The following is a 55,020-nucleotide window of genomic DNA, read 5'->3' as shown; positions in this document are numbered from 1 at the left end:
GCACCCCCAGCCTGTTCAGCGCCGACGCGCTGGGCCGATTGCTGCGCGGAGTGGAGCAACGCATCGCGTTCGCCGCCGACATCGAAATCACCCTGGAAGCCAACCCCGGGACGTTCGAGCAGGACAAATTCAAGGCCTACCGGCAGACAGGCATCAACCGGCTGTCGATAGGCGTGCAGAGCTTCCAGCCGGCCAAGCTGGAGAAGCTTGGGCGCATCCATAACGGTGACGAAGCGATTCGTGCCGCCGGCATGGCGCGCGCAGCAGGCTTCGACAACTTCAACATGGACCTCATGCACGGCCTGCCCGATCAGTCGCTGGACGACGCCCTGGGCGACCTGCAACAGGCCATCGACCTCGGCCCGACTCACCTGTCCTGGTACCAGCTGACCGTTGAGCCGAACACGGTGTTCTGGAACCAGCCACCCGAGCTGCCCGAGGACGACATTCTCTGGGACATCCAGGAGGCCGGCCAGGCGCTGATGGCGCAAAACGGCTTCCAGCAATACGAAGTGTCGGCCTACGCCCAGCCTGATCGGGCTGCGCGGCACAACCTCAATTACTGGCGGTTCGGCGACTTCATCGGTATCGGTGCCGGTGCCCACGGCAAGCTGTCGTTCCCGGACGGGCGCATCCTGCGGACCTGGAAGACGCGCCTGCCCAAGGACTACCTGAACCCGGCCAAGCCGTACAAGGCCGGCGAAAAGCTGCTGCCAGTGGACGAACTGCCGTTCGAGTTCCTGATGAACGCCCTGCGCCTGACCCACGGCGTGGAAGCCGACCTGTTCACCCGCCGCACCGGCCTGCCGCTGGAGCAGCTCGCCAAGGCCCGCCGCGAGGCCGAACAAAAAGGCCTTTTGCAGGTCGAACCGGATCGTCTGGCCGCCACGCCGCGCGGCCAGTTGTTCCTCAATGACCTGCTGCAGTATTTCTTGACCTAAGGATGACCCATGGACCTGGTACTCGACCTGCTTGCAACCGTATCCCGCTGGAGCCGCAGCAACCTGTCAGAGATTTCCCTGGCATTGGTAGGCTGCCTGCTGGTGCTGTTCGGCACTGATATCAAGGCGTGGGTAGAGCAGCGGCTCGGCGGCCTGGCCGGCGCCTTGCGCGTGCCGTTCATGGCCATCCTGGTGATGATTGGCAGCGGCGCGGCGTTGATCTACGCAACGCCGTGGGTGATCAAGGGGCTGAGCCAGTTCAACAACTATGCGCTGGCGCCAGTGTTGCTGGTCGTGCTGGTGTTGATCGGCGTGGTGGCTGACCGCCGCGGCTAGGGCTGCTTAAAAGCCGCCCTGGCAAGCCGGAGCGGCTTCTCACCCGACTAGCCCTTAGCGGGCGTCGTCGAAGTGATCACGCATGAAGTCTCGTGCGGCCTTGAGCACAGTCAAGATCCTCAGGATTTTCCAGACGCGGCTCAGATGTATCAAGCAAACGCTTCATACGCCTTGGCCTCCGTGTTGGCGGGCCAATCTTCCAGCGCCTGACCGGTACTTCGACGCCTTCCAAATCCTTGTGACTCGGATTCAATGAAGTGGCCAGATGGGTGGCCCTTCGAGAAACGTCACCGGCACGGTTCTCAAGCCGTGTCGAAGGGGGCTAGACCGCAAAATCTGTACTTCCCAGCCCCATCACTGAATCCTCCCCACAAGGGAGCGCGAAGATGATAACCCGGCACGTTCATCGCAACTTCGCTGAACTTATGCATGATATTTCGAGTGATTGACGCATCAGCCACAGCTACCTATTATCAGCTTCGTGGCTTGGATTCAGTGAAGCAACCTGTTTGACGGCCTCTCAATCCGTCACTCACAAAAAAACCGCCCCTTTCAAGGCGGTTTTTTTTCGCCTCCGGTTTCACAGAGACTAATGCGGGGCTGATGCTGATCGGGCTTGATACTACTTAAAAGCCGCCCCGGCAAGCCGGAGCGGCTTCTCACCCAACTAGCCCTTAGCGGGCGTCGTCGAAGTGATCACGCATGAAGTCTCGCGCGGCCTTGAGCACAGCCAAGATCCTCACGATTTTCCAGACGCGGCTCAGAGTATCAAGCAAACGCTTCATACGCCTTGGCCTCCGTGTTGGCGGGCCAATCTTCCAGCGTCTGACCGGCACTTCAACGCCTTCGGAGCCCATGTGGTTTGGACTCAGTGAAGTGGCCAGGTGGATGGCCCTTCGAGAAACGTCACCGGCACGGTTCTCAAGCCGTGTCGAAGGGGGCTAGACCGCAAAACCTGTACTTCCCAGCCCCATCACTGAATCCTCCCCACAAGGGAGCGCGAAGATGATAACCCGGCACGTTCAACACAACTTCGCTGAACTTATGCATGATATTTCGGGTGATTGACGCATCAGCCTCAGCTACCTATCATCAGCTTCGTGGTTTGGGCTCAGTGATGTACCTTGTGTGACGGCCTCTCAATCCGCCACTCACAAAAAAACCGCCCCTTTCAGGGCGGTTTTTTTCGCCTGCGATTTCACAGGGCCTCATGCTTGGCGCCATGGGGATGGTATTGATCGGTGTGGTGGCTGACCGCCGCTGCCAGGGCTGCTTATGGCGGGCCAATCTTCCAGCGCCTGACCGGTACTTCGACGCCTTCGGAAATCTTGCGATGGAGATCCGGTGAAGTGGCCAGGTAGATGGCCCTTCGAAAACATCACCGGCACGGTTCGCAGGCCGCGTCGAAGGGGCTAGACAGCAAAATGATCGCCTTCCCAACCCCTTCACTGAACCTGATCGCAAGAGAGCGAAACGATCATAACGAGCATTCGCCTCTTTCACTTCGCTTTACTGATGCAGGATATGTGGTCTGATTGACGCAGCTAACCCGGCTACCTATCATCGACCTTGTGATGGAGGTCCAGTGAAGTACCCGCAATAGCGGCTGTTCAAGCCGTCACTGCAATAAAAAAACCGCCCTTCGCAAGGCGGTTTTTTTTCGCCTGCGGTTTAGCAGGCTCTGGCATCACCAGGGCTGACTGGGCAGCCCGTCGGTCAAGCCAGCTTCTCGAACTTCAAGTCCCACACGCCATGCCCCAGTCGTTCGCCGCGGCGTTCGAACTTGGTGATCGGGCGCTCCAGCGGGCGTGGCACATAGGCGCCATCTTCCGCCTGGTTGCGATAGCCCGGTGCGGCGCTCATCACTTCCAGCATGTACTCGGCATACGGTTCCCAGTCGGTCGCCATGTGGAACACGCCGCCCGGCTTGAGCTTGCGGCGGACCAGTTCGGCGAACTCCAGCTGGACGATCCGGCGCTTGTGGTGACGCGCCTTGTGCCAAGGGTCCGGGAAGAACAGCATCAACCGATCGAGGCTGTTGTCTGCCACGCAGCGGTTGAGTACCTCGATGGCGTCGCAGTCATACACGCGCAGGTTCTTCAGGTCCTGCGTCAGCACGCCATTGAGCAGCGCGCCGACACCCGGACGGTGCACTTCGACACCGATGAAGTCCTGCTCGGGCGCGGCCGCAGCCATCTCCAGCAGGGAATGGCCCATGCCGAAGCCGATCTCCAGGGTGCGCGGCGCCGAACGGCCAAACACCTGGTCGTAGTCCACCGGGCTGTCAGCCAGGGGCAGCACGAACAGCGGCGCGCCCTGGTCCAGGCCGCGTTGCTGGCCTTCGGTCATGCGCCCGGCGCGCATCACGAAACTCTTGATGCGGCGGTGCGGGCGCTCTTCGCCTTCGGCGGTGATCGGCGTATCTTGCGATTCAGTCATCAGGGGCTCTTACTTGATCAGACCATCCAGCGGCGACGAGGCGCTGGCGTAGAGTTTTTTCGGCATACGGCCGGCCAGGTAGGCCATGCGGCCCGCGACGATCGCGTGCTTCATGGCTTCGGCCATCAGCACCGGCTGCTGGGCGTGGGCGATGGCCGAGTTCATCAGCACCGCCTCGCAGCCCATTTCCATGGCAATGGTGGCGTCGGATGCAGTGCCGACGCCGGCATCGACCAGCACCGGCACCTTGGATTCTTCAAGGATGATCTGCAGGTTGTACGGATTGCAGATCCCCAGGCCCGTCCCGATCAGGCCGGCCAGCGGCATGACCGCGATGCAGCCGATTTCGGCCAGTTGGCGGGCGATGATCGGGTCGTCGCTGGTGTACACCATCACGTCGAAACCGTCCTTGACCAGCACTTCGGCGGCCTTGAGGGTCTCGATCACGTTCGGGAACAGGGTCTTCTGGTCGGCCAGGACTTCCAGCTTGACCAGGTTGTGGCCATCCAGCAGTTCACGCGCCAGGCGGCAGGTACGTACCGCTTCGATGGCGTCGTAGCAGCCGGCAGTGTTCGGCAGGATGGTGTAGCGGTCCGGCGGCAGCACGTCGAGCAGGTTCGGCTCGCCCGGGTTCTGGCCAAGGTTGGTGCGGCGCACGGCGACAGTGACGATTTCGGCACCCGAGGCCTCGATGGCCAGGCGGGTTTCTTCCATGTCACGGTACTTGCCGGTGCCGACCAGCAGGCGCGACTGGAACGTGCGCCCGGCCAGGATGAAGGGCTTGTCGCTACGAACGTTGCTCATCGTTGTTCCTCTGGAAAAGGTTGCGGGATTTGCAGGTGAATCGAAGGCGCTCAACCGCCACCGATGGCATGGACCACTTCGACCTGGTCGCCTTCGTTCAGCGCGGTAGTCTCGTGCTGGCTACGCGGCACGATGTCCAGGTTGAGTTCCACCGCCACCCGGCGACCGGTCAGCTCCAGCCGACTCAGCAAGGCTGCGACGCTCTCGCCCGCGGGCACTTCGTAAGGTTCACCGTTCAATTGAATGCGCATGCGCACGGCCACCGTTGTTCTTTGGGGCCCGCATTCTAGCCCCGATCCACCTTTGAACCCAAGGGTGGCGGGCACCATTAGTCGTGATTGTGGACCGCTCGGTCAGCCCAGGCGCCAGGCGGCCAGGCCCAGGCACAGCCAGCCGGCCAGGAAGCACAGGCCGCCGATGGGGGTGATCATGCCCAGCTTGCCCACGCCGCTCAGGGTCAGCAGGTAAAGGCTACCGGAGAACAGCAGGATGCCCACCGCGAACAGACCGCCGGCCCAGCCGATCAGCCGCCCTGGCAGGTGCGCTGCGAGCAGGGCCACGCCAAAGATCGCCAGCGCGTGCACCAGTTGGTAGGTCACGCCGGTATGAAAGATCGCCAGGTACTCGGCGCTGAGGCGGTTCTTCAGGCCGTGCGCGGCAAAGGCGCCAAGGGCCACGCCGGTAAAGGCGAAAAATGCGGCAAGCATCAGGAAGCTGCGAAGCATGGGAGGACTCCTCGAAAGGGGTCTGTATAATGGCCCGTTCCATCGGTCCGGCCAAGCCATCGCCATGCTGTCACTCTTTTTCCGGCGCTTAGCCCGCGCCCTGCTCTGGTTCGCTGCAGGCAGCATCGTGCTGGTCCTGGTGTTGCGCTGGGTGCCCCCGCCGGGCACCGCACTGATGGTCGAACGCAAGGTGCAATCCTGGTTCGGCGGCGACGCCATCGACCTGCAGCGCGACTGGGAGCCTTGGGAGCGGATCTCCGACGACCTCAAGGTGGCGGTGATTGCTGGCGAAGACCAGAAGTTCGCCAGCCACTGGGGCTTCGACATCCCGGCCATCCAGGCCGCCCTGGCGCACAACGAGCGCGGCGGCAATATCCGCGGCGCCAGCACACTGACTCAACAGGTGGCGAAAAACCTGTTCCTGTGGTCGGGTCGCAGCTGGTTTCGTAAAGGCCTCGAAGCCTGGTTTACCGCGCTGATCGAGCTGTTCTGGTCGAAGGAGCGGATCCTCGAGGTGTACCTGAACAGCGTCGAGTGGGGCCCTGGCGTGTTTGGCGCCCAGGCGGCCGCGCGCTACCACTTTGGCGTGGATGCCAGCCGGCTTTCGCGCCAGCAGGCGGCGCAACTGGCGGCGGTATTGCCAAGCCCGCTGAAGTGGAACGCCGGCCGGCCGAGTACCTACGTCGCGGGCCGCGCGGGCTGGATTCGCCGGCAGATGAGCCAACTGGGCGGTACCGGCTACCTGATGCAGCTCGACGCTGCACGCGGGCCCTGAGACCTCAGGCCTGCAGAGACAAAAAAACCGCCTGCCCCGTGAGGGACAGGCGGTTTTTTTACAGGCAGGCGGCCGATCAGATGGTAATCAGCGCCTTGACCTTGTTCATCGCGTTCTTTTCCAGCTGGCGGATACGCTCGGCCGACACGCTGTACTTCTCCGCCAGCTCATGCAGGGTGGCCTTTTCTTCGGCCAGCCAGCGCTGATAGAGAATGTCGCGGCTGCGATCATCCAGCCCGCTCAGGGCTTCATGCAGGTTGCTGGTGGAGTTGTCGCTCCAGTCGGCATCCTCGAGCTGCATGGCCGGGTCATAACGGTGGTCTTCCAGGTAATGCGCAGGCGACTGGAAGGCGCTGTCGTCATCGGCCTCGGCGGCCGGGTCGAAGGCCATGTCCTGGCCACTCAGACGGCTTTCCATCTCGCGTACTTCACGCGGCTCGACGCCAAGGCTTTCAGCCACGCGGTGGACTTCGTCATTGTTCAGCCAGGCCAGGCGTTTCTTCTGGCTGCGCAGGTTGAAGAACAGTTTGCGCTGGGCCTTGGTGGTGGCCACCTTGACGATGCGCCAGTTGCGCAGGATGAATTCGTGGATCTCGGCCTTGATCCAGTGCACCGCGAAGGACACCAGACGCACGCCCATTTCCGGGTTGAAGCGTTTTACCGCCTTCATCAGGCCAACGTTGCCTTCCTGAATCAGGTCGGCCTGGGCCAGCCCGTAGCCTGCATAGCTGCGTGCGATATGCACGACGAAGCGCAGGTGGGCCATTACCATCTGCCGAGCGGCCTCAAGATCCTGCTCGTAAAAGAGACGCTCAGCCAGTTCACGCTCCTGCTCGGGCGTCAGCAGGGGAATGCTGTTGACCGTGTGCACGTAGGCTTCCAGGTTTGCACCGGGGACCAACGCATAGGCAGGTTGCAACGAAGTGGTCATTCAAGAACCTCCGACTCACTAGACTCGTGCCTTTTGGGCACTGCGCAACATTGACCGGAAACCACGAAACAAGTTCCCATAACGACAAGAAAGTCAATGCTGGCGCAAAAACATTATCGCGGCGCCAGCTCATTCAAGTGACGAGCCACCGCGATCCATGCACCGATATACCCTAACAACACCGCACCAATCAAGAGCGACAGACCATCGGACGCCGGCACCCCACCCAGGGCGAAGCTGCTGTTGTACAGCCCGGAAAGCCCGACCACCGCGTCGTTGAGCCAGTTCAGCCCGAACGCCAGGATGCCCCAGGCCAGCAGGCCAGCGCCCAGCCCGTACAGCGCGCCCATATAGAGGAAAGGCCGGCGTACGTAGCTGTCGGTACCGCCGACCAGCTTGATCACTTCGATCTCGACGCGGCGGTTCTCGATATGTAGACGAATTGTGTTACCGATTACTAACAGCAACGCAGAAATAAGCATCACGGCCAGGCCGAAAACGAAGCGGTCGCCCAGCTTGAGGATCGCCGCCAGTCGCTCGACCCAGACCAGGTCGAGTTGCGCCACCTCAACCCTGGGCAGCTCAGCCAGGCGCTGGCGCAGGGCCTCGAGGGCCGGCTTGTCGACCTCGGTCGGGGTGACCACGACCACGCCCGGCAGCGGGTTGTCTGGCAGCTCGCGCAGGGCCTCGCCCAAGCCGGACTGTTGCTGGAACTCTTCCAGCGCCTGCTCGCGGCTGACGTACTGGGCATCGGCGACGCCCGGCATGCCTTTGATCTCTTCGCGCAGGGCCTCGCCTTCCTTGCCGCCCGCATCGAGCTTCAGGTAAAGGGAGATCTGCGCCGCGCGCTGCCAGGAGCCACCCAGCTGTTCGATATTCTTCAGCAACAACGACAGGCCCATCGGCATGCTCAGGGCAACGGCCATCACCAGGCAGGTGAAAAAGCTGCCGATCGGCTGCTTGGCCAGGCGGCGCAGGCTGTCGGCCAGGCTGGCGCGGTGGCTTTCCAGCCAGGCGTTGAGCAGGGTGCGAAAATCCGGGCCATCGTCATCGTGGCCACCGCGCTTGTTGCCCGGTTGCGGGTCGGCCGGCTTCGGCGCAACGCGCTCGGAAACCTTGGGTGTACGTGCTGTGCTCATTGTCCGGCCTCCCCGTCGCCGATCAGACGACCGCGTTGCAGCGTCAGCATGCGGTGGCGCATGCGCGCGATCAGGGCCAGGTCGTGGCTGGCGATCAGTACCGTGGTGCCCAGGCGGTTGATGTCTTCGAACACCCCCATGATCTCCGCTGCCAGGCGTGGATCGAGGTTACCGGTGGGTTCGTCGGCCAGCAGCAAGGCTGGCTGGTGGACGATCGCCCGGGCGATGCCGACCCGCTGTTGCTGGCCGGTGGACAGGTCAGCCGGGTACAGCTCGCCCTTGTCGCTGAGGGCCACGCGCTCCAGCGCCGAGTCGACCCGCTTGGCGATCTCCGGCTTGGACAGGCCGAGGATCTGCAGCGGCAGGGCGATGTTGTTGAACACCGTACGGTCGAACAGCAACTGGTGATTCTGGAACACCACGCCGATCTGCCGGCGCAGGAACGGGATCTGCGCATTGCTGATCTGGCCCAGGTCCTGGCCAGCCAGCAGCAGCTTGCCGCTGGTCGGTCGCTCCATGGCCAGCAGCAGCCGCAGCAAGGTGCTCTTGCCGGCGCCAGAGTGGCCGGTCACGAACAGGAACTCGCCACGGCGCGCCCGGAAACTCAGCTCATGCAGGCCGACGTGGCCATTGGGGTAGCGCTTGGCAACCTGTTCGAATCGAATCATGAAGGTTCCCGCTCGGCAAACAGGGCTTTGACGAAAGGCTCGGCCTCGAAGGTGCGCAGGTCGTCGATACCTTCACCGACGCCAATGAAGCGGATCGGCAGCTTGAACTGTTTGGCCAGGGCGAAGATCACCCCACCTTTGGCGGTGCCATCCAGCTTGGTCAGGGCCAGGCCGGTGAGCTCGACGCTCTGGTGGAAGTACTTGGCCTGGCTGATGGCGTTCTGGCCGGTACCGGCATCGAGCACCAGCAGCACTTCGTGCGGTGCGTCGGCATCCAGCTTGGCGATCACCCGGCGAACCTTTTTCAGTTCTTCCATCAGGTTGTCTTTGGTGTGCAGACGACCGGCAGTATCGGCGATCAGCACATCGGCGCCACGGGCCTTGGCGGCCTGCACGGCGTCGAAGATCACCGAGGCCGAGTCGGCACCGGTGTGCTGGGCGATCACCGGGATCTGGTTGCGCTCGCCCCAGACCTGCAACTGCTCGACCGCGGCGGCGCGGAAGGTGTCGCCAGCGGCCAGCATGACCTTCTTGCCATCGAGCTGGAGCTTCTTCGCCAGCTTGCCGATGGTGGTGGTCTTGCCGGCGCCGTTGACGCCGACCACGAGGATCACATACGGCTTGTTGCGCGCTTCGATCTTCAGCGGCTGCTCGACCGGGCGCAGCAGCGCGGCCAGTTCTTCCTGCAGCGACTTGTACAGTGCGTCGGCATCGGCCAGCTGCTTGCGGGCGATTTTCTGGGTGAGGTTCTGGACGATCGCCGAGGTGGCCTCGACGCCTACGTCGGCGGTCAGCAGACGGGTTTCGATCTCGTCGAGCAGGTCATCGTCGATGACCTTCTTGCCCAGGAACAGGCTGGCCATGCCCTCGCCGATGCTGGCGCTGGTCTTCGACAGGCCTTGCTTGAGGCGGGCGAAGAAGCCGGGCTTGGATTGCTCGGTGGCGGCCTCTACCGGGAGTTGCTCAGCCTGCGGCACGACTGCGGGCTCGACGGCGACCGGAGCGGCGACCACGGCAACCGCTGGCGGCAGCTCGACGGCAGCGGGTGCAACGACCGGCTCAGGCGCGGCGTCGACCGGGGTGGCAACAGCAGGGGCTGCTGGCGCGACCTCGATCACAGGCGTAATGACTACAGGCGCGGGCTCTGGCGCGGGTTCTGGCTCTGGCTCCGGTTCGACGGGCGCAGGCGCAGGCGCCACGACCACTGCGGCCACAGGCTCAGGGGCCGGGCGCTCGGGGATGGCCGGCGGTTCCGTGGGCGCGTGGTCTGGGACCAGGGCCACAGGTTCCTCGGCAACCGGCAGCACCAGGCTGCTGGCCGGGGCAACTGCGCCAGGCTCGAGCGCTGGCTGTGCCGGTGCGGGCAGGTCCGCGGCCACCGGGGCCTGGAGCGCCTCGGCAGTTGCCTGCAGCTGCGTCGGCTGCAGCGGCGCTGGGGTCTCCGGCGCAGGCTGCAGCACCTCGGCGACCGGAGCAGGCTGCTCGACGGGCACAACGGGCTCGGCAGCCTGCGGTTCAGGCGTTGATGGCTGTTCGGCGACAGGTTGCTGCGGTTTCTTGCGGAACCAGCCGAACAGGCCTTTCTTCTCGCCAGCCTCGGCCGGCGCTTTCTTGTCGTCGTTGGAACCAAACATGGAGGACGGCTATCTCAGGGTAGCGATGAGCCATTAGCGGCACATCTGGAATTCTCAATCACGCAGAACAGACTATCTTGAATCCGGCTGGTTCATGCGCAACGTTTTGTCGTAGGTCCTGCGGGCCAGAACGGCGACAGGCATGGTCGCCAGGCAACCGGATCAGTATCCTAGCACCTCCTGGCCCGCCGACGCTAAACCGAAGCGGGCCGCCGTACAGGTTAATCAACGTATGAATGCTCTAGCCCGCCGTGCCGCTGGCCTGTTGCTCAGCACGCTCTGCCTGCCACTGGCAGCCCTCGCCGCCGATACCCAACCGACCCACGAGTTCATCCTCGACAACGGCCTGAAAGTGGTCGTGCGCGAAGACCACCGCGCACCGGTGGTGGTCTCGCAGATCTGGTACAAGGTCGGCTCCAGCTACGAGACCCCAGGCCAGACCGGCCTGTCGCACGCCCTCGAGCACATGATGTTCAAAGGCAGCGCCAAGCTCGGCCCGGGCGAGGCCTCGCGCATCCTGCGCGACCTCGGCGCGGAAGAAAACGCCTTCACCAGCGACGACTACACCGCCTATTACCAGGTGTTGGCGCGGGATCGCCTGCCGGTCGCCTTCGAGCTCGAGGCCGACCGCCTGGCCAGCCTGCGCCTGCCGGCCGACGAGTTCAGCCGCGAGATCGAGGTCATCAAGGAAGAGCGCCGCCTGCGCACCGACGACCAGCCCAACGCCAAGGCGTTCGAGCTGTTCCGCGCCATGGCCTACCCGGCCAGCGGCTACCACACGCCGACCATCGGCTGGATGGCCGACCTCGAGCGCATGAAGGTCGAAGAGCTGCGGCACTGGTACGAGTCGTGGTACACCCCGAACAACGCCACCCTGGTGGTGGTCGGTGATGTCACCGTCGACGAGGTCAAGGGCCTGGCGCAGAAGTACTTCGGCGCCATCCCCAAGCGCAGCGTGCCGCCTTCCAAGCTGCCGCTGGAGCTGGCCGAGCCTGGCCAGCGCCAGCTCACCCTGCACGTGCGCAGCCAGTTGCCCAACCTGATCTACGGCTTCAACGTGCCCGGCCTGGCGACCGCCAAGGACCCGCGCACCGTGCATGCCCTGCGGCTGATCTCGGCGCTGCTCGACGGCGGCTACAGTGCGCGCATGCCCGCTCGCCTGGAGCGCGGCCAGGAGCTGGTGGCCGGCGCTTCGTCGGGCTACAACGCCTTTACCCGGGGCGACAGCCTGTTCCTGATCTCGGCCACGCCGAACGTGCAGAAGCAAAAGAGCATGGCCGACGTCGAAAAAGGCATCTGGCAACTGCTCGACGAACTCAAGACCACGCCGCCCACCGCCGAGGAGCTCGAGCGCGTGCGCGCCCAGGTCATCGCCGGGCTGGTCTATGACCGCGACTCCATCAGCAGCCAGGCCACCACCATCGGCCAGCTGGAAACCGTCGGCCTGTCCTGGAAGCTGATCGACAGCGAGCTGGACGAACTCAAGCGCGTGACCCCGCAGGACATCCAGGACGCCGCCCGCACGTATTTCACCCGCGAACGCCTGAGCGTTGCCCATGTACTGCCCGAGGAGTCCGCTCATGAGTGATCGCAGCGCCCCACGCTACACCCTGATCGGCCTCGGCCTCATCGCGCTGGTGGTGGCTGCGGCCTTCCTGCTGGCGCGCCCGGCCCAGTCCGACAATGCCGCCAAGGCTGACAGCAGCGCCGCGCGCCCGGCCAACACCTTGCAGTCGCTGGCCGAGCTGGACGGCAAGGCGCCGAGCCGGCGCCAGCTCAACATCCAGAGCTGGAACACCGCTGAAGGTGCACGCGTGCTGTTCGTCGAGGCACGCGAGCTGCCGATGTTCGACCTGCGCGTGACCTTTGCCGCCGGCAGCAGCCAGGACGGCAACACCGCTGGCCTGGCCAGCCTGACCAACGCCATGCTCAACGAAGGCGTGGCCGGCAAGGACGTCACCGCCATCGCCGAAGGCTTCGAAGGCCTGGGCGCCGACTTCGGCAATGGTGCGTACCGCGACATGGCCGTCGCCACCTTGCGCAGCCTCAGTGCGGCGGACAAACGCGAGCCAGCCCTGCAGCTGTTCGCCGATGTGGTGGGCAAGCCGACCTTCCCCGCCGACGCCCTCAAGCGCATCCAGAACCAGATGCTGGCCGGCTTCGAATACGAGAAGCAGAGCCCCGGCAAGATCGGCGGCAAGGCGCTGTTCGCCAACCTCTACGGCAGCCACCCCTACGGCCAGCCGAGCGACGGCACCGCCCAGAGCATCCCGGCGATCACCCTCGAGCAGTTGCGCGCCTTCCACGCCAAGGCCTACACCGCCGGCAACGCCGTCATTGCCCTGGTCGGCGACCTCGACCGCAGCCAGGCCGAAGCCATCGCCAACCAGGTTTCCGCCGCCCTGCCCAAGGGCCCGGCGCTGGCCAAACCGGCCGAGCCGAGCGCGCCCAAGCCGGGCGTGACCCACATCGACTTCCCGTCCAAGCAGACCCACCTGATGCTCGCCGAACTGGGCATCGACCGCCAGGACCCGGACTGGGCCGCGCTGTCGCTGGGCAACCAGATCCTTGGCGGTGGCGCCTTCGGCACCCGCCTGATGAGCGAAGTGCGTGAGAAGCGCGGGCTGACCTATGGCGTGTACTCGGTGTTCAGCCCGATGCAGGTGCGCGGGCCGTTCATGATCAACCTGCAGACCCGTGCCGAGCTCAGCGAGGGCACGCTCAAGCTGGTCCAGGATATCCTTGCCGACTACCTCAAGAGCGGCCCGACCCAGCAAGAGCTGGACGACGCCAAGCGCGAACTGGCCGGCAGCTTCCCGCTGTCCAATGCCAGCAACGCCAGCATCGTCGGCCAACTGGGCGCGATCGGCTTCTACAACCTGCCGCTGACCTGGCTCGAAGACTTCATGCAGCAGTCGCAGAGCCTGACCGTCGACCAGGTCAAGGCCGCGATGAACAAACACCTGGCGGCGGACCAGCTGGTGATCGTTACAGTAGGCCCGACGGTGCCTCAGAAACCCCTGCCACCGCCCACTGACAAACCCGCCGAGCAGCCGCTCGGCGTACCGGAGCATTAATGGCCAAGCCATCCCCCCCCGCCCGCGCCAATCAGGGCGTGAGCCAAGGCCAGGGCCACCTGCGCATCATCGCCGGCGAGTGGCGTAGCCGCCGCCTGGCGGTGCCCGTGGGCCCGGGCCTGCGCCCAACGCCTGATCGCGTGCGTGAAACCGTGTTCAACTGGCTCGCCCCCTACATCGAAGGCGCCCAGGTGCTGGATGCCTTCACCGGCAGCGGCGCCCTGGTACTCGAGGCCCTGTCGCGCGGGGCCGAGGACGCCGTAGCGCTGGACAGCAACCCGGCGGCGATCAGCAACCTCAAGGACAACCTCGAGCTGCTGCGCTGCCCGCGTGGGCAGATCCTCCAGACCGACGCCCTGCGCTACCTCGATGGCGAGGCGAAAAAGCAGTTCGATGTGGTCTTCCTCGACCCGCCCTTCCACCAGGACCTGCTGGCCAACACCTGCAGCCTGCTGGAAGAGCGCCAGTGGTTGCGCGAGCGCGCCTGGATCTACACCGAAAGCGAAGCCGCCCCTTCCACGCTGCAAATGCCTGGCAACTGGCGCCTGCACCGCGAGAAGAAAACCGGCCAGGTGCACTATGCGCTGTGGCAGCGCGGCTGATCAGCACCTGCCCTGCGGCATAACTATGTAACGCAGGCGCATCCCCCACATGACTGAAGCTGCTCCGGCCTATCGCCACTGCGGAGCACTTCAGCCATGTTTTTCCCCTCTCAAGACCCGTCCCGGACCCTCGCCACGAGCCTCGGCACGCTGGCCTCGACGCCTGCCCAGCCGCTGCATCACTTCAGCCTCGCCAACGGCCTGACGGTGTACCTGCGGGAAGACCATCGGGTCCCCCAGGCAAGCGTCCAACTCTGGTACCACGTCGGCACCAGCCACGAGCCCAACGGCCACTCCAACCTGTCGCATCTGCTCGAACACCTGATATTCCAGGGCAGCAGCAAACTGGCGCCTGGGCAATATTCGCGCATCCTCGGTCAACTCGGTGGGCAGTCGAATGCCTCGACCCGGGACGATGCCACGGTGTTCGACGTGACGCTGCCGTCGGCTCGCGTGGAGGTCGCACTGGAAATCATGGCCGACACCATGGCCAGCGCCAGGCTTGACCCGGCGGAGTTCGAGCTGGAACGCAAAACGGTCGATGATGAGCGTCGGCTCAAATTCGACAATGCCCCGGACCAGCTCGCCTATGACCGACACCTGAGCCTGGCCCATGGCGACAGCCCCTACGGCGCACCGGTGTTTGGCCACGCGATCGACCTGGCCGAGATGACACTGGACACCGCCCGCACCTGGTACGCCAGCTGGTACCACCCCAACAACGCCACGCTGGTGGTAGTCGGCGCGGTGACGGCGCAGCAGTTGCGGCAATGGGTCGAGCGTCAGTTCGGCGGCTTGCCGGCGGTCGCCGTGCGCGCCCAGCCCATACCTCGCCACAGCGCAGCGCTGACGGAGCGGCGTCAGAACCTGACACTGCAAGGGCTGCGTGACGGCCTATTCATGTCGTTCAACACGCCGAGCCTGACCACCGCCACCTCGCCACAGACCGTGCACGCCCTGCGCCTGGCGGTAGAAGTCCTGGCCCAGGGGTTCAGTAGCAGGCTCTATGGCCAGCTGGTGCGCGACAAGCCAGTGTTCAATGGCATCAGCGCAGACTATGACTTCCTGCGGCGCGGCGACACCCTGCTGACACTTTCGGCCTACAGCAACCCTGCCACAGGGACTCCCCAGCAAGCCGCCGAGCAGGTACTGGGAATACTCGACGAGGCCAGGCAGACGCCGTTTTCCGCCGAAGTCCTGCAACGCGCGAAGCTGCGCCTGATGGCCCGGCAAATCTATGCGCGCAACAGCTTCCAGGCGCAGAGCGAAGTGCTCGGCAGGCATGCCATCGGCGGCCGCAACCCGGCGCTAGCGGACGACGAACTGCAGCTCATCGAGCAGACCCGTGCCGACCACGTCCAGCAAGCGCTTCAAGACTGCCTGAGCCGCCAACGCCTGACCCTCACGACTTTTCAAGGAGCGCAACCATGAGCCGCTCGATAGCCATCGAGAACCTACCGACCGGGGCGTGCGCGAGCGCGTTCAGTGCCATCGCCGAAGCCGATCTCGCCCGCCTGACGTCGACCCATGGGCTCGACCTCGGACGCTTCGAGCCGATCGACCGCAACGTCCAGCACTGGCAGACCGAGGGCGGCAGCCGCGTTCGGTTCGCACCCAGCCACGAGCAGCCCATGTTCGACCTGGTGCTGCGTTTCAGCGCAGGCGCCACCCTGGACGGGGAGAGGCCCGGTCTCGCGGCGCTGACCCTTTACATGCTCGATCAAGGCACCCAGCAACGGGATGCCGCGGCGTTCGCGCAAGCGCTCGAAGGCTTGGGCGCGATCATGACCAGAACGGTTGCACTCGAACATGCAACCATCACCTTGCGCGGCCTCAGTGCCGAAACCCTGCGTAACGATGCCTTGGCATTGCTCATGGAAATGCTGGCGCAACCGGCCTTCGACGCCGCGGCGCTGGACAAGCTCAAGGCACGCCTGCTGGTCGCCGTGCAAAGCGCCGACGCCAGCCTGCATCGACGCATCCAGACGGAACTCATCAGCCAGCTGTTCGCCGACCATCCCTACGCCACCTCCCTCTATGGCACAGAGCAGGCCATTGCCGAGGTGACGCCGGCAATGCTGCACACCTTTCATCGCCGGGCCTACTCAGCCAACAACCTGCACATAGGCCTGGTGGGTGATATGTCCCGCGAAGCGGCGCAACAGATCATCAGCCGCCTCACCCAGGCATTGCCCCAGGGTTGGGCGGCAGCGGCGCTGCCGCCGGTTGCGATCAACCTGCCCAAGCAGTCGCACATCGACTGGCCCGGCACCTCCAACCGCATGGCCCTTGCCCTGCCCATCAAAGTGTCGCCGTCGGACCCACAACACCCGGCCCTGTTGATGGCGAACGAAATCCTCGGTTCAGGCATTGATTCCCGCCTGATGAGGGAGCTGCGCACCCGCCTGGCGCTGACCTACAGCGTGGAATCCGATCTGAAGCTCCTGACGGAAGGGGGGTTCATGGTGGTCAGCTGGGACGTCGAGCCGGCCTTCAGGGACGCCTCACGCGAGCGCGTGCTGCAACTGATCCGCTGCCTGATCGAGCAAGGGCCGAGCGCGGGTGAGCTGCAACTGGCGCTCAACCAGTTCGCCGGCAAGCTGCTCGACAGCATGAGCGACAACGGCCAGCTTGCCAGCGGCCTGGCCAGCCATAGCCAGCAGGGGCAGCCGGCAGATCACTTGTCGACCTATCTAGGCAAGCTGGCCGAGCTGACGCCTGACGACATCCGCGCCGCCGCCCGGCGCTGGCTGGACATCGACCACGCCGTGTTTGTCAGCGGCGGGCCCAACGCGGCTCAGCGACCCTTGCCGGAACCGGCGGTGGTCGGCCACTAGCGCAGCGACCCCGGCGGGGATTCATGGCAAGCTAGGCAGGCACATCAAGAGTCGCCCAGCATGCCCAGTCTCCCCGCCCGTTTTCGTCCGGCCATCGGCCTCGCCAATCCCCACCTGCAAACCTTGTGGGGCCCGCTCTGGCGCAAGCCGCCAGCGCTTGAGCGCGACCGTGAGCGGGTCTGGCTGGCCGACGGCGACTTCATCGACCTCGACTGGCATGGTCCCCATGTGCATGACGCGCCGCTGGTGGTGGTGCTGCACGGCCTTACCGGATCCTCCAGCTCGCCCTATGTCAAAGGCCTGCAGCACGCCTTGCAGGTGCGCGGCTGGGCCAGCGTCGCGGTGAACTGGCGCGGCTGCTCCGGCGAGCCGAACCTGCTCGCCCGCAGCTACCACTCGGGCGCCAGCGAAGACCTCGCAGAGATCATCCGCCACCTGCGCGCCCAGCGCCCGCTGGCGCCGTTGTATGCCGTGGGTTACTCACTGGGCGGCAATGTGCTGCTCAAGTACCTTGGCGAAAGTGGCTTGGACAGCCAGCTGCAAGCGGCCGTGGCGGTGTCGGTGCCGTTTCGCCTGGACCAGTGCGCCGACCGTATCGGCCTGGGTTTTTCCAAGGTCTACCAGGCGCACTTCATGCGCGAGATGCTGGCCTACGTACAGGACAAGCAGCGCCATTTTCGCGATCAGGGGCATCACGACAGGCTGGCGCAACTGGAGCGTCTTGGCACCTTGCGCAACCTGCGCACGTTCTGGGATTTCGACGGCAAGGTCACGGCACCGCTGAATGGGTTCAATGATGCCCACGACTACTATCGACGCGCTTCGAGTCGCTATTACCTGGGCGAGAACCGCACCCCGACCCTGATCATCCACGCCAGCGACGACCCGTTCGTGTTTGGCCACAGCTTGCCGAGCGCCGACGAGCTGGCGCCACAGACCCAGTTCGAGCTGCATCAGCGGGGCGGGCATGTCGGGTTTGTCGAGGGCAGCCTGCGCAAGCCAGGGTATTACCTGGAGCGCAGGATTCCTCAGTGGCTGGTCGAGGGGTGTTGAGAGGCTGCTGAGACGTACTCAGTCGCCAGTCGCCACGCCATGGTGCGGATCAATGATCCACTCACTCCACGAGCCCGCATACAGCTTGCCCAGGGGATACCCTGCCAGCGCCAGGGCAAACAGGTTGTGACAGGCCGTCACGCCTGAGCCGCAATACGCCACCAGATCCTCTGGCGCTCGCCCCGCCAGTTGCTCTGCAAAGCGCTGCTTGAGCTGGTCAGCCGGGAGGAAGCGCCCATCGGCACCCAGGTTGTCGGTAAACGCCGCGCACTGGGCGCCCGGAATATGCCCCGCGATCGGGTCGATCGGTTCGACCTCGCCACGGAAACGCGGCAAGCCGCGGGCGTCGATCAGGGTCATCTGCGGTTCGCCCAATTGCCCGAGCAGTTGCTCGGCATCGATCAGCAGGTCGGCATCCGGCTCGCCGTCGAAACTGCCCTCACGCTTGGGCGCAGGGTCCAGGCTCAGCGGCAGTTGAGCGGCGTGCCAGGCCTTGAGCCCACCGTCGAGGATAAACACCCCATCGCGCTTGCCCAACCACGCCAGCAGCCACCAGGCGCGGGCGGCGAAGGCACCCGCACCGTCGTCGTACAGCACCACCTGGCTGGTGTTGTCCACGCCCCATTCACGCAGACGCTCGACCAGGCCCTGCGGCTCAGGAAGCGGATGGCGACCGGTGAGGCCTTTGACGATCCTGCCGCTGAGGTCGCGCTCCAGATCGGCAAAATGCGCCCCGGCGATATGCCCCTCGGCATAGCTGCGTTGGCCATAGTCCACGTCTTCCAGGGCAAAACGACAATCGAGGATCACCCAGCCGGGCGCGTCCAGTTGCTCGGCCAGCTGCTGCGGGGTGATCAATTGCGCAAGGGGCATGACAGTCTCCTGATGGTTGCACGAAGGCCCCGGCTTACTGCTCCAGGGCCTGGTTGAAGGGTATGTGGAATTCCTCGCAGAGGGCATCGACCGCCGTGCGGGCGCTGGCGGTAACAAAGCCGAGCTCCAGCACCAGCACCTGATAGACCCCGCGTTTGAAGGCTTCTTCGCCCAGGTGCGCGGAATGCTCACGGGTGGTGCTGAGAAAACGCACCCACGAGGTCAGCACGATCCAGGCATTGATGGTCAGCGATTCGATCTGCGCAGGTTGCATGGCGAGGATGCCGGCATCGACAAAGCCGCGGTAGATCGCCTGGCCCTGCTGCAGGCAGCGCTGGGAGAAGCGCCGGTAGCGGGCGGCCAGCTCGAGGTCGCTTTCCAGCAGGTGTTCGAGGTCGCGGTGGAGGAACCGGAAGTTCCACATCGCCGCCAGCAACGCCTTGAGGTAGAAGCGTTTGTCCTCGACCGTGGCGGCGCGGCCCTGGGGCGGACGGAGAAAACTGTCGACCAGCTCTTCATATTGGCTGAACAGCACGGCGATGATCGCCTGCTTGTTGGCGAAGTGGTAGTAGAGGTTGCCGGGGGAAATTTCCATGTGCGCGGCGATGTGATTGGTGCTGACGCTGCGCTCGCCCTGCTGGTTGAACAGCTCCAGGCTGTTCTGCACGATACGCTCACGGGTCTTGATGGGCGGGGCCATGCTCAGCTCCAGTCTGCGGGCTTCTAGATAGACGCATCTTACGGTTATTTCGGGCTGCCAGGCAGCTGTCCGCAGGATGAAAAATCCGCGCCAGGACGCACTGTTTATCGTATAGGCTCTAGAGGTTTTGCAGCCCCTCGGAGCCCTCATGACGTCGTCCATCGCTCTGCCTTCTGTGTATTCCGACCTCGACCTGGACGCGACGTTCGCCTTGCAGCGACAGGCGTTCGCCGGCAACCCGATGCCCCCCGCCGCGCAGCGCCGGCAATGGCTGAAAAGCCTGCGCGAAGCGTTGCTGGCCGAGCAGAAGGGGTTGATCGAGGCGATCGACGCGGACTTCGCAGGGCGCAGCGCGGATGAGACCCTGCTCGCCGAGTTGCTGCCTGCGGTGCAAGGCCTGCGCCATGCCGAGCGCCGGCTGCAGCGCTGGATGCGGCCTTCGCGCCGGCAGGTCGGCCTGGCGTTTCAGCCTGCCAGCGCCCAGGTGCTGTATCAGCCGTTGGGGGTGGTGGGGATCATCGTGCCGTGGAACTACCCAGTGTTTCTCGCCATCGGCCCGCTGACCTGCGCCCTGGCGGCCGGCAACCGGGTAATGCTCAAGCTCAGTGAGGCCACGCCCGCTACCGGCCTGGCGCTCAAGGCCCTGCTGGAACGGGTGTTTCCAGCAAACCTGGTCAGCGTCGTACTTGGCGACGTCGAGGTCGGCCAGGCTTTTGCCCGCCTGCCGTTCGATCACCTGCTGTTCACCGGGGCCACCAGCGTTGGCCGCCAGGTGATGCTGGCGGCGGCGCATAACCTGACCCCGGTGACCCTGGAACTGGGCGGCAAGTCGCCGGCCATCGTCTCGCCCGGCGTGCCACTGGACAGCGCCGCCGAACGCATCGCCTTCGGCAAGACCCTGAACGCCGGCCAGACCTGCGTCGCCCCCGACTATGTGCTGGTGCCGCGCGACCGTGTCGGCGCGTTTGCCGACGCCTACCGGCGCGCCGTCCGACGCCTGTATCCGCGCATTGCCGACAACCGTGACTACAGCGCGATCATCAACCCGCGCCAGTTGCAGCGCCTGGAGCAACTGCTGGCCGACGCGGGCGACAAGGGCGCGCAAGTGCTCGACCTGTACCCCGAAGAAGCACGTCAAGGGCGGCAGTTGCCGCCGCACCTGCTGCTCGATGTGAGCGATGACATGCACGTCATGCAGGACGAGATCTTCGGCCCGTTGCTGCCGCTGGTGCCCTACGACACCCTCGAAGGCGCCCTCGCCTACATCAACCAGCGCCCGCGCCCCCTGGCGCTGTACTTCTTCGGCTATGACCGCAGCGAACAGGCCTACGTGGTCAATCACACCCACTCCGGCGGGGTCTGCCTGAACGACACCCTGCTGCAGGTGGCCCAGGACGACCTGCCATTTGGCGGTATCGGGCCGTCCGGCATGGGCCATTACCACGGCCATGAGGGTTTCCTGACGTTCAGCAAGGCCAAGGCGGTGCTGGCCAAGCAGCGCATCAACCTGGCCCGGCTGATCTACCCGCCGTATGGCAAAGCCTTGCAGCGCCTGGTGTACAAGCTGTTCATCCGCTGACCGAGGGGCCGGCGATCGGGCACATGACAAGGCATACCCGCACTGTCTATAGTGCCTTCGTCAGGCCGTGCGACTTGGCCGGGCGCAGTCGCTGCGCTACCATCCGACTCCCCAACGCACTCCAGCCAGGATGACGCGATGAACCGAGTGTTGTACCCGGGTACTTTCGACCCCATTACCAAGGGCCATGGCGACCTGGTCGAGCGCGCTTCGCGCCTGTTCGATCATGTGATCATCGCAGTGGCGGCCAGCCCCAAGAAGAATCCGCTGTTCCCGCTGGAACAACGGGTGGCGCTGGCCCGTGAGGTCACCAAGCACCTGCCCAATGTCGAAGTCATCGGCTTCTCCAGCCTGCTGGCGCATTTCGCCAAGGAACAGGGTGCCAACGTGTTCCTGCGGGGCCTGCGTGCGGTCTCGGACTTCGAGTACGAGTTCCAGCTGGCGAACATGAACCGCCAGCTCGCGCCGGACGTCGAGAGCCTGTTCCTGACGCCTTCGGAGCGCTATTCGTTTATCTCCTCGACCCTGGTCAGAGAGATTGCGGCACTGGGCGGCGACATCACCAAGTTCGTCCATCCGGTGGTGGCCGAGGCCCTCACCGAACGCTTCAAGAAGTGATCATCGCTGCCTGATCATCGCGCCCGCGTGCACTGCGGGCGCGATTGCGGCACAATTGTGCCCATTAGGTATGAAACATGCCCGGGCCCAGAGCCCCGGCCGGAGCCCCCATGTCCCTGATCATCACCGACGATTGCATCAACTGCGACGTCTGCGAACCCGAGTGCCCGAACGCCGCCATCTCGCAAGGCGAAGAGATCTACGTGATCGACCCGAACCTGTGCACCCAGTGCGTGGGCCACTACGACGAGCCGCAGTGCCAGCAGGTCTGCCCGGTCGACTGCATCCCCCTGGATGAAGCCCACCCGGAATCCGAAGAGCAGCTGATGGCCAAGTACCGCCTGATCACCGGCAAAGCCTAGCGCCCTGCGTCGTGCGCCCCCTGGATCCCCGCCTCAGCGCTGGCAACGGGGGCAGTAGACGCTCGCGCGCTGGCCGAGCTTGAGCTCGCGCAACGGCGTGCCGCAGACCTTGCAGGGCATGCCGCCACGCCCATAGACAAACAGCTCCTGCTGGAAATACCCCGGCTGCCCATCGCCGCCGATAAAATCGCGCAGCGTCGTGCCGCCCCGCTCGATGGCCGCCGCCAGCACCCGCTTGATCTCCAGCGCCAGCTTCAGGTACCGCGCCCGGGAGATCCCCCCGGCTTCGCGCCGCGGGTCGATACCGGCCGCAAACAGCGCTTCGGTCGCATAGATATTGCCGACCCCGACCACCACGGCGTTGTCCATGATGAACGGTTTGACCGCCATCGTGCGGCCCCGCGAGAGGGTGAACAAGCGGTCGCCTTCGAACAGGTCGGTCAGCGGCTCCGGCCCCAGCCGCAGCAACAGCTCGTGGTTCAGCGGGTCCAGCGACCAGAGCATCGCGCCAAAACGCCGAGGGTCGGTGTAGCGCAGCGCCAGCCCCGACTCCAGCTCGATGTCCACATGCTCATGGCGCGACGCCGACAGCCCTGCTTCGACCAGGCGCAGGTTGCCCGACATCCCCAGGTGGCTGATCAGCGTCCCCACCTCGGCATTGATCAACAGGTACTTGGCCCGCCGCTGCACGCTGACGATGCGCTGGCCCGACAGGCGCACATCCAGGTCTTCGGGGATCGGCCAGCGCAGGCGCCGCTCACGCACCACCACGCGGCTGACCCGCTGGCCTTCGAGATAGGGCGCGATCCCGCGCCGGGTGGTTTCGACCTCGGGGAGTTCAGGCATTGGTCAGTGTCCGCCCAGTTCGCGAAGGGTTTGTTTGAGGTTCTCGAAGTCGTACTCCGACAGCCCGATGTAATCCAGCACCAAGGGGGCGACCGCATCCCACTCGTGGTCGACCGCCTGGTTGCCCAGCACGCGATAGGACGCGCAGATGTGCTCGGCCATCTTCAGCACCGCCAACAGGTTTTTAAGCTGCGTCTGGGTGTTGCCGGAGGACTGGTCGCGGAACACCGCCAAGGCGTTGTGGTGGTTGGCGATGGCCGCACTGATGTGCTCCGGCAGACGCCACGATTTGGCGGTGAAGTAGCCGACCACCGAATGGTTGGTGTTGAACGCGCGGTTCTCGGTATCGACCACCCGTGTCTGGTCATCCGCCTCGGCGTAGGCCTCCTCCAGCACCTGCATGTAGTTGGGGAAGCGCTTGAGCATCAGCGGCACGCCGCAATCGTGGAACAGGCCGAGGGTATAGGCCTCGTCCGCCGCCTGCAGGCCAGTGCGCTTGGCCAGGGTCAGGCAAGTCATGGCGACGTCCTGGGCGGTGTCCCAGAAGCGGTTGAGGGTGACGATGGTCTCGTCGCTCATCTCGCCCTTGATCGACTGGGCGTTGATCAGGTTGATGATCGAACGGCTGCCCATCAGGTTGACCGCGCGCTGGATCGAGCCGATCTTGTTGGACAGGCCGAACTGTGGCGAATTGACCAGTTTCAGCAGGGCGCCCGAGAGGCCCGGGTCCTGGGCGATCAGCTTGGCGATGGTCTCCAGGTCCGGGTCGGGCATGTACTGCTCGAACTGCAGATCGACCATGATCTGCGGCTGCGGCGGGATGGTAATGCCTTGCAAGGCTTGTTGGATCTGTTCGGGGCTGAGTTCCTGGGACATGAGTACACACTCGCTGATGACAGGCAATTCTAACCCCGTCCTCCGCCACGGCCGCAACCGCGCGCTCAATAACGGCGCCTGAACGGCCGCGAAGTGCCTGCAAGAGGCGCTACGCTTTGTCGTGCCCCACGCCGAACCCAGGGCCAACACGCTATACTCCCGCTCTTTTTTCCGGAGCGACGTCATGTCCCTGCCCAGCCTACGCCTCAAAGCCAATGCCGATCGCCGTCTGCGCGCCGGCCACCTGTGGGTCTACAGCAACGAAGTCGATGTCGCCGCGACCCCGCTGCAAGGCCTGCAAGCCGGCCAGCAGGCGATCCTCGAGGCGGCCAATGGCAAACCTCTGGGCATCGTCGCACTGAGCCCGAACAACCTGATCTGCGCCCGCCTGCTGTCGCGTGACATCAAGCTGCCGCTGGACAAGTCGTTGCTGGTGCACCGCCTGAACGTCGCCCTGTCGCTGCGCGAGCGCCTGTTCGACAAGCCTTGCTACCGCCTGGTGTACGGCGACTCCGACCTGCTGCCAGGCCTGGTGGTCGACCGTTTCTTCGACATCCTGGTGGTCCAGCTGGCCTCGGCGACCATGGAACAGCACAAGGACGACGTCATCGCGGCGCTGATCCAGGTGCTCAAGCCGAGCGGCATCCTGTTCAAGAACGACTCCGCCGCGCGTGATGCCGAAGGCCTGCAGCGCTACGTCGAGACCGTTTACGGTGAAGTGCCGGACTGGGTTGCCCTGGAAGAAAACGGCGTGAAGTTCGAAGCCCCGGTACGCGAAGGGCAGAAGACCGGCTGGTTCTACGACCACCGCATGAACCGCGCACGCCTGGCACCCTACGCCAAGGGCAAGCGCGTACTCGACCTGTTCAGCTACATCGGTGGCTGGGGTGTGCAGGCCGGCGCGTTCGGCGCCAGCGAAGTGTTCTGCGTGGATGCCTCGAGCTTCGCCCTCGATGGCGTCGAGCGCAACGCGGCACTGAACGGCATCAGCGAGAAAGTCACCTGCATCGAAGGCGACGTGTTCGAGGCCCTGCGTGAGCTGAAGGCGGCTGAAGAGCGCTTCGACGTGATCATTGCCGACCCACCCGCCTTCATCAAGCGCAAGAAGGACCTGAAAAACGGCGAGGCCGCTTACCGCCGCCTCAACGAACAGGCCATGCGCCTGCTCAACAAGGACGGCATCCTGGTCAGCGCATCGTGCTCGATGCACCTGCCCGAAGACGACCTGAACGGCATCCTGCTGACCAGCGCCCGTCACCTGGACCGCAACCTGCAGCTGCTCGAGCGTGGCGGCCAGGGCCCGGACCATCCGGTGCACCCTGCCATTGCCGAGACCCGCTACATCAAGAGCATCACCTGCCGGTTGCTGCCTAACAGCTGATTCAGCCAGCCGAGGAGCGTGGGCCCCCGTGCGGCCCACGCTCAGGCTCGACTCCGCTATCAGCAGGAAAAATCGCCTACTGCGGCGACTCAGACATCGCCTCCGACACTTCGGCCAGGTCACGGCCGGCCCCCACCTGGCACATCGTCATTCCTTCACAGCGCCAGCGGTGTAGAATCGGCCTATTCATCGCCAGACATCCCCCGGCGGGTTTATGAGCTCTGGCCGAGCCTGCGGCGATCCCGCAGTGAGTTCGGCCTCATCCGTACCAGTGGCAACCGGCCTTGGGTGCAAAGGACAAGAGAAGCTCACTCCCCTTTTTAGTGACCTGATTCAGCCGCCAGGAGTGCTTCATGCCTGATTATCGTTCCAAGACTTCGACCCACGGCCGCAACATGGCCGGTGCCCGTGCCCTGTGGCGCGCGACCGGCATGAAGGACGACGACTTCAAGAAACCGATCATTGCCATCGCCAACTCGTTCACCCAGTTCGTCCCGGGGCATGTGCACCTGAAGGACCTGGGCCAGCTGGTCGCCCGCGAAATCGAGCGCGCCGGTGGCGTGGCCAAGGAATTCAACACCATCGCGGTCGATGACGGCATCGCCATGGGCCACGACGGCATGCTCTATTCGTTGCCGAGCCGCGAGATCATCGCCGACGCCGTCGAGTACATGGTCAACGCGCACTGCGCCGATGCCATCGTGTGCATCTCCAACTGCGACAAGATCACCCCTGGCATGCTGATGGCCGCCCTGCGCCTGAACATCCCGGTGATCTTCGTCTCCGGCGGCCCGATGGAAGCCGGCAAGACCAAGCTGGCCAGCCACGGCCTCGACCTGGTCGACGCGATGGTCATCGCCGCCGACGCCAGCGCCAGCGACGAGAAGGTCGCCGAGTACGAGCGCAGCGCCTGCCCGACCTGTGGCTCGTGCTCCGGGATGTTCACCGCCAACTCGATGAACTGCCTGACCGAGGCCCTGGGCCTGGCCCTGCCGGGCAACGGTTCGACCCTGGCCACCCACTCCGACCGCGAGCAGCTGTTCCTCACCGCCGGGCGGACCATCGTCGAGCTGTGCAAACGCTACTACGGCGAAAACGACGAGTCGGTGCTGCCGCGCAACATCGCCAACTTCAAGGCGTTCGAGAACGCCATGATGCTCGACATCGCCATGGGCGGTTCGACCAACACCATCCTGCACCTGCTGGCCGCCGCCCAGGAAGCCGAGATCGCCTTCGACCTGCGCGACATCGATCGCCTGTCGCGCGTGGTGCCGCAGCTGTGCAAGGTCGCGCCGAACATCCAGAAGTACCACATGGAAGACGTCCACCGCGCCGGCGGCATCTTCAGCATCCTCGGTTCGCTGGCCCGTGGCGGCCTGCTGCACACCGACCTGCCGACCGTGCACAGCCGCAGCATGGAAGAAGCCATCGCCAAGTGGGACATCACCCAGACCGACGATGAAGCCGTGCACACCTTCTTCAAGGCCGGCCCGGCAGGTATCCCGACGCAGACCGCATTCAGCCAGTCGACCCGTTGGGAAACCCTCGACGCCGACCGTGAAAACGGCTGCATCCGCAGCTTCGAGCATGCCTACTCGCAAGAAGGCGGCCTGGCCGTGCTGTACGGCAACATCGCCCTCGACGGCTGTGTGGTGAAGACCGCCGGGGTCGACGAGTCGATCCACGTGTTCGAAGGCAACGCGAAGATCTTCGAGAGCCAGGACAGCGCCGTGCGCGGCATCCTCGCCGACGAAGTCAAAGCGGGCGATATCGTCATCATCCGCTACGAAGGCCCGAAAGGCGGCCCGGGCATGCAGGAAATGCTCTACCCGACCTCGTACCTGAAGTCCAAGGGCCTGGGCAAGGCCTGCGCCCTGCTCACCGACGGCCGCTTCTCGGGCGGTACCTCGGGCCTGTCGATCGGCCACGCCTCGCCTGAGGCCGCCGCTGGCGGCGCCATCGGCCTGGTGCAGGACGGCGACAAGGTGCTGATCGACATCCCTAACCGCTCGATCAACCTGCTGGTCAGCGATGAAGAGCTGGCTCAGCGGCGCATCGAGCAGGACAAGAAAGGCTGGAAGCCGGTCGAAGTGCGTCCGCGCAAGGTGACCACCGCGCTCAAGGCCTATGCCCTGCTGGCGACCAGTGCCGACAAGGGTGCCGTGCGTAACAAGGCGATGCTCGACGGGCTGTAAGGCTTAGCGAGCAGTGAAAAAACCGGCGCCCAGAGCGCCGGTTTTTTTATGCCTGTCAGGGCCAGAAGACTACCCTCAAAGCGTTATTCCATCGAGATCTAAGCACATTCCATTTGGATATAAATTCGTTTGTTTTCGGCCTGTTAGCATTTGCGTTCGCTATCGCGCACAGACGCGACGCTTTGTATTCGATTCTGGAGCTTCAATGAACCTGCCGTTGTCACTCAACCTGCTGGCGTTTCTGGCGCTGTTGCTGGGCCTGGCGCAAACCCGCCGCACCGACTGGAGCCTGGCCAAGAAAGTCCTGCTCGGCCTCGCCCTTGGCGTGCTCTTCGGCCTGGTCCTGCACACGGTCTACGGCGCCGGCCACCCGGTGCTCAAGGCCACCATCGGCTGGCTCGACCTGGTCGGCAACGGCTACGTCGGCCTGTTGCAGATGATCGTCATGCCGCTGATCTTCGCCTCGATCCTCAGCGCCGTGGCGCGCCTGCACAACGCCTCCGCGCTGGGCCGCATCAGCGTGCTGAGCATCGGTACGCTGCTGCTGACCACCGCCATCGCCGCGCTGATCGGGATCGTCCTGACCAACCTCTTCGGCCTCAGTGCCGAAGGCCTGGTGGCGGGCATCCCGGAGGCGGCGCGGCTGCAGGCGATCCAGACCGACTACGCCGGCAAGGTGGCGGACCTGAATATCCCGCAGCTGCTGCTGTCGTTCATCCCCAGCAACCCGGTCGGCGACCTGGCGCGGGCCAAACCGACCTCGATCATCAGCGTGGTGATCTTTGCCGTGTTCGTCGGCCTGGCGGCGTTGCAGCTGATCAAGGACGACCAGGACAAGGGCGAGCGCGCGCTGTCGGCCATCGACACCCTGCAAGCCTGGGTGATGCGCCTGGTGCGCCTGGTGATGAAGCTCACCCCGTATGGCGTGCTGGCCTTGATGACCAAGGTAGTGGCCAGCTCCAACCTTGAAGACATCCTCAAGCTGGGCAGCTTCGTGGTGGTTTCGTACATCGGCCTGGGGCTGATGTTCGTGGTCCACGGGCTGATCCTCGCGGCCACCGGGGTCAACCCGCTGCGCTTCCTGCGCAAGGTCTGGCCAGTGCTCACGTTTGCCTTCACCAGCCGCTCCAGCGCGGCCAGCATCCCGCTGAACATCGAGGCACAGACCCGCCGCCTGGGCGTGCCGCAGTCGATCGCCAGCTTCAGTGCCTCGTTTGGCGCAACCATCGGCCAGAACGGCTGCGCCGGCCTGTACCCGGCGATGCTGGCGGTGATGGTGGCCCCGGCCGTGGGGATCGACACCTTCGACCCGCTGTGGATCGCTACCCTGGTGGCGATCGTCACGCTGAGCTCGGCGGGGGTCGCCGGGGTGGGTGGCGGTGCGACCTTTGCCGCGCTGATCGTGCTGCCGGCCATGGGCTTGCCGGTAGAACTGGTGGCGCTGCTGATCTCGGTGGAGCCACTGATCGACATGGGCCGTACGGCGTTGAACGTGAACGGTTCGATGACCGCCGGGGTAGTCACCAGTCAATTGCTCAAGGAGACCGACCAGGCTGTGCTGGCCGGTGATGAGCATGCTGAGTTGAGCCATACCTGAGAAGGTTGGGGCCGCCTTGCGGCCCCAAAAGCTCACGCCTTGTCCCAGACCTCGAAGTGGTACGCCGGCTTGTCGCCCTCGCTCGGCTGCGGGTCGGAGGACGCCAGCTGCCACTGGCCCTCGTCGAACTCAGGGAACCAGGCATCGCCCTGCGGCGACAGCTCGACCCGGGTCAGGTACATGCGGCTCACCAGCCCCTGTTCCAGCGCCAGCGCATACAGCTGCGCCCCGCCGATCAGCATCAGCTCGTCGACGCCCTGCTCACGCGCCCACTGCTCGGCGCGGGCCAGCGCCTGCTGCAGCGAGGCGAACACCTCGGCGCCCTCCAGCTGCAAACCCGGCTGGCGGCTGACGACGATGTTCAAGCGCCCCGGCAGCGGCCGGCCAAGCGAATCCCAGGTCTTGCGACCCATGATGATCGGCTTGCCCAGGGTGGTGGCCTTGAAGTATTTGAAGTCCCCCGGCAGGTGCCAGGGCATGGAGTTGTCGATGCCAATCACGCGGTTCTCGGCGCACGCCGCGATCAGGCTGAGGGGGAGTGATGTATTCATGTCGGCGAGGATAGCAAACCCCGCCTGGGTTAAGCTTGTGCCCTGACCTGTGCAATGGACGACCTTGTGACTGCACCGACCCAACTGGACAAGCACTGGCTCACCGAAGCGGTGCGCCTGCGTGAAGAACACGCCGGCCCCCTCGAAGACCAGGAAGCCAACCGCCGCGCCCGCCAGCAGGGCGGCGACCTGGCGACACGCATCGAACACCGTGCGTTGTGGCTGGCCGAACGCGATGGCATGGGCGAGGCGTTGCGCCACTGGAAGCAGGGCGCGCGCCTGGCCTTGATAGGCCTGATGCTGTTCGCCGTGCTCAGTGGCGCGGGCCTGGGCCTGGCCGCGCTGGGCGACGGCCAGCGGCCGGTGAATGTGTTCTGGGCGCTGGGCAGCCTGCTCGGGCTGAACCTGCTGATGCTGCTCGGCTGGGCGGCCAGCCTGATCACCGCCGCCGAGCAAGGCGCCGTGCTAGGCCGGCTATGGCTGTGGCTGAGCGAGCGTTTTGCGCGGGATGCCAAGGCCGCGCACCTGGCGCCGGCGTTACTCGTGCTGCTGCAGCGCCAGCGCCTCGATCGCTGGCTGTTGGGCGCCCTGGTGCACGGCCTGTGGCTGCTGGCGATGATCACCGCGCTGGGCATGCTCCTGGCCCTGCTCGCCACCCGCCGCTACGGCTTTGTCTGGGAAACCACCCTGCTCGCCGCCGAACCGTTCATCCGCCTCACCCACGCCCTGGGCGCCCTGCCCTCGCTGCTCGGTTTCAGTGTCCCCGACGAGGCGATGATCCGCGCCAGCGGCGATACCCTGCCGGCCCTCGACCTGGCCCGGCAGGCCTGGGCCAGCTGGCTGCTCGGCGTGGTGCTGGTGTATGGCCTGCTGCCGCGCCTGCTGCTGGCGACGCTGTGCCTGTGGCGCTGGCGCCAAGGCCGCGAGCGCCTGAGCCTGGACCTGAGCCTGCCGGGCTATGCGCCACTGCGTGAGGCCCTGATGCCGCGCAGTGAGCGGCTGGGCGTACAGGACCCGGCGCCCCAGGCGCTGCCGCAGTTTCAGCCCGGCCAGTTGGAAGCCGGCGCCAGCGGCGCCTTGCTGGTCGGCCTCGAGCTGGACGATCAGCGACCCTGGCCTCCGGCCCTGCCGAGCACCGTGACCAACGCCGGGATCCTCGACAGCCGCGAATCACGCAACAAATTGCTCGAACAACTCAGCCGCTTCCCGCCGGCACGCCTGGCCATCGCCTGCGACCCACGGCGTTCGCCGGACCGCGGCAGCCTGGCGCTGCTCGCCGAGCTGGCACGCAATGCCGGTGCCACGCGGATCTGGCTGCTTCCGGCAGTCCCCGGACAGGCCCTGGACGCCGCGCGCCTGGGCGACTGGCACGAAGCACTCGAGCGCCTGGGCCTGCCCCACGCCGACACCTCACCGCTGACCTGGCTGGAGCATGGCCATGACTGAGCCGCTGAAACTGGCCGTGGTCGGCCACACCAATGTCGGCAAGACCTCGCTGCTGCGCACCCTGACCCGTGACGTCGGCTTTGGCGAGGTGTCGCACCGCCCCAGCACCACCCGGCATGTCGAAGGCGCCCGCTTGTCGGTCGACGGCGAGCCGCTGCTTGAGCTCTACGACACACCGGGGCTGGAGGATGCGATCGCCCTGCTCGACTACCTCGAACGCCTGGAGCGACCGGGCGAACGCCTCGACGGCCCGGCCCGGCTCGAACGTTTTCTGCAAGGCAGCGAGGCACGTCAGCGCTTCGAACAGGAGGCCAAGGTGGTGCGGCAGTTACTCGCGAGCAACGCCGGGCTGTACGTGATCGACGCCCGCGAGCCGGTGCTGGCCAAGTACCGCGATGAGCTGGAGGTGCTGGCCAGTTGCGGCAAGCCGCTGCTGCCGGTGCTCAACTTCGTCGCCAGCAGCCAGCACCGCGAGCCCGAATGGCGCGAAGCCCTGGCCCGGCTTGGCCTGCATGCGCTGGTGCGGTTCGACAGCGTCGCCCCGCCCGAGGACGGCGAGCGGCGCTTGTACGAAAGCCTCGCCCTGCTGTTGGAAGATGCGCGCCCGGCGTTGCAGCGCTTGATCGACGACCAGCAGGCCCAGCGCCTGGCCCGCCAGCACAGCGCCAAGCGTCTGATCGCCGAGCTGCTGCTCGACTGCGCCGCCTGCCGCCGCAGCGTCGAGGCCGAGCCTGCGGCCGAAGCCAAGGCCGTCGAGGGCCTGCGCCAGGAGGTGCGGCAACGTGAGCAGCGTTGCGTCGAGGCACTGCTCAAGCTGTATGGGTTCCGCCGCGAAGACGCCAATGCAGGCGACTTGCCGTTGCTGGATGGCCGCTGGGGGGATGACCTGTTCAACCCCGAAACCTTGAAGCTGCTGGGTGTGCGGCTGGGCAGCGGGGTCGCCGCCGGTGCCGCCGCTGGGGCCGGTGTCGACCTGCTGGTGGGTGGCCTGACCCTTGGCGCCGCAGCCCTCGCGGGGGCAATTGCCGGTGGCGCGCTGCAGACCGCGCGCAACTATGGCTCGCGGTTGCTGGGCAAGCTGAAGGGCCAGCGTGAGCTGACGGTGGATGACCACGTGCTGCGGTTGCTGGCACTGCGTCAGCAGCAACTGGTGCAGGCGCTGGAAAGCCGCGGGCATGCGGCGCAGGACAGCATTCGCCTGGCCCCAGCGGATGAAAAAGCCTGGCGCGAGGGCAAGTTGCCCGAAGCGCTGGGCAAGGCCCGGGCGCACCCGCAGTGGTCGTCGCTGAACCCAGGAGCGCGGCTGAATGCGGCCGAGCGGCAGGAGCAGCTGGAACAGCTGCTCCGTCAGCTCTAAGCGGCACGCTTCAGCCTGCCGCTGCTACCTGCGCAGCAGGCGCAGGCCGTTGAAGACCACCAGCAGGCTCACGCCCATGTCTGCGAACACCGCCATCCACAGGGTGGCCATGCCGGCAAAGGTGATCGCCAGGAAAATCGCCTTGATCCCCAGCGCCAGGACGATGTTCTGGGTGAGGATCGCCGCGCTTTGCCGCGACAGCCTGACGAACGCCGGGATCTTGCGCAGGTCGTCGTCCATCAGCGCAACGTCCGCGGTTTCGATGGCGGTGTCGGTGCCTGCGGCGGCCATGGCGAAGCCGATCTCGGCGCGTGCCAGGGCGGGCGCGTCGTTGATGCCGTCGCCGACCATGCCGACCCGATGACCTTCGGCGTACAGCGCCTCGATGGCCTTGAGCTTGTCGCCTGGCAGCAGGTTGCCCTCGGCCCGGTCGATACCGACCTGGGCGGCGATGGCCTGGGCGGTGTGCGGATTGTCACCGGTCAGCATGACCGTCTTGATGCCCAGCGCATGCAGCTCGGCGATGGCCTCGCGGCTGCTGTCCTTGATCGTGTCGGCCACGGCGAACAGCGCCAGCGGGCCGCTGTGGTCGAGTAACAGCACCACCGTCTTCCCCTGGCGCTCCAGGGCGTCAAGGCGGGCTTCCAGTTGCGGCGAGCACAGCCCCAGTTCCTCGACCAGGCGATGGTTGCCCAGGTGATACTGCACGCCGTCGATCTCACCACGCACACCACGGCCGGCCAGGGCGGCGAAGTCACTGACGTCACTGAGAGCCAGTTGCTGGGTCTCGGCAAACTGGGCAATTGCCCGCGAAACAGGGTGGTCGGAGCGCCCCCCCAGGCTGGCAGCCAGCGCCTGGGCGCGGCCTTCGAACCGTGCATCGAGGGCCACGAAGTCGGTCTGCACCGGCTTGCCGTGGGTAATCGTGCCGGTCTTGTCCAACGCCAGGAAGTCGAGTTTTCGACCGCCCTCGAGATAGACGCCGCCCTTGATCAGAATGCCTTTGCGGGCAGCGGCGGCGAGGCCACTGACGATGGTCACCGGGGTGGATATCACCAGCGCGCAGGGGCATGCCACCACCAGCAGGACCAGCGCGCGGTAGATCCAGTCGAACCAGGCGCCGGCCATGAACAGCGGCGGCAGGATCGCCACGGCCAGGGCCAGGGCGAACACCACCGGGGTGTAGATCCGCGAGAAGCGGTCGACGAAGCGCTGGGTGGGCGCGCGAGCGCCCTGGGCTTCTTCCACCGCCTTGATGATCCGGGCCAGGGTCGACTGCCCCGCCAGAGCCGTGACCTGGTACTCCAGCGCACCTTCCTGGTTGATGGTGCCGGCGAACAATTTGTCGCCGATCACTTTCTCGACCGGCAGGCTTTCGCCGGTGATCGGTGCCTGATCGACACTCGATTGCCCCGCCAGCACTTCGCCGTCCAGGCCGATGCGCTCGCCGGGACGCACCCGCACCCGGGTACCCATCGCCACGGCACGGACCTCGAGTTCGCGCCACTGGCCATCCGCCTGCTGCACGGTGGCCATGTCCGGGCTGAGCTGCATCAAGCTGCCGATCGCATTGCGTGCGCGGTCCAGCGAGCGCGCCTCGATCAGCTCGGCGACGGTGAACAAGACCATGACCATGGCCGCTTCCGGCCACTGCCCGATCAGCACCGCACCGGTCACGGCGATGCTCATCAGCGCGTTGATATTGAGGTTGCGGTTCTTCAGGGCGATCCAGCCCTTCTTGTAGGTGCCCAGGCCGCAACCGAGGATGGCCGCCAAGGCCAGCGCAGCCACCAGCCACTCCGGTGCCACGCCACTGAAGTGCACGACTTCGGCGGCAATTGCCGCGACCGCGGACAGCGCCAGCGGCCACCAGCGGGTCTTTGTAGCGGCCACCGCAGCCCCGGCATCGTCGTCACTGATCGGTTCGGCGTGCATGCCCAGGCTGTCGATGGCTTGCTCGATCTCAGCCGTGCCCGCCAGCGTGTGGCGCACGCCCAGCACCCGGTTGATCAGGTTGAACTCGAGCTGCTCGATGCCGGCCATCTTCCCCAGCTTGTCCTGGATCAGGGTCTGCTCGGTCGGGCAGTCCATGGCCTGGATGCGAAAACGGCTGAGCTGGGCATCGCTGCTGGCGGTTTCAGTCAGGTTCACCAGGGCAGGCGCCGCAGCAGAGCCGCAGCAGCTGTGGGCGTGAGTCTCGTGGTCGCCATGATCCTTGGCGTGACTATGGACGTGGTCGTGGTGCTTCTCGGGGCGGACAGGCTGGTACATGGGTTCATCCTTAAAGTGAGCCTGTTGCCAAGTGAACACCCTGTAGCCACTATAGGGTCAAGCCACCTGTGGGAGATTCGTCATGAAGATCGGAGAACTGGCCAAGGCCACCGACTGCGCCGTCGAGACCGTGCGCTACTACGAGCGTGAGCAACTGCTGCCCGAGCCAGCCCGCAGCGAGGGCAACTACCGGCTCTACACCCAGGCCCACGTCGAGCGCCTGACCTTCATCCGCAACTGCCGCACGCTGGACATGACCCTGGACGAGATCCGCAGCCTGCTGCGCCTGCGCGACAGCCCCGAGGGGCAATGTGGCAGCGTCAATGCGTTGGTCGATGAGCATATCGAGCACGTGCAGGCACGTATCGACGGGTTGATGGCGTTGCAGGCGCAGTTGGTGGAATTGCGCCAACGCTGCACGGCACCGGGGGCCGAGTGCGCGATCTTGCAGCAGTTGGAGGTGAACGGGGCGGTATCCGTGCCGGAAACCGAGCATTCACATGTGGGGCGCAGCCATGGGCATTAGTCAATGACAGCGCTGGGGGCGCTTTGCGCCCCTTTCCGACCGGTCCGGCGCCCCGGCAAGGCCGCTCCCACAAGTACAGCGCCGTAGTTGAGGCTTGCACTGTACCTGTGGGAGCGGCCTTGTGTCGCGAAAGGGCTGCGAAGCAGCCCCAGCAATTGTGGATCAGACCGCCATCGGCGCCGTCAGCGGCGCATGGTGCTCATACCCTTCCAGGCTGAAGTCACTCGGCTCGATCTTCTCCAGCCACTCCGGCTCGTACTTGCCGGTCTTGGCGAAGTCCGGCACGCGGTCACTGATCACCAGCTTCGGCGCCTCCAGCGGTTCGCGCTTGAGCTGCTCGTTGAGCATGTCGAGGTGGTTCTCGTAGACATGCGCATCGCCGATGAAATAGGTGAACCAGCGCGGCGTGTAGCCGGTCAGGCGACCGAACAGCGACAGCAGCGCGGCGCCTTCGGTAAGGTTGAACGGCGTCCCCAGGCCCAGGTCGTTGGAGCGGATGTAGAGTGTCAGGGAAATTTCCTTGGTCTCGACATTCGGGTGGAACTGGTACAGCAAGTGGCACGGCGGCAGGGCCATCTCGTCAAGCTGGGCGCAGTTCCAGCCGTGGAACAGGATGCGCCGGCTGCCCGGATCGTTGGCGATGGTATCCAGGCACTGGCGCACCTGGTCGATGGCCTTGTACAGGACGACGAACGCCTGGCCGTCTTCCTCGTCCTGGGCGATCTTGCGAAAACCCTGCTGCTCAGCCATCTCGATGGCCGCCGGGTTGCTCAGCGGCACACGCTTGTAGCCTGGCCACTGACGCCATTGCACGCCGTAGATCTCGCCCAGGTCGTCATGCCCCTGGCGGAACGGGTTGGCCAGCCACTGGGCGTTTTCGTTGGCGTTCTGGTCCCAGACCTTGCAGCCCAGCTCGCGGAACTCGCCGGCGTTTTTCACCCCACGCAGAAAGCCGACCATCTCGCCGATCGCCGACTTGAACGCCAGCTTGCGGGTGGTGATGGCCGGGAAGCCCTTCTGCAGGTCGAAGCGCAACATGGCGCCCGGCAGGCTGATGGTGCGGATGCCGGTGCGGTTGCCCTGCAGGGTGCCGTTTTCGATAACGTCGCGGACCAGATCTAGATACTGTTTCATGGCTTACCTGTAACAAGAACGGCAGGGGGATCGCCCCTGCCGTGGAAATCAGACGGCGGCCTTGGCCGTGGGTTTACGGTTGTAGGCCAACCAGATCAGGAACACGCCCGCGGCGATCATCGGCACGCAGAGCAACTGCCCCATGGTCAACCAGCCGAAGGCAATGTAGCCAAGCTGGGCATCGGGCACCCGCACGAACTCCACGATGAAGCGGAAGATGCCGTAGAACAGCGCGAACATGCCGGAGACGGCCATGGTCGGGCGCGGCTTGCGCGAGTACAGCCAGAGGATCAGGAATAATGCCACACCTTCGAGGGCGAACTGATACAACTGCGACGGGTGACGCGGCAGCTGGGCCGGGTCGCTGAACGGCGGGAAGACCATCGCCCACGGCACATCGGTAGCCTTGCCCCACAGCTCGGCATTGATGAAGTTGCCAATCCGCCCGGCGCCCAGGCCGATCGGCACCAGCGGCGCGACGAAGTCCATCAGCTCGAAGAACGACTTGTTGTTGCGCTTGCCGAACCACAGCGCCGCGAGCATCACGCCGATGAAGCCGCCATGGAACGACATGCCGCCTTTCCACACTTCGAAGATCAACGCCGGGTTGGCCAGATAGGCGTGCAGGTCATAGAACAGCACATAGCCCAGCCGCCCGCCGACAATGACCCCCATCGACAGCCAGAACACCAGGTCGGAGAGCTTCTCGCGGCTCCACGTGGGATCGAAGCGGTTCAGCCGGCGCGAGGCCATCAGCCAGGCACCGCCGATGCCGATCAGGTACATCAGGCCGTACCAGTGAATTTTCAGCGGCCCGAGGGCCAGGGCCACGGGGTCGATCTGCGGGTAAGGCAGCATTAGGGTTCCTCTCGGTTCAAATCAGGAAGCTGAGGCCAACGCAGAACAGCAGCGCGGCAAACAGACGTTTGAGCAGGCGCGGCGACAGCCGGTGTGCCAGCCGCGCGCCGTAGCGGGCGAAGAACATGCTGGTCAAGGCAATGCCGAGCAGCGCCGGTAGATAGACATAGCCAAGGCTGTGCGCGGGCAACTGCGCCTCGTGCCAGCCCAGCAGCATGAAACTCAGGGCGCTGGCCAGGGCGATCGGCAGGCCGCAGGCCGACGAGGTTGCCACCGCCTGCTGCATGGGCAGGCTGCGCCAGGTCAGGAAGGGCACGGTCAGCGAGCCGCCGCCGATGCCGAAGATCGCCGACGCCCAACCGATCACCACGCCGGCGCCGGTCAGTGCCGGTTTACCGGGGACCCCACGGCTGGCCTTGGGTTTCAGGTCCAGGGCCATCTGCGCGGCGATCACCAGGGCGAACACGCCGATGATCTTCTGCAGCATCGGGCCCTGGATCAGCGACGCGGTCTTGGCGCCGATGCCGGCCCCGATGAGGATGCCGAGGGTCATCCAGGCAAAGATCGGCCACTGCACGGCGCCCTTGCGGTGGTGCTCGCGGATGGCGTTGATCGAGGTGAAGACGATGGTCGCCAGCGAGGTACCGACCGCCAGGTGGGTCAGCACGCTGGGGTCGAAGCCCTGCAAGGTGAAGCTGAACACCAGCACCGGCACGATGATGATCCCGCCGCCCACACCGAACAGCCCGGCCAGTACCCCGGCGCAGGCTCCCAACAGCAGGTAGAGTACGAACTCCATTCGTCGACCCCGAGACAATTCAATCCGGCATGGTAACGGAAGCCGGGGTCGCGGCTCTAGTGAACTCTACGACAGGCAGCGGTGAACACTGTGACAGGATGGATCAAGCGCCGCCCAGTGAGTAGAGTGAGGCAAACCACCGAGGCCACGCTATGTGCCTGATCGTTTTTGCCTGGCGGCCGGGGCATGCCCTGCCGCTGATCGTCGCGGCCAACCGTGATGAGTTCTACGCTCGACCGACCCAGGCGCTCGCGGCCTGGGACGACGCGCCCGGTGTCTATGCCGGGCGCGACCTGGAAGCCGGCGGCACGTGGCTGGGGCTTGGGCCAGGTGGGCGCTTCGCCGCGCTGACCAATATTCGTGAGCCCGGGCAGGCGCTGGGGTCACGCTCGCGCGGCGAGCTGGTGGCGGCGTATCTGCGCGGAGCGCTTGGGGTCGAGGCGTACCTGGATCAGGTCGCCAGCCACAGTGCGCAGTATTCGGGGTTCAACCTGCTGGTGGGCGACGGCGAGCAACTGGGCTTCGTGCATGCCCGCGAGGCGGCGCCGCGGCTGCTCGAGGCTGGGGTGTACGGGCTGTCCAATGCGGGGCTGGATACGCCCTGGCCGAAGCTGCTGAAGACCCGCGCAGGGTTGCAGCAACTGCTCGATGATCCGCAGCCGCAGCGGTTGCTGGGGCTATTGGGCGATGCCCAGCCGGCACCTGATGCGCAGCTGCCAGAGACCGGGGTCGGTTTGGCGACCGAGCGGTTGTTGTCCAGTGCGTTTATTGCCAGCCAGAACTATGGCACGCGGGCGAGTACGGTGCTGATTGTGGATAAGCAGGGGCGGCGGCGGATGGTAGAGCGCAGCTTTGGGCCGTTTGGTGGGCATCTGGGGGAGGTTGAACTCTTGGTTTGAGCCTACCGGCCTTATCGCGGGCAAGCCCGCTCCTACAGTAGTACGCGACCTTCCTGTAGGAGCGGGCTTGCCCGCGATGAGGCCCGTACAGCCAGCAACGACCTCAGAGGGTCTTGTTGGCCCCTGGCCCGATCATCCGTGCCAGCCCCAGGTTCTTCAGGGCCAACTGCAGCGAGCTGTGGATAACCTGCGGGTTGTCGTGGCTCATGGCATCGGCGAGCAATTCCTTGGCCTTGCTCATGTTGATCTGACGCAGCATCCACTTCACCTTCGGCAAGTTGGTGGCGTTCATCGACAGGCTGTCGAAACCCATCGCCATCAACAGGATCGCCGCCGCCGGGTCACCGGCCATCTCGCCGCAGATACTCACCGGCTTACCTTCGGCATGCGCATCGCGGACCACCGTCTGCACCGCCTGCAGCACTGCCGGGTGCAGGTAGTCGTAAAGGTCGGCTACCCGCGGGTTGTTGCGGTCGACCGCCAGCAGGTACTGGGTCAGGTCGTTGGAGCCGACCGAGAGGAAGTCCACCTGGCGCGCCAGCTCCTTGGTCTGGTACACCGCCGCCGGGATCTCGACCATCACCCCCACTGGCGGCATCGGTACGTCGGTGCCTTCGTCGCGCACCTCGCCCCAGGCGCGATGGATCAGGTGCAGGGCCTCTTCCAGCTCGTGGATGCCAGAGATCATCGGCAACAGGATGCGCAGGTTGTTCAGGCCTTCGCTGGCCTTGAGCATGGCGCGGGTCTGCACCAGGAAGATTTCCGGGTGGTCGAGGGTGACGCGGATACCGCGCCAGCCCAGAAACGGGTTTTCTTCCTTGATCGGGAAGTACGACAGCGCCTTGTCACCGCCGATGTCCAGGGTGCGCATGGTCACCGGCAACGGGTGGAACGCCGCCAGCTGCTCGCGGTAGATCGCCAGCTGTTCTTTTTCGCTGGGGAAGCGCTGCTGGATCATGAACGGCACTTCGGTGCGGTACAGGCCAACGCCTTCGGCACCACGCTGCTGGGCGCGGGCGACGTCGGCGAGCAGGCCGGTGTTGACCCACAACGGCATGCGGTGGCCGTCGGGGGTCACGCACGGCAGTTCGCGCAGCGCGTCCAGGCCCTTGGCCAGCTCGCGCTCCTCTTCGACCACTTCGCTGTACTGCTTGCGCAGCACGTCGCTGGGGTTGGTGAAGACCTCGCCCTTGTAGCCGTCGACGATCATTTCGATGCCGTCGACCTTGGAATACGGCAGGTCGACCAGGCCCATGACGGTCGGGATGCCCATCGCCCGGGCCAGGATCGCCACGTGCGAGTTGCCCGAGCCGAGTACCGAAACCAGGCCGGCCAGCTTGCCTTCGGGCACTTCGCCGAGCATCGCCGGGGTCAGCTCTTCACTGACCAGAATGGTGTTTTCGGCGTAGACCAGGGTCTGCGAGCGGGCTTCCTGCAGGTACGCCAGCAGGCGCCGGCCGAGGTCCTTGACGTCGGAGGCGCGCTCGCGCAGGTAATCGTCGTCCATCAGTTCGAAGCGATTGACGTGCTCGCCGACCACCTGGCGCAGCGCGCCCTGGGCCCACTGGCCGGTCTTGATGACTTCGACCACTTCGCCACCCAGGGCGGCGTCTTCGAGCATCATCAGGTACACGTCGAACAGCGCGCGCTCTTCCGGGCGCAGTTGGGTGGCGAGCTTGGCCGACAGCTTGCGCATGTCGGCGCGCACGCCTTCGAGGGCGTTGTTGAACAGTTTCAGTTCGGCGTCGATGTCGTCGACGGTCTTTTCCGGCACCACTTCCAGGTCGGCCGGCGGCAGCATGACCACCGCCCGCCCGACTGCGGCGCCCGGCGAGCCCGGCACACCGACGAAGCGCGCTTCCTGGATGCCCTTGCCCTGGCGGCCCAGGCCACGAATCGACCCGGTGGCCTCGGCGTGGGCGATAACCCCGGCGAGCTGGGCGCTCATGGTCACCAGGAAGGCTTCTTCACCCTCGTCGAACTGGCGGCGCTCTTTCTGCTGGATGACCAGCACCCCGACCACGCGACGGTGGTGGATGATCGGCGCACCGAGGAACGAGGCAAAGCGTTCTTCACCGGTTTCGGCGAAGTAGCGATAACGCGGGTGATCGGCGGCGTTTTCCAGGTTCAGCGGCTCTTCGCGCGTGCCGACCAGGCCGACCAGGCCCTCGTTGGGGGCCATGCTGACTTTGCCGATGGAACGCTTGTTGAGGCCCTCGGAGGCCATCAGCACGAAGCGGTTGGTTTCCGGGTCGAGCAGGTAGACCGAGCAGACCTGGCTGCCCATGGCCTCCTTGACGCGCAAGACAATGATCCCCAACGCCGTCTTGAGATCTTTGGCGGAGTTCACTTCCTGGACGATCTTGCGCAGCGTATTGAGCATGGCTCGGGGTCGAACTCCGTCGTCAGTCGCGCGTCAGCAGGCGCGGTGCAAGCTCTTTCAGGGCGCGACGGTAGACCTCGCGCTTGAATGTCACTACCTGGCCCAACGGATACCAATAGCTGACCCAGCGCCAGCCGTCGAATTCCGGTTTGCCGGTAAGGTCCATGCGTACCCGTTGCTCATTGCTCACCAGGCGCAGCAGGAACCACTTCTGTTTTTGCCCGATGCACAGCGGTTGGCTGTGCGTACGCACCAGACGCTGGGGTAAACGATAACGCAACCAGCCACGGGTGCAGGCAAGAATTTCCACATCGTCGCGCTCAAGGCCGACTTCTTCATTCAGCTCACGGTACAGGGCATCTTCCGGCGTCTCGTCAGGGTTGATGCCACCCTGGGGAAACTGCCAGGCATCCTGGTTGATCCGCCGAGCCCATAGCACCTGCCCGGCATCATTCGTGAGAATGATCCCGACATTGGGGCGAAAACCATCCGGGTCGATCACGGCAGCAACCTCGCAAACGCATGTCACCGCATTGTTCCACAAAGCTCACGAGCGCAGCAACGCGCCCGCCACGCTTATGTGCAGCCAGGTAAAAACTTCCTGGAGGGGTGGGAGCGGCGGTGCGGCGTTCCGACGCACCGCGCAAGCGGCAGAAGCGGCGACGCAGGGGTTTCAGACCGGCTTGGCGCCCATCAGCCCGGCGATGGAGAGGAAGCACACGCCACTGAACAGCGCCAGCGCCAGGGTCAGCCGCAACCCGACAGGCTCGGCCCGACGCAGCCGGTTCAAACGCACCAGCAACCACCAGGCACTGAAGGCGCCGACGGTATAGATGACGCTGGAGGCCAATACCCAAGTCTGACCGAGCGGCCAGCCGATCAGGTGCACCAGCCACCAGCCGGTGAACGGCATGCTCACCAGGCACACGCCCATCAGCAGCCAGACGAACAGCAGCGGGCGGCGCAGCAGTTGGCCGTAGACCCCGGCATCGCCGCGGCGGCGGGCGCGCCAGGTCCAGAGGGCCAGGCCGAGGGCGCTGGCCAGCAGCAGCACGGTGGCGAGGATGTGTGCGGCCTTGAGGGTGGTCAGGTATTCCATGTGTGCGGTCCTTGGGTTGCGCTTGCTGGCCCTGTCGCGGGCAAGCCCGCGCCTGCGAAGGCGCGGGGTGCCCAGGGAAGAGGGCCTTGAGGGCTAGCTTAGCCCCTTAGCCCAGAAACAGCCTGTAAGCCGGGTTCTCGGTCTCGTCCCAATACGGGTAACCGATCTTGGCCAACGCCGCCGGCACCAGGTGGCGCTCATCTGCAGGCACCTGCAACCCTGCCACCACGCGCCCGTCGGCAGCGCCGTGGTTGCGGTAGTGGAACATCGAGATATTCCAGCGCCCGCCCAGCTTGTTGAGGAAGTTGAACAACGCCCCCGGCCGCTCGGGGAACTCGAAGCGCAGCACGATCTCGTCGCTGGCGCCCGCCGAATGCCCACCGACCATGTGGCGGATATGCAGCTTGGCCAGTTCGTTATCGGTCAGGTCGGTGACCGGGAAGCCCTGGTCGGTCAACTGCTGGACCAGCAGCGCACGCGGGTCGTTCTCCGGGTGGGTCTGCACGCCGACAAAGATGTGCGCTTCGTCCGAGGTGTGCTTGCGGTAGTTGAACTCGGTGATCTGGCGCTTGCCGATGGCCTCGCAGAAGGCCTTGAAGCTGCCCGGGCGCTCAGGGATGGTCACGGCGATGATCGCTTCGCGCTTCTCGCCCAGCTCGGCGCGCTCGGCGACATGCCGCAGGCGGTCGAAGTTGACGTTGGCGCCGGAGTCGATCGCCACCAGGGTATGGCCGGTGACACCGGTCATCTCGACGTACTTCTTGATCCCGGCCACGCCAAGCGCACCAGCAGGTTCGGTGATCGAGCGGGTATCGTCGTAGATATCCTTGATCGCCGCACAGATTTCATCGGTGCTGACCGTCACCACCTGGTCGACGTGCAGCTTGCAGATATCGAAGGTGTGCTGGCCGATCTGGGCCACCGCGACGCCATCGGCAAACAGCCCGACCTGCGGCAGCACCACCCGCTCGCCAGCGGCCATCGCGGCCTGCAGGCAGTTGGAGTCGTCCGGTTCGACACCGATCACCTTGATCTCGGGCCGGAGGTATTTGACGTAGGCGGCGATGCCGGCGATCAACCCGCCGCCACCGACCGGCACGAAGATCGCATCCAGGCGGCCCGGGTGCTGACGGAGGATCTCCATGGCCACGGTGCCCTGGCCGGCGATGGTGTGCGGGTCGTCGTAGGGGTGGATATAGACGAAGCCCTTTTCCTCGACCAGCTTCAACGAATAGGCCAGCGCCTCGGGGAACGAATCACCGTGCAGCACGACCTTGCCGCCGCGCGAGCGCACGCCTTCGATCTTGATCTCCGGGGTGGTCTTGGGCATCACGATGGTGGCCTTGATGCCCAGCTCGCGCGCTGCCAGGGCCACGCCCTGGGCATGGTTGCCCGCCGAGGCGGTGACCACGCCGCGGGCGAGTTCTTCAGGGGTCAGCTGGGCCAGCTTGTTGTACGCCCCACGGATCTTGAACGAGAACACCGGCTGCAGGTCCTCACGCTTGAGCAGGACCTGGTTGCCCAGGCGCTTGCTCAGCTGGCCGGCGCTGTGCAGCGGGGTTTCGACCGCAACGTCATAGACGCGCGAGGTGAGGATCTTCTTGACGTACTGTTCGAGCATCGGGAACGCATCACTGGCCGCGGGACAAGGGCTGCGAGTCTACCCCAGCGCTACGTCGGCGGACCACAGCAAAGCCGAGGTTTTGCCGGCACTTGCCGCTATACTACGCGCCTCTCGAAACTCCCCAGCCCCACTCGGAGCCCGCATGACCCAGGACCAACTCAAACAGGCCACCGCCCAGGCCGCCGTCGATTTCATTCTGCCCAAGCTGGATGTCAAGAGCGTCGTCGGCGTCGGTACCGGTTCGACCGCCAACTTCTTCATCGACGCCCTGGCTCAGCACAAGACGGCGTTTGACGGCGCGGTCGCCAGCTCCGAGGCCACTGCCCAGCGCCTCAAGGGCCATGGCATCCCGGTCTACGAGCTGAACACGGTCAGCGAGCTGGAGTTCTACGTGGACGGCGCCGACGAGAGCGACGCGCACCTGAACCTGATCAAGGGCGGCGGCGCAGCCCTGACCCGCGAGAAGATCGTCGCGGCAGTGGCCAAGACCTTTATCTGCATCGCCGACGGCAGCAAGCTGGTGCCGGTGCTGGGTGCCTTCCCGCTGCCGGTCGAAGTGATCCCGATGGCCCGCAGCCATGTGGCCCGTCAACTGGTCAAGCTGGGTGGCGATCCGGTGTACCGCGAAGGCGTGCTGACCGACAACGGCAACGTCATCCTCGATGTGTTCAACCTGCAGATCACCGATCCGGTGGCGCTGGAAAGCCAGATCAATGCAATTGTCGGCGTGGTCACCAACGGCCTGTTCGCAGCGCGTCCGGCGGACCTGCTGCTGCTGGGCACCGCTGAAGGCGTCAAGAGCCTGAAGGCCGAGTAACACCCGGCGACGGCGTTGCCCTCGTTCGCGGGTCAACCCGCTCCCACAGGTCCGGCACTGCTGCCGCTTCCTGTGGGAGGCCCTCACGGGCCATCAGTCAGCCGGCTGCTTGAATACGTAGAACAGGTTCGGCTCACTCACCAGATAGATCGTCCCCGCATCGTCCATGGCAATCCCTTCCGCCTGTGGGACGTTGTTCTGCAACCCCTGGTAACCCTTGTTCAGCGACAAGGTACTCAGCGGCTTGCCCTTCACATCCAGCTCCACCACCAGCCGCGACTCGTCCGACAGGGCCAGCAGGTGCCCGCTGCGCTCATCGAACTGCAGGCTCGACAGGTCGCGCACGAACAACCGTGAATCGCGCTTGCGGTCCTGAACCACATGCACCGCATAGGGCTGCTCGGGGTTGTCGTGGGGGAAGCCGTGGACCTCGTAGATCACCATCGGATCACGTTCCTTGGCCACGAACAGACGCTTGCCGACCGAGTCGTAGGCCAGGCCTTCAAAACCCTTGTTGCCATTCAGGCCGATACCCAAGGTCAGTTGCTCGGCATCGTTGGCGTCGAGGAAGCGCGTGTCATCGTCCACATGCACGCGGATCAGCCGTTGCTGGCGCTCGTCGGTGATCACGTAGCTGCTCGGCCCGATGTACTCGACCGCCTCAGGATCGCCAAAGCCGGTCAACGGTATGCGGCGCAGAATGCGCCCTTCAAGGGACAGCTCGATCAACTCCGGGCGCTTGTTGGTGACCGTGAACAGGGTCTTGCGGTCCGGATCGTAGGTCAGGGCGGAGATGTCCTCATCCAGGCCTTCGACGGGCATGGCCTCGAGCACCACCCGGTAGCGGCTCAGGCCGATGCCCTGTTCGCTGGGCTGCCACCAGGTCTTGAGGTTGAACCAGCCACGCTCGAACAGGCGAAACTCCTGCCCTGCCACCCCGATCAGGAGCAGCGCAGGGACGCCGAGAAACAACAGCAGCAGTGGCAGGCGAAGGTAACGGCGCATAGCAGGCAGACTCAGCGAAAGGATGGCGAATCTAACCACGATCAGCTGAAGTAAAGCTTAATGCCAGCATCGGAAAAATCCGAGCCTGTGGTCAGTGCTTCTTGAAGCGATAGAACAGGTCTGGCTCGCTGACCATGTACAGGGTGCCCTGCTCGTCCATCGCCACGCCTTCGGCCCGTGGCACGCGGTCTTCCAGGCCGTTGAAGCCGCCCAGCAGGGTCATGAAGCTGACCTGCTCGCCGTGCTCGTCCAGCTCCAGGAGCATGTTCGAGTCGGCCGACAACACCAGCAGGTGGCCGGTCCGTGGGTCGACACCCAGTGCCGACAGGTTGCGCAGGTCGAGCTGGTCACTGGCCAGTGGCTGCTTGTCGCCGGTCAGCGGGCTGCGGCCGTCGGTGCTCCAGGTGAACAGCTTCGGCGGACGCTCCTCGCCGATCACCAGGCGCTGGCGCGTCGGGTCCCAGGCGATCGCTTCGAAACCCTTGTTGCTCTTGGCCGACTTGCCCAGGTCGTAGCGCTGGTAGTCGTCGCGCTTGAGCGACGTGGTGGCGGCATCGACCTTCACCAGGGTGAGGTCGTGCGCGCGCTCGTCGACGATGGCCAGCCAACCGTCTTCAAGCACGGCCAGGCCTTCGGGGTTTTCCCAGCCCTCGAGCGGCATCTTGCGCAGCACATTGCCGTCCAGGCTCAACTCGACCAGGAACGGGTTCTTGCCCATCACCGCGAACAGGGTGCGGGTTTGCCGGTTGTAGGCCAGGTCCGAGGCTTCGTCATCTTCCATCCCCGGCAAGACCTTGGCGTCGATGTCTACCGTGTAATCGGGCAGCCACACGCTTTCTTTGCGCTCACTGCTGCTCTCGAAACGCTCCTTGAGCCACAGCAGACCACGGTCATCCCAGTGCATGGCGACCGACAGGCCATAGCCGATCACGGCCGCAACGCCCAGCAGGACGGGCCAACGCAGAAACGCGCGACGCTTGCGCGACGGAGGAAGTGAAGCGCTGGAGGGGGATGGCATGGTGGGGAGGGTTCCTGGGGATACCGCGTTTTTCCCTGACCGCGGCGCAGGGCTATATAGAGGAGGGCATTATCCAGATTGTTTGTGAAAAAAACGCCAAGCGGCGACAGCGAGTGTGCCAGGGCCAACCCTGCCACACCCGCTGGAGCATCAGAGCACCCGGCTCTCGAAGCGGCTTGCACCCGGCAGTTCCAGCACCAGCTCATCCCCCACCTCGAACGGCCCGACACCCGCAGGCGTACCGGTGAGGATCACGTCCCCCGGCTGCAGCGAGAAGTGCGCGGCAATGTGCTGGATGATCGGCACGATCGGGTTGAGCATCATGGCGCTGTTGCCGTCCTGGCGCACCGCGCCATTGATGGTCAGGCGCACCGGGATGTCGGTCAGGTCTTCAAAGGTGCCAGCGGCCACGAACGGCGGCAGCACGCAGGCGCCATCGAAGCTCTTGCACAGCTCCCACGGCAGGCCCTTTTCCTTGAGCTTGGCCTGCACGTCACGCAGGGTCAGGTCCAGCGCCGGGGCGAAGCCGGAGATCGCGTCGAGCACTTCTTCCTGCGAAGGGTGGGCAGACAGCGGCTTGCCCAGCAACACCGCAATCTCAGCCTCGTAGTGCACCGAGCCACGATCAGTCGGGATCTTGAAGCCGCCGGCAAGCGGTACCACGCAACTGCCTGGCTTGATGAACAGCAGTGGCTCGCTCGGAATGGGGTTGTCCAGTTCCTTGGCGTGCTCGGCGTAGTTGCGCCCGATGCAGACCACTTTACCCAGCGGGAAGTGGATGCGCGTGCCGTCTACGTACTGGTGCTGGTAACTCATGGCCGACTCCTTCTGCTTACTGCTTTTATTCAGGAGCGAAGATCTTACCCGGATTCATGATGCCGTTAGGGTCGAAAACGGCCTTGATCGCCTTCATGCAGGCGATTTCCTCCGGCGAGCGGCTGTACGCCAGATAGTCGCGCTTGGTCATGCCGACGCCATGCTCGGCGGAAATCGAACCGTTGTAGCGCTCGACGATCTCGAACACCCATTTGTTGACCCGCGCACAGGAGGCGAAAAACGCGTCCTTGCTCATGTCATCCGGCTTGAGGATGTTCAAGTGCAGGTTGCCGTCGCCTATGTGGCCGTACCAGACCACTTCGTAGTCCGGGTAGTGCTCGGCGACGATGGCGTCGATCTCCCGCAGGAACGCCGGCACTTTCGACACGGTGACCGAGATGTCGTTCTTGTACGGGGTCCAGTGCGAGATGGTCTCGGAAATGTATTCGCGCAGCTTCCACAGGTTCTTCAGCTGGGTTTCGCTCTGGCTCATCACGCCATCGAGCACCCAACCCTGCTCGACGCAGTGTTCGAAGGTGGCCAGCGCCTCGTTGGCCACGTCTTCGTTGCTCGCCTCGAACTCCAGCAAGGCATAGAACGGGCAGTCGGTGTCGAACGGCGGCGGTACGTCGCCACGGCCCATGACCTTGGCCAGCGCCTTGTCGGAAAAGAACTCGAAGGCGGTCAGGTCGAGGCGGCCCTGGAAGGCGTGCAGCACCGGCATGATCGAGTCGAAGTCAGGCGTGCCCAGGACCATCGCGGTGAGGTTGCGCGGCGCCCGGTCGAGGCGCATGGTCGCTTCGACGACGAAGCCCAGGGTGCCCTCGGCGCCGATGAACAGCTGGCGCAGGTCGTAGCCGGTGGCGTTCTTGATCAGGTCCTTGTTCAGCTCGAGCAGCTCGCCCTTGCCGGTGACCACTTTCAGGCCGGCGACCCAGTTGCGGGTCATGCCATAGCGAATCACCTTGATGCCGCCGGCATTGGTGCCGATGTTGCCGCCAATCTGGCTGGAGCCGGACGAGGCGAAGTCGACCGGGTAATACAGCCCGTGCTCTTCGGCAAATTGCTGCAGCTGGCGGGTAACCACGCCAGGCTGGCAGACCACGGTGCGGTCGAATGCATTGAAGGCAAGGACCTGGTTCATGTAGTCGAACGCCACGACCACTTCACCGTTGGCCGCCACTGCACCGGCCGACAGGCCCGTTCGTCCGCCGGACGGCACCAGGGCGATGCGGTGGCGGTTGGCCCAGGCGACGATCGCCTGCACCTGTTCTATGGTCTTGGGCAACACGATGGCGCTTGGCGCGGGCGGATAATGCTGGGTCCAGTCCTTGCCGTAGGCCTCGAGCGAAGCGGCGTCGGTAAGGACCTTGCCAGGGTCGACCAGGGTCATCAGCTCATCAATTACTGCGGGGTGGGTCATCGCAGGAACTCTCGACTTATTCATAGTCACCCTGAGCACTCTTCACCTGTCGGTATGGGCTCAGATTGTGTCGCGTATGCTAGCATAGCCCTCCCGCTGTTCGTGCTAAGGCCGACGCCGCGCCGCATTACCCCCTCGCCATTATTTCTCCGGGATACAGGTTTACGCAGATGAGCAAGACTTCTCTCGACAAGAGCAAGATCAAGTTCCTTCTTCTTGAAGGTGTGCACCAGAACGCGGTCGATACTCTCAAGGCTGCCGGCTACACCAACATCGAATACCACACGGGTTCGTTGCCGGAAGCGCAGCTGAAAGAAAAGATCGCCGATGCTCATTTCATCGGTATTCGTTCGCGCACCCAGCTGACCGAGGAACTCTTCGACTGCGCGAAGAAACTGGTCGCGGTCGGCTGCTTCTGCATCGGCACCAACCAGGTTGACCTGGGCGCGGCCCGTGAGCGCGGTATCGCCGTGTTCAACGCCCCGTACTCGAACACCCGTTCGGTGGCCGAGCTGGTGCTGGCCGAAGCCATCCTGCTGCTGCGCGGCATCCCCGAGAAGAACGCAGCCTGCCACCGTGGTGGCTGGATCAAGAGCGCGGCCAACTCGTTCGAGATCCGCGGCAAGAAGCTCGGCATCGTCGGCTACGGCTCGATCGGTACCCAGCTGTCGGTCCTGGCTGAAAGCGTCGGCATGCAGGTGTACTTCTTCGACCCGCTGACCAAGCTGCCGCTGGGCAACGCCACCCAGGTGGGTAGCCTCAACGAGCTGCTGGGCCTGGCCGACATCGTCTCGCTGCACGTGCCTGAGCTGCCGTCCACCCAGTGGATGATCGGCGAGAAGGAAATCCGCGCGATGAAGAAGGGCTCTATCCTGATCAACGCCGCCCGTGGCACCGTGGTCGAGCTCGACCACCTGGCCAACGCCATCAAGGACAAGCACCTGATCGGCGCCGCCATCGACGTGTTCCCGGTCGAGCCACGCTCCAACGATGACGAGTTCGAAAGCCCGCTGCGTGGCCTGGACAACGTGATCCTGACCCCGCACATCGGCGGTTCCACCGCTGAAGCCCAGGCCAACATCGGCCTGGAAGTGGCCGAGAAGCTGGTCAAGTACAGCGACAACGGTACGTCGGTGTCGTCGGTCAACTTCCCGGAAGTTGCCCTGCCGGCCCACCCAGGCAAACACCGCCTGCTGCACATCCACGAAAACATTCCGGGCGTGCTCAGCGAAATCAACAAGGTGTTCGCCGAAAACGGGATCAACATCTCCGGTCAGTTCCTGCAGACCGACGAGAAAGTCGGTTATGTGGTGATCGACGTCGATGCCGAGTACTCGGACCTGGCGCAAGAGAAACTGCAGCACGTCAAGGGCACCATCCGCTCGCGCGTACTGTTCTAAGGTTCTGCGCTGGATAAGAAAGGGAGGCCCTGGTGGCCTCCCTTTTTTTGTCTCGAAACCAGCGTTACTTGACCTCTACGGTGATCTTCTTCGACTCGACGCTCGGCTTGAACGGCACGTGATACTGGTCACCCAGCACCAGTTGCAGGGTGTGCTTGCCCGGGGTCAGGGTAATCGTCGCCTCGGTCTGCGCCTTGCCAAAATGCAAGACCTGCGGCCCGGCAGGCAGCGGCGCGTTGTTCTCCGGCATCAGGCTGGTCGGCAGCGGCATGTCGTCGAGCGGCTGCTTGTCGACGTCCACCAGCAGGTGGTGGTGGCCGCTGTGCGGGGTCTGGTCACCCGCGGGTTTGAGCGCCATGCCCTCGATGCCGAACTTGACGGTGAAGGTCTTCTCGACCGTTGCGCCATCCGCCGGGGAAACGATGAAGACCTTGGCGTCTTTCTGCGGCTCGTGGCTCTTGAGGCCGTCTGCGGCACTGGCGAATGCCGCGGCCCCCATCAGCAGACCGGCAACGGCAGCACGCGAAAATAGGCTGTTCATTCACTTCTCCTGTGATTCACTTCATTGACCGCCACCGGTAAATCGTCGGCAGCGGATGTTCAACATAGTCCAATTGGCGTCCGATGTGTCTAAATCAGGCGTCATAAAAAATTCACCGTGGACTAAAACATTAACAGGGAGCGAAGGTCATAGCCTGCGTTCGACCGGGGCAGACAGAAAGCCGCGGCGAATGAAATTCACCTGCCGAACAAGAAGGGACACTCATGCGTTTGACCATTGGCGTACTGCTGGCAGTACTGATCAGTCCGTTGGCCCAGGCCGAGCTGATAGACGAAATCAACGACCGGGGCGAACTGCGCATTGCCGTGCAAGCCGACACTCCGCCCTATGCGTTCAAGGAAGCCGAGCACCTCACCGGTTTCGAGATCGAGCTGGGCCAGGCCTTGGCCAAGGAACTGGACTTGCGTGCCGAGTTCATCGAGACGCCTGCCGACGAAGTGTTGCCAGGGGTGGAGAGCGGCAAGTTCGACATCGCCCTGAATCAGCTGAATGCCGAACACAAGGCCGAGGCTGCGCTGGACGTCAGCGAAGCGTTTGGCAAGGCCAAGCTTGTGATCCCGTTCCAGAAGGACAACCCGGCGTTCGAGAGCGCGGTCAACAACGCGTTGCAGCGGATCAAGGACGATGGCCGCCTCGCGGCGCTGGAACAGAAATGGCTCGAGGGCGGTGAAAAGGCTACGGCCGGGCAGTAACCGCCAATGCCTCGACCGCCCGCTGGGCCTCCTCCAGCTCCAGCTCGCTGAACACCAGCACGCCTTCGCGGCGCAGCAAGGCGGTCGTCACGCCCTCGCCCGGCACCTTCACCCCGCTGAACGTGCCGTCGTAGGTCAGCCGGTTGCCACACGAAGGGCTGCCGGCCTTGAGCACGGCGACCTTGATCGCATGCCGGCGCACCAGGGCCAGTGCAACCTGCGCCCCGGCGACGAACGCCGCGCTGAAATCCTCGCCCGACAGCGCAATCACCTGCGCCTGCCCGGCAAGCACCTGTGCGCCCTGCCCGCCAGGGATCTCCGCAGGCGGGCGCGGCGTCGGCAAGCCACCGGCCACCTCCGGGCACAACGGCACTACCCGGCCCTCGGCCTGCCAGCGCTGGAGCAGGTCCGGATGGCCGCTGGCGCGCCCGTCGTAGCGCACCGGCTGGCCGAGCAGGCAGGCGCTGACCAACACCCGCGGCAACTCAGAACGGCTCATTGCCACGCCGCCGGAACCAGCCCGTCAAGGACAGCCGTTCACGCCCGGCCACCAGCACTTCATGGGGCATCTCAGCCGACAGGAACACCACCAGCGTGCCCGCCGTCGGCTGCACGTCATGCGTGCGCTCATCGCCCAGGAACATGCGCAGCTCGCCGCCATCGCCGGGCTGCCAGTCAGGGTTGAGGTAGAACACCGCCGACACGGCACGCCGGTCATCATCGCGGAAGCGATCGAGGTGACGGCGATAGAACGCGCCGGGCGGATACAGGGCAAAGTGGCACTCGTAATCCTCGATCCCGAGGTACAGGCCCTGGTTGATCGCCTGGCGCAGGTCGTCCATGGCCGTCAGGTACTGGTCGCAGACGTCGGACTCACCCGGCTCGAGCCAGAGGATATGATCGCCACGAATCGCCTCGCGCACCTCCTGGGCAGCGCCACGGCCGACCCCGGCCGGGTTGAGCTGGCCTTCGGCGGCGCGGCGCCGGCACTCGGTCGCCAGTGCAGCGACCAGCGCGGCAGGCAGAAAATGGGCCTGCTGGGACCAGCCCTGGGTGGCCAGGTCGTCGACGATGGCTGACAGCATCGGGAATTCGGGAGAGTTGTGCATGGCGCATCATATCCATTCGCCCTGCCCCCCTCCAGCGCCACTTGGCTGACGTTCGTCATTGCGTCTCGACAAACTCACACCCCGCCACGGACAATAGCGCACTGCCGACAGGAGTCCTGAATGCGCCGTCTGTTTTCCCTGCTGTTGCTGATGATGTGTACCCTGCCTGCCTGGGCAGACAGCCTCGATCAGCTGTACAAGGCTGCCGGCTGGCCCGACCAGCGCGCCCACTTCACCGATGCCGTGAGCGCCGCCCAGCAGCGCTACCGCAACAGTCTGCCGCCTGCGGTTTACCAGGCCCTGGTGAGCAACAGCAACCAGCGCTTCCAGGCCCAGGCCATGGACCAGCGTGCCCAGGCACAGCTGCGCAGCAACCTGCCGGACCCGGCACCGGCCCTGGCGTTCTTCCAGTCGCCGCTGGGGCGCAAGGTGGTGGCCGCCGAATTGCTGGCCACGCGCAAGGACCAGCTGGCGAAAAATGCCAAGGGCCTGCCGAAGGTCCAGGCCAGCGACACCCGCCAGCTGATCATCGGCCACCTGGCCCAGGCCCTGCCCGCGCGGGAAGCCGGTGCCGAAGTCAGCCTGGCGATCGCTGGCGTTGCGGCCGACAGCCTGAGCTCGATGATCCCCGGCCTGTTTGGCGGCGGCCAGGCCCAGGGCCTGCTCGATGGCCAGCGCCAGCGCCTGATGAACCAGATCGGTGAAGACCTCAACAATACCCTGCTGTACGTCTACCGCGACCTCAGTGATGCCGAGCTGGAGGAGTTCTCGACGTTTGCCGAGTCAGCCGAAGGCCAGGCCTATTACAAGGCGGTGCTGGCCGCGGTGCGTGCCGGGTTGGCCGTCGGCCAGAGCGGCAACAACCCCCAGTGATCAGCCCAGGCGCTGAGCGATGAAGTCGAAGTAGCGCTGGCGGGTACCCGGCAATTCATTGGCCAGGTGATGGCGCGCCTCGGGCAGCATCAGGATCTGCGGATCGGCGAACTTGGCCTTGAGCACCTTGAGGTTGTACGGCCAGTCGACCGTGCCATCCGCTTCCCCTTGCACGATCAACGGCCGCCGCGGGCTCGGCGGCGCGGCCTCGATGCGCTTGACCCACGCCATCAGCGCCCCGACCCAGGCGGTCGGCAGGCGCCGCGGTTGCAAGGGGTCGGCCTGCAGGAACGGCAGAAAAGCCGGGTCGTTGCTGTTCTCGCTGAACTGCCGCTCGATGCCGTTGACGAAGTGCCGCAGCACCCGGTAACTCAACTTCGACCAGTGCCAGGCGCGTGGCCGCACCAGCGGTGCGAGCAGGATCACCTGGCCATCGACCGGGCTGCGCTCGCCGGCGTGCAGCAGGTGATCGACGGCAATGGCGCCGCCGGTGCTCTGCCCGCACAGGTGCCAGGGCCGCGGCAGGTCGAGCTGTAGCGCCTGCTCGAACAGCGCGTCGAGCGTCTGCTGATAGAGCGCGAAGTCGGCGATGCTGGCCCGCTCACCGCTGGACAAGCCATGCCCGGGCAGGTCACAACTGATGACCGCGTAGCCCTGCGCCAATGCCCATTCGATCACATGCCGGTACAGGCCCATGTGGTCGTAATAGCCGTGCAGCAGGAACATCGTCGCCACCGGCTGCTCGGGCAGCCAGACCTGCCCGACCAGCTCGAAGCCCCCGGCCTGGAAGCCGCCAAGCCAACGCTGCACGCGCAGGTCGAGCCCGTACGAGCGCTGATAGTCCAGCGCCTGGGCCGATAACGCCTGGCGATCGGCGAGGGGCGCGAGGCTGGTACGCAGCAGGTCGGGGTGAAAAGGCGCGGGCATTGGCTACATCCGGAGCGAGTATTGATCTGTGATATTCAGGTCTGGGTCGCATCGTGGCAAGCTTGGCCACCTTCGAATGAGCAACTCTTCCCCCTGTGGGAGCGGCCTTGTGTCGCGAAAGGGCCGCAAAGCGGCCCCAGGATTTCAGCGTCGCCGCCGAGATTGCCGGGGCCGCTTTGCGGCCCTTTCGCGACACAAGGCCGCTCCCACAATGTGGCCCGCGGATAATCCCATGAATAATCGAGTCATCAAATCCGGCCTTGTACTGCTTGCCATCCTGCTCTGCACCGCCGTCCTGTGGTGGGCCTACGACAGCTTCCAGGCGCGCTACCTGCGCCCGTTCGACAACCAGACCACCCTGTTCGACGGCAGCCAGTTACGCCTGCCCGACGACCTCGCCGGCCCGGGCCCGATCCGCGTGGTGCACTTCTGGGACCCGGCCT

The 55,020-nt window shown here is 65.0% G+C and carries 52 protein-coding genes and 1 pseudogene (1 of these 53 only partly in view); 24 read left to right on the top strand and 29 right to left on the bottom strand.

Annotation, left to right across the window (positions count from 1 at the left end):
* Positions 1-941 carry the 3' portion of a radical SAM family heme chaperone HemW gene (hemW, locus tag CCOS865_RS26790; RefSeq protein WP_119146598.1) on the top strand. The gene continues 274 nt to the left of window position 1, outside the view, so the window shows 941 of its 1,215 coding nt (coding positions 275-1,215); its start codon lies off the left edge, out of view; the stop codon is at positions 939-941.
* 9 nt (positions 942-950) lie between these two features.
* Complete coding sequence (locus tag CCOS865_RS26785; RefSeq protein WP_119146596.1) at positions 951-1,277, top strand: DUF3392 family protein; 327 nt, start codon at positions 951-953, stop codon at positions 1,275-1,277.
* 1,716 nt (positions 1,278-2,993) lie between these two features.
* On the opposite strand, the gene trmB is transcribed toward CCOS865_RS26785, so the two are convergent.
* From trmB to CCOS865_RS26765, 4 genes are all read right to left on the bottom strand, one after another.
* Positions 2,994-3,716, bottom strand: coding sequence for a tRNA (guanosine(46)-N7)-methyltransferase TrmB (gene trmB, locus CCOS865_RS26780; protein ID WP_119146594.1), 723 nt, complete (start codon positions 3,714-3,716; stop codon positions 2,994-2,996).
* A gap of 9 nt (positions 3,717-3,725) precedes the next feature.
* The gene (locus CCOS865_RS26775) at positions 3,726-4,520 is read right to left on the bottom strand and encodes a thiazole synthase (protein WP_119146592.1); all 795 of its coding nucleotides are present in this window, start codon (positions 4,518-4,520) and stop codon (positions 3,726-3,728) included.
* Positions 4,521-4,570: 50 nt separating this feature from the next.
* On the bottom strand, positions 4,571-4,771 hold the full coding sequence (gene thiS, locus CCOS865_RS26770) for a sulfur carrier protein ThiS (RefSeq protein ID WP_119146846.1): 201 nt from the start codon (positions 4,769-4,771) through the stop codon (positions 4,571-4,573).
* A 102-nt stretch (positions 4,772-4,873) separates the two neighbouring features.
* Positions 4,874-5,245 carry a DUF423 domain-containing protein gene (locus tag CCOS865_RS26765; protein ID WP_119146590.1) on the bottom strand — a complete coding sequence of 124 codons (372 nt, stop codon included), beginning with the start codon at positions 5,243-5,245 and terminating at the stop codon, positions 4,874-4,876.
* 64 nt (positions 5,246-5,309) lie between these two features.
* Between CCOS865_RS26765 and mtgA the strand changes: the two genes are divergently transcribed.
* Positions 5,310-6,020, top strand: a complete 711-nt coding sequence (gene mtgA, locus CCOS865_RS26760) for a monofunctional biosynthetic peptidoglycan transglycosylase (RefSeq protein WP_119146588.1) — start codon at positions 5,310-5,312, stop codon at positions 6,018-6,020.
* 76 nt (positions 6,021-6,096) lie between these two features.
* Here mtgA and rpoH read toward each other — a convergent pair whose 3' ends face one another.
* The 4 genes from rpoH to ftsY form a co-directional block, all read right to left on the bottom strand.
* Positions 6,097-6,951: an RNA polymerase sigma factor RpoH gene (gene rpoH / locus CCOS865_RS26755; protein ID WP_119146586.1), complete on the bottom strand. Its 855-nt coding sequence runs from the start codon at positions 6,949-6,951 to the stop codon at positions 6,097-6,099.
* 113 nt (positions 6,952-7,064) lie between these two features.
* Entirely contained in the window at positions 7,065-8,090 is a 1,026-nt protein-coding gene (ftsX, locus tag CCOS865_RS26750; protein ID WP_119146584.1) for a permease-like cell division protein FtsX, read from the bottom strand.
* Entirely contained in the window at positions 8,087-8,758 is a 672-nt protein-coding gene (gene ftsE, locus CCOS865_RS26745) for a cell division ATP-binding protein FtsE (RefSeq protein WP_119146582.1), read from the bottom strand. Before ftsE ends, ftsX begins: the two co-directional genes overlap by 4 nt.
* Positions 8,755-10,392 (bottom strand): signal recognition particle-docking protein FtsY, encoded by a 1,638-nt coding sequence (gene ftsY, locus CCOS865_RS26740; protein ID WP_119146580.1) that lies wholly within the window; start codon positions 10,390-10,392, stop codon positions 8,755-8,757. The genes ftsE and ftsY overlap by 4 nt, the downstream gene beginning before the upstream one ends.
* A gap of 232 nt (positions 10,393-10,624) precedes the next feature.
* Between ftsY and CCOS865_RS26730 the strand changes: the two genes are divergently transcribed.
* From CCOS865_RS26730 to CCOS865_RS26705, 6 genes are all read left to right on the top strand, one after another.
* A complete protein-coding gene (locus tag CCOS865_RS26730; RefSeq protein WP_119146578.1) occupies positions 10,625-11,980 on the top strand; it encodes a M16 family metallopeptidase in 1,356 nt (451 codons plus the stop codon).
* The gene (locus CCOS865_RS26725) at positions 11,973-13,469 is read left to right on the top strand and encodes a M16 family metallopeptidase (RefSeq protein ID WP_119146576.1); all 1,497 of its coding nucleotides are present in this window, start codon (positions 11,973-11,975) and stop codon (positions 13,467-13,469) included. Before CCOS865_RS26730 ends, CCOS865_RS26725 begins: the two co-directional genes overlap by 8 nt.
* Positions 13,469-14,071 (top strand): 16S rRNA (guanine(966)-N(2))-methyltransferase RsmD, encoded by a 603-nt coding sequence (rsmD, locus tag CCOS865_RS26720; RefSeq protein ID WP_119146574.1) that lies wholly within the window; start codon positions 13,469-13,471, stop codon positions 14,069-14,071. The genes CCOS865_RS26725 and rsmD overlap by 1 nt, the downstream gene beginning before the upstream one ends.
* Before the next feature lie 96 nt (positions 14,072-14,167).
* Entirely contained in the window at positions 14,168-15,502 is a 1,335-nt protein-coding gene (locus CCOS865_RS26715) for a M16 family metallopeptidase (protein WP_119146572.1), read from the top strand.
* The gene (locus tag CCOS865_RS26710) at positions 15,499-16,908 is read left to right on the top strand and encodes a M16 family metallopeptidase (RefSeq protein WP_119146570.1); all 1,410 of its coding nucleotides are present in this window, start codon (positions 15,499-15,501) and stop codon (positions 16,906-16,908) included. Before CCOS865_RS26715 ends, CCOS865_RS26710 begins: the two co-directional genes overlap by 4 nt.
* A 60-nt stretch (positions 16,909-16,968) precedes the next feature.
* The gene (locus CCOS865_RS26705) at positions 16,969-17,961 is read left to right on the top strand and encodes a hydrolase (protein WP_119146568.1); all 993 of its coding nucleotides are present in this window, start codon (positions 16,969-16,971) and stop codon (positions 17,959-17,961) included.
* 18 nt (positions 17,962-17,979) lie between these two features.
* Here CCOS865_RS26705 and CCOS865_RS26700 read toward each other — a convergent pair whose 3' ends face one another.
* Both CCOS865_RS26700 and CCOS865_RS26695 read right to left on the bottom strand, forming a co-directional pair.
* Positions 17,980-18,834 (bottom strand): sulfurtransferase, encoded by an 855-nt coding sequence (locus CCOS865_RS26700; RefSeq protein ID WP_119146566.1) that lies wholly within the window; start codon positions 18,832-18,834, stop codon positions 17,980-17,982.
* A gap of 34 nt (positions 18,835-18,868) precedes the next feature.
* Entirely contained in the window at positions 18,869-19,534 is a 666-nt protein-coding gene (locus CCOS865_RS26695) for a TetR/AcrR family transcriptional regulator (RefSeq protein ID WP_119146564.1), read from the bottom strand.
* A gap of 148 nt (positions 19,535-19,682) precedes the next feature.
* Between CCOS865_RS26695 and CCOS865_RS26690 the strand changes: the two genes are divergently transcribed.
* From CCOS865_RS26690 to CCOS865_RS26680, 3 genes are all read left to right on the top strand, one after another.
* A complete protein-coding gene (locus tag CCOS865_RS26690; RefSeq protein ID WP_119146561.1) occupies positions 19,683-21,113 on the top strand; it encodes a coniferyl aldehyde dehydrogenase in 1,431 nt (476 codons plus the stop codon).
* A 138-nt stretch (positions 21,114-21,251) separates the two neighbouring features.
* Entirely contained in the window at positions 21,252-21,731 is a 480-nt protein-coding gene (coaD, locus tag CCOS865_RS26685; RefSeq protein WP_119146559.1) for a pantetheine-phosphate adenylyltransferase, read from the top strand.
* A gap of 110 nt (positions 21,732-21,841) precedes the next feature.
* Positions 21,842-22,093, top strand: coding sequence for a YfhL family 4Fe-4S dicluster ferredoxin (locus CCOS865_RS26680; protein WP_078739590.1), 252 nt, complete (start codon positions 21,842-21,844; stop codon positions 22,091-22,093).
* A 33-nt stretch (positions 22,094-22,126) separates the two neighbouring features.
* On the opposite strand, the gene mutM is transcribed toward CCOS865_RS26680, so the two are convergent.
* Both mutM and CCOS865_RS26670 read right to left on the bottom strand, forming a co-directional pair.
* Positions 22,127-22,939, bottom strand: coding sequence for a bifunctional DNA-formamidopyrimidine glycosylase/DNA-(apurinic or apyrimidinic site) lyase (gene mutM / locus CCOS865_RS26675; RefSeq protein WP_119146557.1), 813 nt, complete (start codon positions 22,937-22,939; stop codon positions 22,127-22,129).
* 3 nt (positions 22,940-22,942) lie between these two features.
* On the bottom strand, positions 22,943-23,761 hold the full coding sequence (locus CCOS865_RS26670) for an HDOD domain-containing protein (protein ID WP_208644573.1): 819 nt from the start codon (positions 23,759-23,761) through the stop codon (positions 22,943-22,945).
* Positions 23,762-23,999: 238 nt separating this feature from the next.
* Here CCOS865_RS26670 and CCOS865_RS26665 point away from each other — a divergent pair, with 238 nt between their 5' ends.
* From CCOS865_RS26665 to CCOS865_RS26655, 3 genes are all read left to right on the top strand, one after another.
* Positions 24,000-25,196 carry a class I SAM-dependent rRNA methyltransferase gene (locus tag CCOS865_RS26665; RefSeq protein WP_119146554.1) on the top strand — a complete coding sequence of 399 codons (1,197 nt, stop codon included), beginning with the start codon at positions 24,000-24,002 and terminating at the stop codon, positions 25,194-25,196.
* Between the two features lie 353 nt (positions 25,197-25,549).
* Complete coding sequence (gene ilvD / locus CCOS865_RS26660) at positions 25,550-27,391, top strand: dihydroxy-acid dehydratase (RefSeq protein ID WP_119146552.1); 1,842 nt, start codon at positions 25,550-25,552, stop codon at positions 27,389-27,391.
* A 205-nt stretch (positions 27,392-27,596) separates the two neighbouring features.
* On the top strand, positions 27,597-28,988 hold the full coding sequence (locus CCOS865_RS26655; RefSeq protein ID WP_119146550.1) for an L-cystine transporter: 1,392 nt from the start codon (positions 27,597-27,599) through the stop codon (positions 28,986-28,988).
* Positions 28,989-29,020: 32 nt separating this feature from the next.
* Here the strand turns inward: CCOS865_RS26655 and CCOS865_RS26650 are convergent, their stop codons facing one another.
* Entirely contained in the window at positions 29,021-29,539 is a 519-nt protein-coding gene (locus tag CCOS865_RS26650; RefSeq protein ID WP_119146548.1) for a dihydrofolate reductase, read from the bottom strand.
* A gap of 54 nt (positions 29,540-29,593) precedes the next feature.
* Here CCOS865_RS26650 and CCOS865_RS26645 point away from each other — a divergent pair, with 54 nt between their 5' ends.
* Both CCOS865_RS26645 and CCOS865_RS26640 read left to right on the top strand, forming a co-directional pair.
* A complete protein-coding gene (locus tag CCOS865_RS26645) occupies positions 29,594-30,985 on the top strand; it encodes a DUF2868 domain-containing protein (RefSeq protein ID WP_119146546.1) in 1,392 nt (463 codons plus the stop codon).
* Positions 30,978-32,342, top strand: coding sequence for a GTPase/DUF3482 domain-containing protein (locus tag CCOS865_RS26640; protein ID WP_119146544.1), 1,365 nt, complete (start codon positions 30,978-30,980; stop codon positions 32,340-32,342). The genes CCOS865_RS26645 and CCOS865_RS26640 overlap by 8 nt, the downstream gene beginning before the upstream one ends.
* 24 nt (positions 32,343-32,366) lie before the next feature.
* Here CCOS865_RS26640 and CCOS865_RS26635 read toward each other — a convergent pair whose 3' ends face one another.
* Entirely contained in the window at positions 32,367-34,613 is a 2,247-nt protein-coding gene (locus tag CCOS865_RS26635; protein ID WP_119146542.1) for a heavy metal translocating P-type ATPase, read from the bottom strand.
* 82 nt (positions 34,614-34,695) lie between these two features.
* On the opposite strand from CCOS865_RS26635, the gene cadR reads away from it, so the two are divergent.
* Positions 34,696-35,139, top strand: coding sequence for a Cd(II)/Pb(II)-responsive transcriptional regulator (gene cadR / locus CCOS865_RS26630; protein WP_119146539.1), 444 nt, complete (start codon positions 34,696-34,698; stop codon positions 35,137-35,139).
* A 162-nt stretch (positions 35,140-35,301) separates the two neighbouring features.
* Here the strand turns inward: cadR and CCOS865_RS26625 are convergent, their stop codons facing one another.
* From CCOS865_RS26625 to CCOS865_RS26615, 3 genes are read right to left on the bottom strand one after another with little or no spacing between them, the layout of a single operon-like run.
* Positions 35,302-36,273 (bottom strand): thymidylate synthase, encoded by a 972-nt coding sequence (locus tag CCOS865_RS26625; RefSeq protein WP_119146537.1) that lies wholly within the window; start codon positions 36,271-36,273, stop codon positions 35,302-35,304.
* 48 nt (positions 36,274-36,321) lie between these two features.
* On the bottom strand, positions 36,322-37,131 hold the full coding sequence (lgt, locus tag CCOS865_RS26620) for a prolipoprotein diacylglyceryl transferase (protein WP_119146535.1): 810 nt from the start codon (positions 37,129-37,131) through the stop codon (positions 36,322-36,324).
* A gap of 16 nt (positions 37,132-37,147) precedes the next feature.
* Entirely contained in the window at positions 37,148-37,930 is a 783-nt protein-coding gene (locus CCOS865_RS26615) for a sulfite exporter TauE/SafE family protein (RefSeq protein ID WP_119146533.1), read from the bottom strand.
* Between the two features lie 152 nt (positions 37,931-38,082).
* Between CCOS865_RS26615 and CCOS865_RS26610 the strand changes: the two genes are divergently transcribed.
* A complete protein-coding gene (locus CCOS865_RS26610) occupies positions 38,083-38,829 on the top strand; it encodes an NRDE family protein (protein ID WP_119146531.1) in 747 nt (248 codons plus the stop codon).
* Between the two features lie 103 nt (positions 38,830-38,932).
* On the opposite strand, the gene ptsP is transcribed toward CCOS865_RS26610, so the two are convergent.
* The 4 genes from ptsP to ilvA all read right to left on the bottom strand — a co-directional run bounded on the left by ptsP (position 38,933) and on the right by ilvA (position 43,932).
* Positions 38,933-41,212 carry a phosphoenolpyruvate--protein phosphotransferase gene (gene ptsP, locus CCOS865_RS26605; protein WP_119146529.1) on the bottom strand — a complete coding sequence of 760 codons (2,280 nt, stop codon included), beginning with the start codon at positions 41,210-41,212 and terminating at the stop codon, positions 38,933-38,935.
* Positions 41,213-41,234: 22 nt separating this feature from the next.
* Positions 41,235-41,714 carry an RNA pyrophosphohydrolase gene (locus CCOS865_RS26600; RefSeq protein WP_003249017.1) on the bottom strand — a complete coding sequence of 160 codons (480 nt, stop codon included), beginning with the start codon at positions 41,712-41,714 and terminating at the stop codon, positions 41,235-41,237.
* A 171-nt stretch (positions 41,715-41,885) separates the two neighbouring features.
* On the bottom strand, positions 41,886-42,311 hold the full coding sequence (locus CCOS865_RS26595) for a DUF2269 family protein (RefSeq protein ID WP_119146527.1): 426 nt from the start codon (positions 42,309-42,311) through the stop codon (positions 41,886-41,888).
* 106 nt (positions 42,312-42,417) lie between these two features.
* Positions 42,418-43,932 (bottom strand): threonine ammonia-lyase, biosynthetic, encoded by a 1,515-nt coding sequence (gene ilvA / locus CCOS865_RS26590; RefSeq protein ID WP_119146525.1) that lies wholly within the window; start codon positions 43,930-43,932, stop codon positions 42,418-42,420.
* Positions 43,933-44,077: 145 nt separating this feature from the next.
* On the opposite strand from ilvA, the gene rpiA reads away from it, so the two are divergent.
* On the top strand, positions 44,078-44,752 hold the full coding sequence (gene rpiA, locus CCOS865_RS26585; RefSeq protein WP_119146523.1) for a ribose-5-phosphate isomerase RpiA: 675 nt from the start codon (positions 44,078-44,080) through the stop codon (positions 44,750-44,752).
* A 93-nt stretch (positions 44,753-44,845) separates the two neighbouring features.
* On the opposite strand, the gene CCOS865_RS26580 is transcribed toward rpiA, so the two are convergent.
* The 4 genes from CCOS865_RS26580 to CCOS865_RS26565 all read right to left on the bottom strand — a co-directional run bounded on the left by CCOS865_RS26580 (position 44,846) and on the right by CCOS865_RS26565 (position 49,014).
* On the bottom strand, positions 44,846-45,757 hold the full coding sequence (locus CCOS865_RS26580) for an SdiA-regulated domain-containing protein (protein WP_119146520.1): 912 nt from the start codon (positions 45,755-45,757) through the stop codon (positions 44,846-44,848).
* Between the two features lie 91 nt (positions 45,758-45,848).
* Positions 45,849-46,775 carry an SdiA-regulated domain-containing protein gene (locus CCOS865_RS26575; RefSeq protein ID WP_119146518.1) on the bottom strand — a complete coding sequence of 309 codons (927 nt, stop codon included), beginning with the start codon at positions 46,773-46,775 and terminating at the stop codon, positions 45,849-45,851.
* A gap of 150 nt (positions 46,776-46,925) precedes the next feature.
* Positions 46,926-47,591, bottom strand: a complete 666-nt coding sequence (locus tag CCOS865_RS26570) for a fumarylacetoacetate hydrolase family protein (RefSeq protein ID WP_119146516.1) — start codon at positions 47,589-47,591, stop codon at positions 46,926-46,928.
* A 25-nt stretch (positions 47,592-47,616) separates the two neighbouring features.
* The gene (locus CCOS865_RS26565; protein WP_119146514.1) at positions 47,617-49,014 is read right to left on the bottom strand and encodes an FAD-binding oxidoreductase; all 1,398 of its coding nucleotides are present in this window, start codon (positions 49,012-49,014) and stop codon (positions 47,617-47,619) included.
* Between the two features lie 170 nt (positions 49,015-49,184).
* Here CCOS865_RS26565 and serA point away from each other — a divergent pair, with 170 nt between their 5' ends.
* Entirely contained in the window at positions 49,185-50,414 is a 1,230-nt protein-coding gene (gene serA, locus CCOS865_RS26560) for a phosphoglycerate dehydrogenase (protein ID WP_119146512.1), read from the top strand.
* Between the two features lie 64 nt (positions 50,415-50,478).
* Here serA and CCOS865_RS26555 read toward each other — a convergent pair whose 3' ends face one another.
* Positions 50,479-50,955: a DUF4399 domain-containing protein gene (locus tag CCOS865_RS26555; RefSeq protein WP_119146510.1), complete on the bottom strand. Its 477-nt coding sequence runs from the start codon at positions 50,953-50,955 to the stop codon at positions 50,479-50,481.
* A 224-nt stretch (positions 50,956-51,179) separates the two neighbouring features.
* On the opposite strand from CCOS865_RS26555, the gene CCOS865_RS26550 reads away from it, so the two are divergent.
* A complete protein-coding gene (locus tag CCOS865_RS26550; protein ID WP_119146508.1) occupies positions 51,180-51,668 on the top strand; it encodes a transporter substrate-binding domain-containing protein in 489 nt (162 codons plus the stop codon).
* On the opposite strand, the gene CCOS865_RS26545 is transcribed toward CCOS865_RS26550, so the two are convergent.
* Together CCOS865_RS26545 and CCOS865_RS26540 are read right to left on the bottom strand one after the other, a co-directional pair.
* Positions 51,652-52,167 carry a 2-thiouracil desulfurase family protein gene (locus tag CCOS865_RS26545; RefSeq protein WP_119146505.1) on the bottom strand — a complete coding sequence of 172 codons (516 nt, stop codon included), beginning with the start codon at positions 52,165-52,167 and terminating at the stop codon, positions 51,652-51,654. The two genes, CCOS865_RS26550 and CCOS865_RS26545, sit on opposite strands and share 17 nt — an antisense overlap.
* A complete protein-coding gene (locus CCOS865_RS26540) occupies positions 52,154-52,777 on the bottom strand; it encodes a 2OG-Fe(II) oxygenase (protein ID WP_119146503.1) in 624 nt (207 codons plus the stop codon). Before CCOS865_RS26540 ends, CCOS865_RS26545 begins: the two co-directional genes overlap by 14 nt.
* 120 nt (positions 52,778-52,897) lie before the next feature.
* On the opposite strand from CCOS865_RS26540, the gene CCOS865_RS26535 reads away from it, so the two are divergent.
* Entirely contained in the window at positions 52,898-53,650 is a 753-nt protein-coding gene (locus tag CCOS865_RS26535) for a DUF2059 domain-containing protein (RefSeq protein WP_119146501.1), read from the top strand.
* Here the strand turns inward: CCOS865_RS26535 and bipL are convergent, their stop codons facing one another.
* On the bottom strand, positions 53,651-54,577 hold the full coding sequence (gene bipL, locus CCOS865_RS26530; protein WP_119146499.1) for a phospholipase BipL: 927 nt from the start codon (positions 54,575-54,577) through the stop codon (positions 53,651-53,653). It lies immediately after the preceding gene.
* A 232-nt stretch (positions 54,578-54,809) separates the two neighbouring features.
* Between bipL and CCOS865_RS26525 the strand changes: the two are divergent.
* Positions 54,810-55,020, top strand: a pseudogene (locus CCOS865_RS26525) (DUF6436 domain-containing protein); the annotation flags it as partial.

It is taken from the genome of Pseudomonas reidholzensis, from assembly GCF_900536025.1.
Taxonomy (GTDB): Bacteria; Pseudomonadota; Gammaproteobacteria; order Pseudomonadales; family Pseudomonadaceae; genus Aquipseudomonas; species Aquipseudomonas reidholzensis.
The sequence above is the reverse complement of the archived record's forward strand: the minus strand, read 5'-3'. Positions and strand labels throughout refer to the sequence as shown.

Bases quoted from the DNA above. Each gene is read 5' to 3' on its own strand.
- CCOS865_RS26785 (WP_119146596.1), top strand. From the start codon at position 951: ATGGACCTGGTACTCGACCTGCTTGCAACCGTATCCCGCTGGAGCCGC.
- trmB (WP_119146594.1), bottom strand. From the start codon at position 3,716: ATGACTGAATCGCAAGATACGCCGATCACCGCCGAAGGCGAAGAGCGC.
- CCOS865_RS26775 (WP_119146592.1), bottom strand. From the start codon at position 4,520: ATGAGCAACGTTCGTAGCGACAAGCCCTTCATCCTGGCCGGGCGCACG.
- thiS (WP_119146846.1), bottom strand. From the start codon at position 4,771: ATGCGCATTCAATTGAACGGTGAACCTTACGAAGTGCCCGCGGGCGAG.
- CCOS865_RS26765 (WP_119146590.1), bottom strand. From the start codon at position 5,245: ATGCTTCGCAGCTTCCTGATGCTTGCCGCATTTTTCGCCTTTACCGGC.
- mtgA (WP_119146588.1), top strand. From the start codon at position 5,310: ATGCTGTCACTCTTTTTCCGGCGCTTAGCCCGCGCCCTGCTCTGGTTC.
- rpoH (WP_119146586.1), bottom strand. From the start codon at position 6,951: ATGACCACTTCGTTGCAACCTGCCTATGCGTTGGTCCCCGGTGCAAAC.
- ftsX (WP_119146584.1), bottom strand. From the start codon at position 8,090: ATGAGCACAGCACGTACACCCAAGGTTTCCGAGCGCGTTGCGCCGAAG.
- ftsE (WP_119146582.1), bottom strand. From the start codon at position 8,758: ATGATTCGATTCGAACAGGTTGCCAAGCGCTACCCCAATGGCCACGTC.
- ftsY (WP_119146580.1), bottom strand. From the start codon at position 10,392: ATGTTTGGTTCCAACGACGACAAGAAAGCGCCGGCCGAGGCTGGCGAG.
- CCOS865_RS26730 (WP_119146578.1), top strand. From the start codon at position 10,625: ATGAATGCTCTAGCCCGCCGTGCCGCTGGCCTGTTGCTCAGCACGCTC.
- CCOS865_RS26725 (WP_119146576.1), top strand. From the start codon at position 11,973: ATGAGTGATCGCAGCGCCCCACGCTACACCCTGATCGGCCTCGGCCTC.
- rsmD (WP_119146574.1), top strand. From the start codon at position 13,469: ATGGCCAAGCCATCCCCCCCCGCCCGCGCCAATCAGGGCGTGAGCCAA.
- CCOS865_RS26715 (WP_119146572.1), top strand. From the start codon at position 14,168: ATGTTTTTCCCCTCTCAAGACCCGTCCCGGACCCTCGCCACGAGCCTC.
- CCOS865_RS26710 (WP_119146570.1), top strand. From the start codon at position 15,499: ATGAGCCGCTCGATAGCCATCGAGAACCTACCGACCGGGGCGTGCGCG.
- CCOS865_RS26705 (WP_119146568.1), top strand. From the start codon at position 16,969: ATGCCCAGTCTCCCCGCCCGTTTTCGTCCGGCCATCGGCCTCGCCAAT.
- CCOS865_RS26700 (WP_119146566.1), bottom strand. From the start codon at position 18,834: ATGCCCCTTGCGCAATTGATCACCCCGCAGCAGCTGGCCGAGCAACTG.
- CCOS865_RS26695 (WP_119146564.1), bottom strand. From the start codon at position 19,534: ATGGCCCCGCCCATCAAGACCCGTGAGCGTATCGTGCAGAACAGCCTG.
- CCOS865_RS26690 (WP_119146561.1), top strand. From the start codon at position 19,683: ATGACGTCGTCCATCGCTCTGCCTTCTGTGTATTCCGACCTCGACCTG.
- coaD (WP_119146559.1), top strand. From the start codon at position 21,252: ATGAACCGAGTGTTGTACCCGGGTACTTTCGACCCCATTACCAAGGGC.
- CCOS865_RS26680 (WP_078739590.1), top strand. From the start codon at position 21,842: ATGTCCCTGATCATCACCGACGATTGCATCAACTGCGACGTCTGCGAA.
- mutM (WP_119146557.1), bottom strand. From the start codon at position 22,939: ATGCCTGAACTCCCCGAGGTCGAAACCACCCGGCGCGGGATCGCGCCC.
- CCOS865_RS26665 (WP_119146554.1), top strand. From the start codon at position 24,000: ATGTCCCTGCCCAGCCTACGCCTCAAAGCCAATGCCGATCGCCGTCTG.
- ilvD (WP_119146552.1), top strand. From the start codon at position 25,550: ATGCCTGATTATCGTTCCAAGACTTCGACCCACGGCCGCAACATGGCC.
- CCOS865_RS26655 (WP_119146550.1), top strand. From the start codon at position 27,597: ATGAACCTGCCGTTGTCACTCAACCTGCTGGCGTTTCTGGCGCTGTTG.
- CCOS865_RS26650 (WP_119146548.1), bottom strand. From the start codon at position 29,539: ATGAATACATCACTCCCCCTCAGCCTGATCGCGGCGTGCGCCGAGAAC.
- CCOS865_RS26645 (WP_119146546.1), top strand. From the start codon at position 29,594: ATGGACGACCTTGTGACTGCACCGACCCAACTGGACAAGCACTGGCTC.
- CCOS865_RS26640 (WP_119146544.1), top strand. From the start codon at position 30,978: ATGACTGAGCCGCTGAAACTGGCCGTGGTCGGCCACACCAATGTCGGC.
- CCOS865_RS26635 (WP_119146542.1), bottom strand. From the start codon at position 34,613: ATGTACCAGCCTGTCCGCCCCGAGAAGCACCACGACCACGTCCATAGT.
- cadR (WP_119146539.1), top strand. From the start codon at position 34,696: ATGAAGATCGGAGAACTGGCCAAGGCCACCGACTGCGCCGTCGAGACC.
- CCOS865_RS26625 (WP_119146537.1), bottom strand. From the start codon at position 36,273: ATGAAACAGTATCTAGATCTGGTCCGCGACGTTATCGAAAACGGCACC.
- lgt (WP_119146535.1), bottom strand. From the start codon at position 37,131: ATGCTGCCTTACCCGCAGATCGACCCCGTGGCCCTGGCCCTCGGGCCG.
- CCOS865_RS26615 (WP_119146533.1), bottom strand. From the start codon at position 37,930: ATGGAGTTCGTACTCTACCTGCTGTTGGGAGCCTGCGCCGGGGTACTG.
- CCOS865_RS26610 (WP_119146531.1), top strand. From the start codon at position 38,083: ATGTGCCTGATCGTTTTTGCCTGGCGGCCGGGGCATGCCCTGCCGCTG.
- ptsP (WP_119146529.1), bottom strand. From the start codon at position 41,212: ATGCTCAATACGCTGCGCAAGATCGTCCAGGAAGTGAACTCCGCCAAA.
- CCOS865_RS26595 (WP_119146527.1), bottom strand. From the start codon at position 42,311: ATGGAATACCTGACCACCCTCAAGGCCGCACACATCCTCGCCACCGTG.
- ilvA (WP_119146525.1), bottom strand. From the start codon at position 43,932: ATGCTCGAACAGTACGTCAAGAAGATCCTCACCTCGCGCGTCTATGAC.
- rpiA (WP_119146523.1), top strand. From the start codon at position 44,078: ATGACCCAGGACCAACTCAAACAGGCCACCGCCCAGGCCGCCGTCGAT.
- CCOS865_RS26580 (WP_119146520.1), bottom strand. From the start codon at position 45,757: ATGCGCCGTTACCTTCGCCTGCCACTGCTGCTGTTGTTTCTCGGCGTC.
- CCOS865_RS26575 (WP_119146518.1), bottom strand. From the start codon at position 46,775: ATGCCATCCCCCTCCAGCGCTTCACTTCCTCCGTCGCGCAAGCGTCGC.
- CCOS865_RS26570 (WP_119146516.1), bottom strand. From the start codon at position 47,591: ATGAGTTACCAGCACCAGTACGTAGACGGCACGCGCATCCACTTCCCG.
- CCOS865_RS26565 (WP_119146514.1), bottom strand. From the start codon at position 49,014: ATGACCCACCCCGCAGTAATTGATGAGCTGATGACCCTGGTCGACCCT.
- serA (WP_119146512.1), top strand. From the start codon at position 49,185: ATGAGCAAGACTTCTCTCGACAAGAGCAAGATCAAGTTCCTTCTTCTT.
- CCOS865_RS26555 (WP_119146510.1), bottom strand. From the start codon at position 50,955: ATGAACAGCCTATTTTCGCGTGCTGCCGTTGCCGGTCTGCTGATGGGG.
- CCOS865_RS26550 (WP_119146508.1), top strand. From the start codon at position 51,180: ATGCGTTTGACCATTGGCGTACTGCTGGCAGTACTGATCAGTCCGTTG.
- CCOS865_RS26545 (WP_119146505.1), bottom strand. From the start codon at position 52,167: ATGAGCCGTTCTGAGTTGCCGCGGGTGTTGGTCAGCGCCTGCCTGCTC.
- CCOS865_RS26540 (WP_119146503.1), bottom strand. From the start codon at position 52,777: ATGCACAACTCTCCCGAATTCCCGATGCTGTCAGCCATCGTCGACGAC.
- CCOS865_RS26535 (WP_119146501.1), top strand. From the start codon at position 52,898: ATGCGCCGTCTGTTTTCCCTGCTGTTGCTGATGATGTGTACCCTGCCT.
- bipL (WP_119146499.1), bottom strand. From the start codon at position 54,577: ATGCCCGCGCCTTTTCACCCCGACCTGCTGCGTACCAGCCTCGCGCCC.